The sequence below is a fragment of the Psychromonas hadalis ATCC BAA-638 genome (genome assembly GCF_000420245.1).
Lineage (GTDB): Bacteria > Pseudomonadota > Gammaproteobacteria > Enterobacterales > Psychromonadaceae > Psychromonas > Psychromonas hadalis.
In genome coordinates, this window is the sequence record NZ_ATUO01000006.1 from 1 (window position 1) to 46,998 (window position 46,998).

Annotated in this window: 42 protein-coding genes and 1 pseudogene; 23 read left to right on the forward strand and 20 right to left on the reverse strand. The window is 38.8% G+C overall.

Features of this window, described 5'->3' with window-relative positions; genetic code table 11:
• Positions 1-135: 135 nt before the first annotated feature.
• From ychF to recN, 9 genes are all read right to left on the reverse strand, one after another.
• Positions 136-1,227 (reverse strand): redox-regulated ATPase YchF, encoded by a 1,092-nt coding sequence (ychF, locus tag G322_RS0101410; protein ID WP_022940026.1) that lies wholly within the window; start codon positions 1,225-1,227, stop codon positions 136-138.
• Between the two features lie 18 nt (positions 1,228-1,245).
• Positions 1,246-1,836, reverse strand: coding sequence for an aminoacyl-tRNA hydrolase (gene pth, locus G322_RS0101415; protein ID WP_022940027.1), 591 nt, complete (start codon positions 1,834-1,836; stop codon positions 1,246-1,248).
• A 2-nt stretch (positions 1,837-1,838) separates the two neighbouring features.
• Positions 1,839-2,477, reverse strand: coding sequence for a 50S ribosomal protein L25/general stress protein Ctc (locus G322_RS0101420; protein WP_022940028.1), 639 nt, complete (start codon positions 2,475-2,477; stop codon positions 1,839-1,841).
• A 323-nt stretch (positions 2,478-2,800) separates the two neighbouring features.
• The gene (locus tag G322_RS0101425; protein WP_028866344.1) at positions 2,801-3,748 is read right to left on the reverse strand and encodes a ribose-phosphate pyrophosphokinase; all 948 of its coding nucleotides are present in this window, start codon (positions 3,746-3,748) and stop codon (positions 2,801-2,803) included.
• Between the two features lie 88 nt (positions 3,749-3,836).
• The gene (gene ispE / locus G322_RS0101430; RefSeq protein ID WP_022940030.1) at positions 3,837-4,703 is read right to left on the reverse strand and encodes a 4-(cytidine 5'-diphospho)-2-C-methyl-D-erythritol kinase; all 867 of its coding nucleotides are present in this window, start codon (positions 4,701-4,703) and stop codon (positions 3,837-3,839) included.
• 13 nt (positions 4,704-4,716) lie between these two features.
• Entirely contained in the window at positions 4,717-5,322 is a 606-nt protein-coding gene (gene lolB / locus G322_RS0101435) for a lipoprotein insertase outer membrane protein LolB (RefSeq protein ID WP_028866345.1), read from the reverse strand.
• Positions 5,323-5,401: 79 nt separating this feature from the next.
• Positions 5,402-6,475, reverse strand: a complete 1,074-nt coding sequence (locus tag G322_RS0101440; RefSeq protein ID WP_022940031.1) for a GGDEF domain-containing protein — start codon at positions 6,473-6,475, stop codon at positions 5,402-5,404.
• Between the two features lie 22 nt (positions 6,476-6,497).
• On the reverse strand, positions 6,498-7,583 hold the full coding sequence (locus tag G322_RS0101445; protein WP_028866347.1) for an HD domain-containing phosphohydrolase: 1,086 nt from the start codon (positions 7,581-7,583) through the stop codon (positions 6,498-6,500).
• A gap of 97 nt (positions 7,584-7,680) precedes the next feature.
• Entirely contained in the window at positions 7,681-9,354 is a 1,674-nt protein-coding gene (gene recN / locus G322_RS0101450) for a DNA repair protein RecN (RefSeq protein WP_022940033.1), read from the reverse strand.
• A gap of 116 nt (positions 9,355-9,470) precedes the next feature.
• Between recN and G322_RS22100 the strand changes: the two genes are divergently transcribed.
• The 3 genes from G322_RS22100 (at position 9,471) to G322_RS22105 (ending at position 10,782) form a co-directional block, all read left to right on the forward strand.
• Complete coding sequence (locus G322_RS22100; RefSeq protein WP_022940034.1) at positions 9,471-9,932, forward strand: cache domain-containing protein; 462 nt, start codon at positions 9,471-9,473, stop codon at positions 9,930-9,932.
• A gap of 316 nt (positions 9,933-10,248) precedes the next feature.
• Positions 10,249-10,413: a hypothetical protein gene (locus tag G322_RS23190; protein WP_022940035.1), complete on the forward strand. Its 165-nt coding sequence runs from the start codon at positions 10,249-10,251 to the stop codon at positions 10,411-10,413.
• A 147-nt stretch (positions 10,414-10,560) separates the two neighbouring features.
• A complete protein-coding gene (locus tag G322_RS22105) occupies positions 10,561-10,782 on the forward strand; it encodes a methyl-accepting chemotaxis protein (RefSeq protein WP_022940036.1) in 222 nt (73 codons plus the stop codon).
• A 364-nt stretch (positions 10,783-11,146) separates the two neighbouring features.
• Here the strand turns inward: G322_RS22105 and G322_RS0101470 are convergent, their stop codons facing one another.
• A complete protein-coding gene (locus G322_RS0101470; RefSeq protein ID WP_022940037.1) occupies positions 11,147-12,115 on the reverse strand; it encodes a cobalamin biosynthesis protein in 969 nt (322 codons plus the stop codon).
• Positions 12,116-12,811 (reverse strand): 5'-methylthioadenosine/S-adenosylhomocysteine nucleosidase, encoded by a 696-nt coding sequence (mtnN, locus tag G322_RS0101475; protein WP_028866348.1) that lies wholly within the window; start codon positions 12,809-12,811, stop codon positions 12,116-12,118.
• 143 nt (positions 12,812-12,954) lie between these two features.
• Here mtnN and tyrS point away from each other — a divergent pair, with 143 nt between their 5' ends.
• The 3 genes from tyrS to G322_RS0101495 all read left to right on the forward strand — a co-directional run bounded on the left by tyrS (position 12,955) and on the right by G322_RS0101495 (position 17,602).
• Positions 12,955-14,226, forward strand: a complete 1,272-nt coding sequence (gene tyrS, locus G322_RS0101485) for a tyrosine--tRNA ligase (protein ID WP_022940040.1) — start codon at positions 12,955-12,957, stop codon at positions 14,224-14,226.
• Positions 14,227-14,229: 3 nt separating this feature from the next.
• Positions 14,230-14,898 (forward strand): hypothetical protein, encoded by a 669-nt coding sequence (locus G322_RS0101490; protein WP_022940041.1) that lies wholly within the window; start codon positions 14,230-14,232, stop codon positions 14,896-14,898.
• A 172-nt stretch (positions 14,899-15,070) separates the two neighbouring features.
• Positions 15,071-17,602, forward strand: coding sequence for a transporter substrate-binding domain-containing diguanylate cyclase (locus G322_RS0101495; protein WP_022940042.1), 2,532 nt, complete (start codon positions 15,071-15,073; stop codon positions 17,600-17,602).
• 42 nt (positions 17,603-17,644) lie between these two features.
• Here G322_RS0101495 and folE2 read toward each other — a convergent pair whose 3' ends face one another.
• Positions 17,645-18,565 (reverse strand): GTP cyclohydrolase FolE2, encoded by a 921-nt coding sequence (gene folE2 / locus G322_RS0101500; protein ID WP_022940043.1) that lies wholly within the window; start codon positions 18,563-18,565, stop codon positions 17,645-17,647.
• Between the two features lie 250 nt (positions 18,566-18,815).
• Here folE2 and arcB point away from each other — a divergent pair, with 250 nt between their 5' ends.
• Positions 18,816-21,074 (forward strand): aerobic respiration two-component sensor histidine kinase ArcB, encoded by a 2,259-nt coding sequence (arcB, locus tag G322_RS0101505; protein ID WP_022940044.1) that lies wholly within the window; start codon positions 18,816-18,818, stop codon positions 21,072-21,074.
• Positions 21,075-21,132: 58 nt separating this feature from the next.
• Here arcB and G322_RS19655 read toward each other — a convergent pair whose 3' ends face one another.
• A complete protein-coding gene (locus G322_RS19655) occupies positions 21,133-21,990 on the reverse strand; it encodes a tetratricopeptide repeat protein (protein WP_022940045.1) in 858 nt (285 codons plus the stop codon).
• A gap of 73 nt (positions 21,991-22,063) precedes the next feature.
• On the opposite strand from G322_RS19655, the gene G322_RS19660 reads away from it, so the two are divergent.
• The gene (locus G322_RS19660; RefSeq protein WP_022940046.1) at positions 22,064-23,023 is read left to right on the forward strand and encodes a S49 family peptidase; all 960 of its coding nucleotides are present in this window, start codon (positions 22,064-22,066) and stop codon (positions 23,021-23,023) included.
• A gap of 186 nt (positions 23,024-23,209) precedes the next feature.
• Positions 23,210-23,674, forward strand: a complete 465-nt coding sequence (locus G322_RS21600) for a maltose acetyltransferase domain-containing protein (RefSeq protein ID WP_211217119.1) — start codon at positions 23,210-23,212, stop codon at positions 23,672-23,674.
• A 97-nt stretch (positions 23,675-23,771) separates the two neighbouring features.
• Here the strand turns inward: G322_RS21600 and G322_RS0101525 are convergent, their stop codons facing one another.
• Both G322_RS0101525 and G322_RS0101530 read right to left on the reverse strand, forming a co-directional pair.
• On the reverse strand, positions 23,772-25,166 hold the full coding sequence (locus G322_RS0101525) for a DUF3943 domain-containing protein (RefSeq protein ID WP_022940047.1): 1,395 nt from the start codon (positions 25,164-25,166) through the stop codon (positions 23,772-23,774).
• Positions 25,167-25,256: 90 nt separating this feature from the next.
• The gene (locus tag G322_RS0101530) at positions 25,257-26,231 is read right to left on the reverse strand and encodes a Gfo/Idh/MocA family protein (RefSeq protein WP_022940048.1); all 975 of its coding nucleotides are present in this window, start codon (positions 26,229-26,231) and stop codon (positions 25,257-25,259) included.
• Positions 26,232-26,279: 48 nt separating this feature from the next.
• Here G322_RS0101530 and G322_RS0101535 point away from each other — a divergent pair, with 48 nt between their 5' ends.
• Genes G322_RS0101535 through G322_RS0101545 form a run of 3 tightly spaced genes read left to right on the forward strand, consistent with a single transcriptional unit; the run spans position 26,280 to position 29,701 of the window.
• Positions 26,280-28,457 (forward strand): Tex family protein, encoded by a 2,178-nt coding sequence (locus tag G322_RS0101535; RefSeq protein ID WP_022940049.1) that lies wholly within the window; start codon positions 26,280-26,282, stop codon positions 28,455-28,457.
• A complete protein-coding gene (locus tag G322_RS0101540; protein ID WP_022940050.1) occupies positions 28,450-29,130 on the forward strand; it encodes a tRNA (adenine(22)-N(1))-methyltransferase TrmK in 681 nt (226 codons plus the stop codon). The genes G322_RS0101535 and G322_RS0101540 overlap by 8 nt, the downstream gene beginning before the upstream one ends.
• A gap of 31 nt (positions 29,131-29,161) precedes the next feature.
• Positions 29,162-29,701, forward strand: coding sequence for an NUDIX hydrolase (locus G322_RS0101545; RefSeq protein WP_022940051.1), 540 nt, complete (start codon positions 29,162-29,164; stop codon positions 29,699-29,701).
• Here G322_RS0101545 and G322_RS0101550 read toward each other — a convergent pair.
• Positions 29,698-31,092, reverse strand: a complete 1,395-nt coding sequence (locus G322_RS0101550) for a hypothetical protein (RefSeq protein ID WP_022940052.1) — start codon at positions 31,090-31,092, stop codon at positions 29,698-29,700. The genes G322_RS0101545 and G322_RS0101550 overlap by 4 nt on opposite strands.
• 7 nt (positions 31,093-31,099) lie before the next feature.
• Positions 31,100-31,759, reverse strand: coding sequence for a DUF2913 family protein (locus G322_RS0101555; RefSeq protein WP_022940053.1), 660 nt, complete (start codon positions 31,757-31,759; stop codon positions 31,100-31,102).
• A 256-nt stretch (positions 31,760-32,015) separates the two neighbouring features.
• Between G322_RS0101555 and G322_RS0101560 the strand changes: the two genes are divergently transcribed.
• Positions 32,016-32,498 (forward strand): hypothetical protein, encoded by a 483-nt coding sequence (locus G322_RS0101560; RefSeq protein ID WP_022940054.1) that lies wholly within the window; start codon positions 32,016-32,018, stop codon positions 32,496-32,498.
• Positions 32,499-32,981: 483 nt separating this feature from the next.
• Positions 32,982-33,317, forward strand: a complete 336-nt coding sequence (locus tag G322_RS0101565; protein ID WP_022940055.1) for a YajD family HNH nuclease — start codon at positions 32,982-32,984, stop codon at positions 33,315-33,317.
• 222 nt (positions 33,318-33,539) lie between these two features.
• On the opposite strand, the gene G322_RS19670 is transcribed toward G322_RS0101565, so the two are convergent.
• The gene (locus tag G322_RS19670; RefSeq protein ID WP_022940056.1) at positions 33,540-33,914 is read right to left on the reverse strand and encodes a DUF2799 domain-containing protein; all 375 of its coding nucleotides are present in this window, start codon (positions 33,912-33,914) and stop codon (positions 33,540-33,542) included.
• Between the two features lie 28 nt (positions 33,915-33,942).
• Positions 33,943-34,812, reverse strand: coding sequence for a flagellar protein MotY (locus G322_RS0101575; protein ID WP_022940057.1), 870 nt, complete (start codon positions 34,810-34,812; stop codon positions 33,943-33,945).
• A gap of 137 nt (positions 34,813-34,949) precedes the next feature.
• Between G322_RS0101575 and rnt the strand changes: the two genes are divergently transcribed.
• The 3 genes from rnt (at position 34,950) to G322_RS0101595 (ending at position 38,549) form a co-directional block, all read left to right on the forward strand.
• The gene (gene rnt, locus G322_RS0101580) at positions 34,950-35,564 is read left to right on the forward strand and encodes a ribonuclease T (RefSeq protein WP_022940058.1); all 615 of its coding nucleotides are present in this window, start codon (positions 34,950-34,952) and stop codon (positions 35,562-35,564) included.
• A gap of 32 nt (positions 35,565-35,596) precedes the next feature.
• Positions 35,597-37,282, forward strand: a complete 1,686-nt coding sequence (locus tag G322_RS0101585) for an AMP-binding protein (protein WP_022940059.1) — start codon at positions 35,597-35,599, stop codon at positions 37,280-37,282.
• Positions 37,283-37,541: 259 nt separating this feature from the next.
• Positions 37,542-38,549, forward strand: a complete 1,008-nt coding sequence (locus tag G322_RS0101595) for a hypothetical protein (RefSeq protein WP_022940061.1) — start codon at positions 37,542-37,544, stop codon at positions 38,547-38,549.
• A 97-nt stretch (positions 38,550-38,646) separates the two neighbouring features.
• Here G322_RS0101595 and G322_RS0101600 read toward each other — a convergent pair.
• Positions 38,647-38,838: pseudogene (locus G322_RS0101600) on the reverse strand (energy-dependent translational throttle protein EttA); the annotation flags it as partial.
• A gap of 1,469 nt (positions 38,839-40,307) precedes the next feature.
• Between G322_RS0101600 and G322_RS0101610 the strand changes: the two are divergent.
• Genes G322_RS0101610 through G322_RS19680 form a run of 6 tightly spaced genes read left to right on the forward strand, consistent with a single transcriptional unit; the run spans position 40,308 to position 46,714 of the window.
• Positions 40,308-40,796, forward strand: coding sequence for a GspH/FimT family pseudopilin (locus tag G322_RS0101610; RefSeq protein ID WP_022940064.1), 489 nt, complete (start codon positions 40,308-40,310; stop codon positions 40,794-40,796).
• A complete protein-coding gene (pilV, locus tag G322_RS19675; RefSeq protein WP_022940065.1) occupies positions 40,789-41,307 on the forward strand; it encodes a type IV pilus modification protein PilV in 519 nt (172 codons plus the stop codon). The genes G322_RS0101610 and pilV overlap by 8 nt, the downstream gene beginning before the upstream one ends.
• 59 nt (positions 41,308-41,366) lie before the next feature.
• A complete protein-coding gene (locus tag G322_RS0101620) occupies positions 41,367-42,344 on the forward strand; it encodes a PilW family protein (RefSeq protein ID WP_022940066.1) in 978 nt (325 codons plus the stop codon).
• 13 nt (positions 42,345-42,357) lie between these two features.
• On the forward strand, positions 42,358-42,888 hold the full coding sequence (locus tag G322_RS0101625) for a pilus assembly PilX family protein (protein ID WP_022940067.1): 531 nt from the start codon (positions 42,358-42,360) through the stop codon (positions 42,886-42,888).
• 28 nt (positions 42,889-42,916) lie between these two features.
• Complete coding sequence (locus G322_RS0101630; RefSeq protein ID WP_022940068.1) at positions 42,917-46,183, forward strand: pilus assembly protein; 3,267 nt, start codon at positions 42,917-42,919, stop codon at positions 46,181-46,183.
• A gap of 45 nt (positions 46,184-46,228) precedes the next feature.
• A complete protein-coding gene (locus G322_RS19680; RefSeq protein WP_022940069.1) occupies positions 46,229-46,714 on the forward strand; it encodes a type IV pilin protein in 486 nt (161 codons plus the stop codon).
• Positions 46,715-46,998 lie beyond the last annotated feature (284 nt).

Genomic DNA, 46,998 nt, shown 5'->3' on the forward strand with positions numbered 1-46,998 from the left:
TAAATTGTTTCCAAAAAGCCTTAAGTGACTGGCTATGTTAAAAAAAATCGCAAGTAATGCTGAAGCCAATCCTAAATGACGGGTTATTTTGAAAACAAAAGCGCAAGTAATTTTGAAGCCGATCCTAAGTCGTTATTAAACGTTAAAACGGAAGTGGATAACATCACCATCTTGAGTGATATATTTCTTACCTTCTAAGCGCCATTTTCCTGCTTCTTTAGCACCTGCTTCACCGTTAAACTCGATAAAGTCGTCAAAGCTAATAAGCTCTGCACGGATAAAACCACGTTCAAAATCAGTATGGATAACACCGGCCGCTTGTGGGGCTGTTGCACCAATTTTAACGGTCCAAGCGCGTACCTCTTTAACACCTGCGGTAAAGTAAGTTTGTAGGTGTAATAGTTGGTAACCACTGTAGATAACACGATCTAGTCCTGATTCTGTTTGCCCAATCGCTTCTAAAAATTCAGCTTTATCTTCTTCATCAAGTTCTGAAATATCAGACTCAATAGAAGCACAGACAGGCACAACAACCGCTCCCTCTTTTTCAGCAATCTCACGCACAATATCTAAAAATTTATTGTTTTCAAAACCATCTTCAGCAACATTGGCAATATACATGGTTGGTTTGCCGGTTAAGAAGTTAAGATAGCTAATCGCTTCTTTTTCCTCTTTTTCTAAATCAAGACTACGTACCATGCCATCATTTTCAAGGTGTGCTTTGATTTTCTCTAAAACAGGCAGTTCAAATTTAGCATCTTTATCACCCCCTTTCGCTTTTTTAACAATACGTAAAACAGCACGATCACAGCTCTCTAAATCAGCAAGGGCAAGCTCGGTGTTGATAATCTCGATATCATCTTGAGGATCGATTTTACCAGAGACATGGACGATGTTTTCATCTTCAAAACAGCGCACAACATGAGCAATTGCATCTGTTTCACGGATATTTGCGAGGAATTTATTACCTAAGCCTTCACCTTTAGATGCACCTTCAACCAGTCCTGCAATATCAACAAATTCCATCGTTGTTGCGAGTACACGCTCAGGTTTGACAATCTCAGCAAGTAGATCAAGACGTGGATCTGGCACTGGTACGATACCTGTATTTGGCTCGATAGTACAAAACGGAAAGTTAGCCGCTTCAATACCCGCTTGTGTTAGTGCGTTAAAGAGTGTTGATTTACCTACATTTGGTAGACCGACAATGCCACATTTGAAACCCATGATATAACCCTTTTAAATTTATTGTGCTTTAAAACTATGTAAGCGATTCATCGCTTTAGCTAACCCGTCTTGCCCTAAAATATGGGTACAACGTGCAGCTTCATCAATACTTTGGTCAATCAGGTCTTGTTCCGCTCTAGGCGCTTTACCTAGTACAAAACCACTGACTCTATTTTTGTCACCAGGGTGACCAATGCCAATACGCAGACGGTAAAAATTTTTATTATTGCCAAGCTTATTAATAATATCGCGTAACCCATTATGCCCGCCATGACCACCACCTAGTTTAAACTTCGCAACACCGGGAGGAAGATCAAGTTCATCATGTGCAATGAGGATCTCTTCGGGTTTAATACGATAAAAATTTGCCATGGCAGCAACAGATTTGCCACTTAGGTTCATAAAGGTAGTTGGAACAAGAAGACGTAGATCATTGCCTGCAAACTGAATTCTACCCGTTAAACCATAGAATTTGGCTTCTGCTTTTAGCTGGGTATTTTCTTGTGAGGCGAGTTGGTTTAGATACCATTGTCCAGCATTGTGTCTGGTTTGAGCATATTCGGGGCCTGGATTAGCCAGACCCACAAGCAGTTTAATCGTTGTTGACACGATTACTCAGCTGTTGCTTCTTCTTCTGTTACTGGAGCTACTGGTGCTCCTTCTTCTATTTCTGCTACTTTCTTAGCAAGTGCAATTGTTGCAATAGGTTGGTCATGTGCAGTGCCTTTAGAAAGCTCAATAGATTCAACACCTTTTGGAAGTATAAGATCAGAAAGATGTACTGTTGCACCCAGTTCAACATTTTCTAAGTCAACTTCAACGAAAGAAGGAAGATCAGCCGGTAGACAAGATATTTCTACATCATTAACGATGTGAGAAACAACACCACCATTTTTAACTGATTCCGCTTTATCTTCATTGATGAAGTGTAGTGGTACCGTTGTGTGTAGTTTTTTGTTTGCATCAACACGTAGAAGATCTAAATGTTGGATCTGCTCTTTGAATGCGTGACGTTGAAGAGCTTTAAGCAATACTTGCTCTGAAGTTCCATCGATTTCAAGTTCAAGGATAGAAGAGTAGAAAGCTTCAATACATTCAACTTTACGTAGCTCTTTTTGCTCGAATGTAAGTGATACTGGCTCTTTGCCTGCACCGTATACGATTGCTGGTACTAATTCTGCATGACGAAGGCGGCGGCTCGAACCTTTCCCAAGTTCTGTACGTGTTTGTGCAACTAATTTAATAGACATTGTGTAACTCCAATAACGACAAAGCATTGATTGCTTTATCAAAAAAATAGATTTTATCTTGCGACCAGATAAAACCACCTAATCACCAAAAAATCGGCATATAAAAAAGGCGCGCCATAATAACGCACCCACTAATTTTGTACAAACAAAAAGCAAAAAAAAACGCCTTAAAGGCGTTTTAATAATGAAATATTTCATATCAAACCCTAATTGTTCAGAGCTAAGCAATTTAATATTAATTCAAGGCGGGAAAGCGGAGCTTAGTTTACTAAGTGAGCATTTCCCAACGCAGAAGTAATTTTCAATTGCAACGCTCTGGGCAATTAGTAGTGAAACATTGCTGAAATAGACTCTTCATTGCTCACACGACGAATCGCTTCAGCTAACATGCAACTGAGTGTCAGTTGCTTAACTTTACCCGTTGCAATGATCGCTTCTGAAAGAGGAATTGAGTCGGTAACAATGAACTCATCAATCACAGAGTTTTTGATGTTTTCAGCCGCTTTTCCTGAGAATACAGCATGGGTTGCATATGCATAAACAGACAGTGCGCCACGTTCTTTTAAAGCAACAGCTGCTTGACATAAAGTACCACCTGTATCAATCATATCATCAACGATAATACAGTTACGGCCTTCTACATCGCCAATGAGGTGCATTACTTGCGCAACATTTGCTTTTGGACGACGTTTATCGATAATCGCAAGATCTGCATCATCTAATAGCTTAGCGTGGGCACGCGCACGTACTACACCACCAATATCAGGTGAAACTATCATTGGGTTATCTAGTTTTTTATCTAACATATCTTCAAGCAGTACTGAGCTGCCAAATACGTTATCAACAGGCACATCAAAGAAGCCTTGAATCTGCTCTGCATGTAAGTCTACCGTTAACACACGGTCAACTCCTACATTAGATAAGAAATCAGCTACTACTTTTGCTGTAATTGGCACACGGCTAGAACGCACACGGCGATCTTGGCGAGCATAACCAAAGTAAGGGATAACGGCAGTAATACGACCCGCTGAAGCGCGACGCATTGCATCGATCATGACGATCAATTCCATTAAATTATCATTGGTTGGTGCACAAGTAGATTGTACGATGAAAATATCATCGCCACGTACGTTTTCGTTAATCTGTACGTGGATCTCTCCATCACTAAAGCGTCCTACTTCTGCGCTTCCTAATTTAATGAAAAGACGATCAGCAATTTTCTGTGCTAATTCTGGTGTCGCGTTACCTGCAAATAGTTTCATATTTGGCACTTTGAGGACCTCTGTCATCCTGATAGTTGATGTTAAAAAGCAACATGCTAATTAACATGAGTGATTGAGGTTAATCAATCACAATAATTTATTCTAGGGACGATAAAAGTGTGTTCATGGGGGAGCAGTTTAAACCTTTACAGGTGAAAGCCGTTAACCATGGTGGACTTTTATCTAATACAACTTGCGCTTCTTGGGCTGTTGAAAATGTGCTAAACACACATGCACCAGTACCAGTCAATCGAGTTGGTGCGTATTCTAGCAACCAGTCGATAACCTTGGCAACCTTAGGATAACTATTTTTTACACAAGGTTCGCAATCATTGAGCCAATTTTGACTCATTAGCTCGGTTAATGAACGTTTTTTAGTATCACGAATAAGTGCACTATTTTGAAACACTACAGGCGTAGATATATGACATGCAGGCATTGCGACAAGGTAGTGGTTTTCTATTGGTGCTACCGTTGTTAGCTGTTCACCAACACCTTCTGCTAGCGAGGCTTTTCCTGCGATAAAAATGGGCAGATCAGCCCCTAAAGTGAGGCCTATTTGTGCAAGTTGCAATTTTGTTAAATCGAGATCCCAGTGATAATTTAATGCTAGTAATGTTGTTGCTGCATCAGAGGAACCACCACCAAGCCCACCTCCCATGGGTAAATTTTTCTCAATATGAATATTTGCACCTAAATTTTTATCTATCTTTTCAGCCATATTGTTTTTTAACATCATCGCTGCTTTGTAGATCAGGTTTTCATTGACGGGCAGATCTTTAATTTCAGGCGTGAGTGTTATCTCTCCTGATAAATTTGGGCTGATTGTTAAATAATCACATAAGTCAATAAATTGAAATAACGTTTGTAATTCGTGATAGCCATCTTCACGTTGACCATTTATATAAAGAAATAGATTCAATTTGGCTGGTGCGGGCCAACAAATAGGGTCTAATTTTAGCATGTTTTCTTCTGATTTATGTTTTTGGTGGAAGGTGCCACTGAGAGATTGAAAATTTCAAACGTAGATCACCGCGTGTTAATTGTAGTTTATGGGGGAGATTAGTTTGATTAACGGTGCGGTAGTCGTTGTAAGTAATTGACCAAAGCTCTGTATTTTGAGTGCCCCCTAATAAATTACTCACTTGTTGTCTGTCATTAAGCTGGTAACTTGCATTACTTGGGTTACCTTTTATCCATTGTTGTAAATATTCAATGGGTAATACGAACCCTGTTAAATCAGTGATTAACTGCTCTGTGTCATTTGAATGGTGACGTTGACCATCCATATCTATAATAACTGTTTCATTGCCTCGCTTTTGTATATCGATGGATTTTAACCCCAAAAGGGCACTCAAACGTATATGGAAGTCCTGACCTGATTGTTGCCAGTATATATCAACACTATCACGGTTATTGGGGGTGAAAATACCGAGTTTACCAGAGAGGGACCAGTGAGTTAGTTGTTCAAGTTGTGCTTGTTGAATAGTCCATGTACTATTTTTTGGTAACGCTGAATTTGGATGTTGTGCACAACCAGCAAAAAGAAGGGGCAATAACAGATAAAGAAAACGCAATTTCATATTGATTAAACCCATCATAAAAAAACTATGATAACGGATCATGACTTATGAAGGTATTCTTTAAAGCAAAAAGTTTAAATCAAAAAAACTCAATATCGGACTCAATGGCGTTTTCTTTCTTCGCTGTTATTTTATTATCTCTAATTAAATTTTCAAACATATGAACTTGGTTCCTACCATGTTCTTTCGCGTAATACAGTGCAGTATCAGCCGCTTCAATAACATCTCTTGGATCAATCTGATTGGTTATCTCTGTGCCACCAATACTTATCGTTAATGATGATATTTTTGCATATTGATGTGTCGCTATCACAATACGAATGCGTTCAAATGCGAATAATGCATCATCCGCATCATATGATTTAACTAAAATTACAAATTCCTCCCCACCGAAACGAAAAATTTTGTCGAATTCTCGTACACTCTTTTCTAATAACCGAGCCACTAAAATAAGAATTTCATCACCATAAATATGGCCATATTGATCGTTTATGGCTTTAAAATGATCAATGTCTAGAATACATAGCCAATGTTTTAAAGATCCTTTATATTTTCGTGAATCCGTTTGCCTCTCGAAAGAGGAGGGGGAGTTGTTAATGTTAGGCATATTATTACTGATAAGAATGCGTGTTATTTCTGCGTCTAATGTTTCACGATTTAATAGACCAGTCAATTTGTCACGTTTGGTTATCTCAATCATCTCAAGGAAGTTGGAGTAGATACGTAAAAAACCGTGCACTAAATGTTGTGTCTCATAATCAGATTGTTTGGTGGCCTGAATCAATATTGCAAAGATGTCATCGTTGGCATTAAATGCAGGGTAGATAATTTGTATCTCTTTATTACTTTTCTCTGATTCAATGGTGATTATTTTTCCCGTTTCAATCACCTCAACTAATGCATCCTCAATATACTGAGGTAGTGCATAGTGGTGTATGTTCTCTGCGGTAGTGATATTGTCGTTAGCAGCGTAAGCGAGCAAACCAAGTTTTAATTCAGGTTCACAGCTTAATACTTGATATAAACGAAAACTACTATCATTTTTAAATTCCAGTAATGTTTTTAGCAGGCTCTGCTCAATCACTTCCCTGTCACGATAACGGGTGATTTCAGCAAGTGAGTCGATAAACTTAATGGAGTTAATTTTTTTCATTGAATTTTCTCAATTTAGATGCTTAATTGGGATGTTTTTTTCGTATGGTAAGAAATTTTGGCAGATTATTTTTGAGTAACGTGACAAGTTTAGGATCAAAATGGTGACCTTGCTGATCATCAAATAGCGTGAGTATTTTGTCAAGTGGCCACGCTTTTTTATAAACTCTATCACTGGCTAACGCATCAAATACATCGGCAATCGCGGTAATGCGTCCGTAGAGGTGGATCTCTTCACCTTTGAGTTGTTGCGGATAACCTGAGCCATCCCATTTTTCATGGTGCTGATAAGCGATAATAGCAGCTGTTTGTAAAACAGGCCGAGTAGAGTGGTTAAGCAGATTAAAACCGATCTCTGCATGGGTTTTCATTACCTCAAATTCAGCTTCGGTTAATTTCCCTGATTTTTTTAGAATATTATCAGGAATACCCACTTTTCCTATGTCGTGCATCGGTGAGGCAAGTTTAATTAACTCCGCTTCATTTTTATCTAATCCCGCAAGCTCTGCTAATAATTGTGAATATTCAGCAACACGGCGGACGTGATCACCTGTCTCTTTAGATCGTGTTTCACCTATCTCACCCATAGTGTAGATAATCTCTTTTTGAGTCTCTAATATCTCTTTGTTGAGGTTAATTACTTCACTGATATCTGAGCCATAAACGACGACGCCGTCTAGTTCAACCGAGCCACGTATAATAAGCGAGTAAATATGTGTGTCGTCAAGGGGAAATGTGTGTGTTTCAATTCGTTCTTGGCTGATAATCTCGTTAATTGGACTAGGGATAAGATCGCTAAAATGTTTAACATCGGAGAATATTTTTTTAGCGGGTTTATTAGAGAATGCCAATGTATTGTCCGCTCTAAAAATAAAAACGGGTTGTGGGTTGTAGCGAGGTAAAAAGTTAACAAATAGGTTTTCCTGTGTGCATTGACTCTGTTTATTAAACAGGTGCATCAATGGGCATTTATAGGTAAGTCCGGTGTAGAGCAATATTATTCCAATAGGAATAAGGACAAACCAAAAAATATGGGTGCCGATGCAGAGTAAAATCGTGGCGATAATGACTCTAATATTACTTTCATATTTACTTAAATTTATTAACATAACCTATTATTTTTATAAGCGACTTTAAAAAGAATAGGTCTAATGTCAGATGTTGCAACTTAAGGTGATAATTCTCGTTATTTATTTGTAAAAGGTATCAGCGCACTAACAACTCCTGTGCATTGGCTAGAGTATGCGCAGTAATGCTGTCACCCCCTAATAAACGAGCTAACTCGTTCAGACGATCTTTCTCATTTAATTTAACCATGGTGGTATTGGTGTTTTTGCCATTGCTTTGTTTATCAACGTACATCTGTTGATGGCCATTACCTGCTACCTGTGGAAGGTGAGTAACACAAAGTATTTGTGTACTTTCTCCTAAACTGCGCAGTAGTTTACCTACCACTGAAGCGGTTGCTCCACTGATACCTACATCAACTTCATCAAAAATAAGCGTCGGTGTTGCAATCTGTTGACTGATGATCACTTGCATTGCGAGACCAATGCGTGAAAGCTCGCCACCTGATGCAATTTTAGCTAAGTTTTGCAGTGATTGGCCTGCGTTTGTTTTTACTTGAAATTCTATGTTGTCAAGACCAAGAGGGCTTAACGTTCTATTATTATTTTCAGCAAGTTCAATGTGGAAAACACCCTGTTGCATGTTTAATTTTTGAATACTATGAGTAATTTTTTTACTTAACTCTTTAGCGTAACGGCTTCGGCTTTTACTGAGTTTTTTAGCATGTTGGTAGTAGTCGTTTTCTGCACTTTGTAAATCTGTGCTGAGTTGCTCTATCAGTTGGGCGCTATTGTTGAGTTGGCTGAACTCTTTGTTTAATTTTTGGTGGTGAGCGTACAGAAGTTCAGGTTGAACCTGATGCTTACGCGCAAGGGAGAGCGCATCACTCATACGTGTTTCTAATTGCTGAAACTGCTCTGGGTCAAGCTCTAGGTTTTCACTAAACTGACGTAGCTCATAACTGGCGTCTTCTATTTGAATCACAGCTTCTTGCAGTGTAGTGATAATGTTTTCTAAGTTTTTATCATTTTCCACTTGTTTTTCAATCGTGCTAACACTGCTACGAAGCAAGCTTAATGCATCGAACTCTTCACTATCACAGAGCTGATTTAAGCCCATTTGGCAACTCTCTAATAGTGCGCCACTGTTGGCTAAGCGTTTATGCTCCGTTTCAATCTGCTCAAACTCGTTATTATTGAGTGCAAACTCATCTAACTCTTGGATCTGATATTCTAATAACTGTTTACGTGCTACTTTTTCTTGTTGATTGAGCTGTTGTTGCTTTAACTGCTTATTTAAAAAATGCCAACCTTGATAACTGTCTTTTACTTTTTGTAGTAGTTGATGGTGTGCTGCATATTCATCAATGATAGAGAGTTGAATATCACTTTTAAGCAGGCTTTGATGTGCATGCTGACCATGAATATTAACAAGTAGTTGACCAAGGCTTTTTAGTTGTGAAAGTGGGACGGGTGTGCCATTAATATAAGCACGCGAACGACCCTCTTTATTAATAGTGCGACGCAGTAAACACTCATTGATATCATCTTCATTTTCAAGATCGTTATTCACTAACCATTGTTTGGCATTAGGTGTATCTAATAGTGTAAAACGTGTACTTATCTCTGCTTTGTCTGTTCCGACTCTCACCATACTGGCATCTGCACGAGCACCTAAACATAAACCTAATGCGTCAATAGCAATCGATTTACCCGCACCTGTTTCACCCGTTATGGTGGTCATTCCTGCGCTGAACTCTAGCTCTAGAAATTGAACAATGGCAAAATGTTGTACGGTTAACTGATTAAGCATAATTTTTACACCTTAAAGCGACTGTCTACAAAAGCTGTTTATAAACACAGTATAGTACTGTTTTTTTAAACAGTACAGTTAATCTATTATTCTTTAAAGAATGACACGTTTAATCGTTGCTTTTTATCTATGATAAACAGGGAATTAATATTGTACATGCCTCATCCCCTAAAAATCAGGTAAAAAACTTACTTACTTTAAAAGATTCAAATGGCGTATTTATCATTAAAGAGCTGATTAGAGCAGGCCAGTCTGGCGGTGGTTTTCTTAAATATGTATACGCTAAACCGGGTGTGACAGGCCCACAGCCTAAGCTAAGTTATAGCGCTCCTATTAAAGGGGGAGATTGGTATATTGGGACAGCGTTCTATATCGATGATATTGAACGCTTAACACAAATTTATAGTGATAAAGTGATAGCACAAATGCATTCACAGTTACGCTCTGCTTTTTTTAGCGCAATTATTTTGAGTGCATTAACTATTTTCATTATGCTATTTGTAGCACAAAAAATATCTCAACCTATTAATGCGATGTTAGAAACGTTAAATGATATTGCTGATGGTGAGGGGGGGTAACTCGTCGTTTAAAAATAGAGGGCAAAGATGAAATTGCTCAGTTAGGTGATACGTTTCATCGTTTTGCTAGTAAATTGCACTCTATTATTAGTGATGTTTCAGATGCAACAGAGCAAGTTTCTACTGCCGCCACTCGCATTAATAGACAAAGCTGCATGTTGAACAACAACTAGAGACACATAATAATGAAACAGAGCAAGTTGTCACCGCTGCTACTGAGAATGAGTTCCACTCCCATGAAGTTGCTGAAAATGCGAATAATGTTGCTAATGATTCACAAGCTGCTGCTAATGATTCACAAAAAGCACAAAAAATTGTGACTTTATCTGCACAGTCGATCAATGCACTCGTTGGTGAAGTTGATCAGGCGGGTGAACATATGGACTCTTTACATGAACAATCACAAAAAATTGATGGCGTATTACAGGTGATTGGTGCGATTGTGGTCGTTGCCGATGAGGTGCGTAGCCTACGCAAGTAGAACGCAAGCAAGTACCTGAGAAATTAAAGAGATGCTTGATAAGCTTTACTATTTAGTTTCACAGGCAGTCGCTTCGATAAAATCGAGTAAAGATACCAGTAATGAAACCGTTGCTTCATCAAATAAAATAAGTGAGAGTCTCTCTCAGTGACAAATGCGCTGCAAGCTATTAATGATATGACTACTCATATTGCTACCGCAGCAACGGAGCAAAGCTCGGTAACCGAGGAGATTAATCGTAATATGGTTGCTATTAAAGGGATTGTTGCTGAGTTGTTAGAGTCGAATCATGAGTCTGCCTCTATTTCTCAAGAGATTTCTGGTGTGGGCAATAAATTAAAAAGCTTAGTGGTTCAATTTAAACTGTAAACGTTGCAAGCTTCACTTGCTATTGCATGAAAAGGGCCGTGAGTGAGTATCTTTTCTTATAACTAATACCAATTGGATTAAGTCTGTGATCTAAATTTTACGCAGGGGGAATAGTTTAATTCAAGGCTGAAGTTGACGTAGTGGTTGTTCCCTTTGTAAAACTTACAACGAAAAAGTAAGTTATTTTAACCAGTAAAATAGTTCAGCGATTTGTTCCGATTGGTATAACTCAAGATATTCATTATTTGTACTGATTTTTACGTTCAAAAACAATGAACCATGAAGGAAAAATAAGAGTAATAGGGCTTCCATGTTTTAGGTGTACTCGGTCGTGACGTTGTAATTATAGTTTTGAACTAATAAGTTAAAATGTCATAAGCTCAATGAGTAGTGGGAAAAAGGTATAACCGCTGAAGCAAAATAACCAAAACCAAGCACTTAAACTTAAGCGTTGCAGTGATAATTCTATTTTATCAATAGCGGGTGCTGAGTGGCAACCCAAAGTGGCGTAGGTGATTTTTTTATTTTGATAAAGACGGACGCCACCCAATTCTAGTTGCATACTTAATGCAAAACTTGAGAGCATTAAACCCGAAGAAAAATGGTGCCATAGTAGGCTCTGTTTGAATTTTTTAGGAATGTTTTTTACTGGTTCGTCATACAGTGAAAAGGTAAAGCTGATTAATATGTGTACCGGGAATAACAGTGCGGAGTAGATAAAACTGGGAATCGACGTTAATGCAGTAAATTCATTTTTTTTGGCATTCCACGTCTGCGCGCAAATTTGTACGGTACGATAAAAAAGTGCGCCATAAATTCCGGTTAACATATACCAAAAAATCACTGCAAACCAAGATGCACAGAGCTGTAAGACCATTGACTCAATGGTCGCTTTATTTATACCCATTAAAGAGAGTGGTTTTGTGTCTCGCTCAGTTAATGACGCTAATTTAAATTTTGCTTGTGCTAAATTATTACGCTTTAATGCATGACTTATTTGCAGATACACCTGTTTTTTATCGTGCCATGAAAGTAGTAAAAATAGGATCAGAATATCGATAGTGATAGGTTGATAAACGATGTTATATAATTGGCTGATGATTAGCATGCTAGGGAAGTAGATAAGGCTGATGGATAACAGGCTAGCCAAACGTTTGTAACCATCGCTACGTTCATCTAAATTCACTTTTACTGCTATTTGTTTAAAAATAAGCTCAATAGCAGAGAGTGGGTTAAGATCTTTAGGTAATGATACAAAAAAAGAGAGCAGGGCAACCCCTATTAAAGAAAAATAGGTGCTGTACTGCGCTATAAAGTCAATTAAATCTTGCATTTAATCAAGTCTGTTGAGAATTGCTTCTACAAGCACAGAAGCATTTTTAGCCGCGATAGGGAGAAACTGCTCAAAGGAAAGCTCTGATTTTTTACCTGCAATATCAGAGAGTGAACGAATAATGACAAAAGGAATATTAAACTGGTGGCAGACCTGCGCAATTGCTGCTGCTTCCATCTCACAAGCTGCCATGGTAGGGAAATTATTACGTGCGATTTCTGCTTTTTTAGGATCCGCCATAAAAATATCACCCGTACAGATAAGACCTTGAATAATTTTTAGATCTTTGATTGTCTCTGCTGCATTTTGTGCAATATCAATCAGTTTTTTATCTGCTTTAAACGCCGCTGGCAATTGTGCCATCTGCCCAATTTCATAACCAAAAGCGGTTAGATCAACATCATGAAAACGTACTTCGGTTGAGATAACAATATCGCCAACATTTAAATTTGTATCGTAGCCACCTGCTGAGCCAGTATTGATAATAGTATCTGGCTGAAAACGTTCTAATAATAGTGTTGTTGCAATAGACGCTGCAACTTTACCGATACCTGATTTAGTTAAAATTACCTGTTTGCCATTTAATTGGCCTTGGTAAAACTCACAACCCGCAATGATTGTTGTTTCACAATTTTGTAATTTTGCTTTTAGGAGCGTTACTTCTTCATCCATTGCACCGATAATGCCTATTTTCATCACTTAACTCTCTGTAAACTCATCATAAAAGCTTAATGTTAGCACAATTGCGATAACTTCTTCATACAATGGTTTTTTTGTTTCACTTAACTGTGTAAAATCGTTAATCATATTTTAAAATAGTTAAATGATTAGGGATCACCATGAATGCTTTACTTGAAGATTTAAAAGCGCGCGGCCTTGTTGCACAAACAACAGCCGATGAAGAGTTACATGAACATTTATCAAGTGGTTGTCAAACACTGTACTGTGGTTTTGATCCAACGGCAGATAGCTTACACATTGGCAGTTTAGTGCCACTGTTAACATTGAAACGTTTTCAAGATGCGGGTCATAAACCATTGGCATTAGTGGGTGGTGCGACAGGCTTAATTGGCGATCCAAGTTTTAAAGCCGCTGAGCGTAAACTCAATACCGATGATGTTGTTGAGGATTGGGTCGGGAAAATAAAACAGCAGGTCAGTGCTTTTATTGAATTTGGTGATAAAGAGAATGCTGCTGAAGTGGTGAATAACCTTGATTGGATTGGCAAAATGGATGCTATCTCATTTTTACGTGATGTGGGTAAACACTTCAGTGTTAATGCAATGATTCAAAAAGAGTCGGTAAAACAGCGTATTGACCGCGAAGGATCGGGGATCTCATTTACCGAGTTCAGTTACATGTTACTGCAATCTTATGACTTTGCTGCCCTTAATAAGATGAACGGTTGTTCATTGCAAATTGGTGGGTCGGATCAGTGGGGGAATATTACTGGTGGTATTGATCTAACACGTCGTATGAATCAACAGAAAGTGTTTGGTTTAACACTGCCTTTAGTGACCAAAGCCGATGGCACCAAATTTGGTAAAACAGAGTCGGGTACTATCTGGCTTGATGCCGGTAAAACGTCACCTTACGCATTTTTTCAATTCTGGGTAACCACGCTTGATGCCGATGTTTACAAATTTTTACGCTACTTTACTTTCCTTTCAATTGAAGAGATTGAAGCGATTGAAGCTAAAGATAAAGAGATTAAAGGTCGTCCTGAAGGTCAGGGTATTTTAGCCAAAGAGGTAACACGTTTAGTGCATGGTGATGAGGGTTTAGCGTCAGCAGAGCGTATTACAGAAGCACTATTTTCAGGGGATTTAAGTTCATTAAGTGAATCAGATCTCGCGCAACTTGCGCAAGATGGTTTGCCATCAACAGAAGTGACAGAAGCAGAGAAAACCCTAATTGAGTTATTAACCAGTTGTGAGTTGGCTAAGTCCAATAAAATGGCGCGTGAATTTACTAAAAATGGCGCGGTAAGTATTAATGGTAAAAAAGTGACTGATAGCGAGATGCTACTACAAAAGTCTGATGCATTGTTTGGAAAGTATACGGTGATCAAACGTGGTAAACGTTTATTTAACCTCTTTATCTGGAAATAAAATATGATTTTAAAAAAATGTGCGGTTACATTGTTAACGCTTTTTTCTGCATCACTGGTTGCTAATGTGAATACACAGGTTCAAAAAGAGGAAACATGGTATGACTTAAGCGACCCCCGTACTGTTTATTCTAGCTTAAGTGTTGCCGCTGGCAATGAAGGGGTCAATATCTCTGCTAGTTATGGTGGTTACTTAAATGGTCAGTATAAACATAAAATAACCGTTGAAGCGATGAACGACCTTGAGTATTACAACCTAGATTATATGCTGGTTAATGCGAGTACAGACTCTGGTTTTACCGTTGAAAGTACATGGGATAGAGATATTTGGGGAATTAAAAACCTTAACGATACGTCATTGGGCGTTTTTGCAAAAATTCCACTGCTTAATAATAAATTAAATATTTATCCAAAATTAAATTTAGGTATGTTGTGGGGCGATGATGTTAAAACAACGACCTATATAAAATTTGATGCAACAACACGTTACACCTTTAATCGTATGTTTTGGGTGGGTGTTACACCCACTTATACTTATGCGATGAAAGGTTATAATGTAAGAGAGTGGGATGCTTCATTAGATGCGGGTGTACAACTTTCACCCGCATTTGCGCTTGCCGCTCACGTCAATACCGAAGAAGAGTTTTGGGTTGATGTGATTTTTGCTTTTTAAATAATATTGAGATTTAAGTAAAAAGTGATTATTTTAGGCCACTTAAATTGAGTGGCCTTTTTTATTTTTTCAAAAAAGTGTGAAGACTCGCAAGTAACGTCTATTATAAAATTACCTTTCGTTAAACAGTACGTTAAAATTAGCGCTCAGTTTTGTTTCGGAATTAATAATAATGTTCACACGACTCTCATATTTTATCCTATTTTTTCTGCTCTCTTCTCCTGCTTTTGCAGTGTTAAATGAATCCACTAAACCAAGTGGGATTAGCATCTATTTACAGCAAAATTTACCTTATTCAGGGTTTAATGCACATAAACAAGCGCAAGGATTATATGTTGATTTTTGGAATGCTTGGTCCTTAAAAACAGGCATTAGTGTTAAATTTCATCCCTATCTGCAACAGGATATTCACTTACTTTTATTAGAAAATAACCCTGCTGTTTATAGCGGTTTACAGCCTTTATTTTCAGAGAGTCAACAACTAAGTAAAATCCCATTAATAGCGATTAAAAGCGATCTATATAGTGTGTCTTCTCACAGTAATAGAGTTTCCAAAGCATTGGTGGATAAGCAAACTGAGATTATTGTTGGTGGACTTCTACCTGAAGCACATCAATTACCCTTATTAAGAGATAAAAAAAATATTATCTACCAAGAGTATCCCGGTTTATTAGAGTTACTGCTGGATCTTTATAACGATAAAATTGATGCACTTATTCTTTTTAATATTGGCGAGGATAGTGTTGGTTTATTAGATAGTTTGTTAACCACGCTATTAAACAAAACATCTATTGATGGTCGTCATAATCAACTGTTTGCTTTTTTACCCGCCGATCAGGAAAATTTATTTAAATGGTTACAGTGGGGAAAACAGTTTAAACAGTTGGATGATAAATTACGCATCGCATTGGTGGAAAAAAATCAGCCCTGGTGGGGGGCTTCAGCTACCATGACGCGTAATGTTTTGTTAGCAAGTGGTCTGTTTTTTATCTTTATTCTTGTTGGTCGTTCAAAGCGTAAAAAAGATCGTCAGTTTAAAGATGTCCTTGACTCCTCCCCTTATCCCCTTGTTATTTTTGCTTTAGATGGTAACGCCATCTTTTATCTTAATGATGAAGTAAAATCGCTGTTTCCTTTTAAAAAGAAAAAGAAAAAATTTATTTTTGAAGAGGCTGAAAACCAACTGTTATTATCTCGCTTTATCAATAAAGTCAGCCATCAATCCATTATTGAAAATGCCTTGGTACGTTTATTGGTCAATGATACTTTTCATGATATCGAGATTTTTGCGAAACGTATCCATTATAAACGTCAAACTGCTTGGTTATGCCATCTTAAAGATGTGACTGCGTTGTTAAGCGCTGAGCGTAAGTTGACTGAGGAACGAGAGCTATTACGTAAGGTACTTGACTCTATTCCAGAGCAAATTGCTTTTAAATCTCCTAAAGGCACGATTATTGGATGTAATACCGCATGGGCCCAAGCCAATAATACAACGGTTTCACATGCGACCGGACGAAGTGTTGCCGATATGATGACTCTTCCTGAAATAAAAAAACAGAAACAGCAGGAAGCAACGGTGTGGACGGGGGAAACCTATAATACCCAAGAATGGATCCAGCAAAATAAATCCGTTAATTTGAGTTTGGTTAATATTACCAAAGTGCCGTTATACAACAATAAAGGCACTATTTTTGCCATTTTATCGATCGACAGTGATATTACCGCGTTGCATAATTTAACCAAGCAGTTAAAAGATGAAAATCTGCAACGTAAAGAAACAGAAAAAGCGCTCTCTAAACAGAGTGTTTTATTAAGCACAGTATTTGCAGCTAGCTACGATCCGATTGCGTTATTAGATCATGAGGGGCGTATCCTTGGTGCAAATAACTCTTTTGCAAAATTGATGAACTCTGATCCTGATGAGATGGTTGGTAAGTTGCAAAGTGAGTTTTTATCTTCTGATAAAGCAGATTGGGCAGATCGCCAAAATCAAGAAGTACTCGCGTCTGGTAAGCCTATTATTTTTGAAGAGTTACTCTTTATTGGCGATAAGAAAACATGGTACGAAGTACATAAAGCGCCGTTTAAAGATGCTGAAAGTCACTCGCAAGGTATTGTTATTATGGCGCGAGACATTACAGTGCGTAAATTAACAGAGGAAAAATTAAGCTCTGATGCTTCTGATTTTGAGCAGAAGGTGCTTAATGATCAACTCACTAATATTGCTAATCGATGCTCTTTTGATGCACACTTTACCAAATTATGGCAGGAGGCATGTGATGAACAAGAGATGCTTTCTGTGGTGATGTGTGATATTGATTATTTTAAATCTTACAATGATAATTATGGTCACCAAATGGGCGATGAAGCCTTAAAAATTATCGCTACTGCATTACAAGCAACTGCCAATGAGATGGGCTGTTTTACTGCACGTTACGGTGGTGAGGAGTTTGTGGTGATTATCAAAGGGGGCAATGCCACTAAAGTATTTAGAGCGGTTGAAAAATTACATGAAGCGATTAAACAAACAAAAGTGGAACATCTCTATTCTGATGTGAGTCGTTATGTCACTATGAGTATGGGCTTATCGAGCCTTTTTCCAAGTGATCTTAATACCATGAAAATACTTATTGCAGAAGCTGATGCTGCTTTATATGATGCAAAAATGTCAGGACGCGATCAAATAAGTGTGCATGATTAATTTTCAAAGAGAGCTAGAAGCGCGAAAGATTCTAGCTTTTATTTATGCTTGGTAGCCGTCTTTAATACCTTTAGTGGTAATAGACACTGCATCATGTGCATGTAAACTTTCATAATGGTTAACACGCAACCAAAAATCATCAAATTTAGTTTGTGGGTGTAGCATATATTGTAGTTGTCGTGCTGCATCTTCACAAAACATCAGGTTTTGACCATTTAAGCGTGCAAACTCTTGTTCATCTTCTCGTTTTACCGCTGCTTGGACAGGTGTTTTAAGCGTATTTTCAATTAAGTCAATCAACTCAATTACAGGGAAAGATTGATTCTCTTTATTCAGTTTTACTTTCACTTCAACCACGCTACGCTGACTGTGTGGTGTTGCCACAATGCCTTGTGTAGAGCCTAACCAATTTAAAACTTCCTCTTTATCGATGCTATTTTGTTGGTTATATTTTTTTGCAAACTCTTCTTGAATCAATTGTCGTGCCAGCGCTGCTGAGCAAGGGCAAGTTGATGAGTAGGGAACATTTACTTGTAATTCAAAGTTGAATTGTCCATTGATTAACTGGCCAATGATAACCACAGGGTAAGCCTTCCAACCACGCTTTTCACTGATCAGTGATTTACGGCGTAGGTGGTAATCAAATGAGAATTTCACAAAAGCTTGTTGGCTTAACTCGTGATGACTTTCTATAAAACCTTCAAGTAACGTAGTTAATGTTTGTAGTGTTAACTCTGACTCAGTTGATAACTGGTCAAGTTGCAGATACAAACGTGACATATGTATCCCTTTAGCTTTTGCGTCGCCAAGGTTAACAAACAGTTCAGCACTTGCGCTAACTTGTTGTGGCGCACAATTATCTGTTTGTACCATAAGGGGTAGTTCAATGTTGCTCATTCCAACACGATCAAGTGTACCTTCAGTTTGAACTTGTGCGCTATTTGCGATATCTGGCATTGCCATGAGGAAAAACTCCCATTAACACGGTATAAAAATAAGTAAATTTAGGCGATGCATTATAAACGGGTTCGTCACAATTAAAAACCACCAAATGAAAAGGATTATCAGTGATTGACTTGATCGCTTATTTATTGACCATTAACTTGCTCTGTTAAGGTAATAACTGAAAATTAATTTAGAAAATGTGTAATAACCTGAATAATTTAAGGGCGATATTGCTTACAATTGGACTTTATTTTTAATAGAGATTGGCATGAGCATTTTTAACTTAAAAACTTGGGTACATTATTACGTATCACTCTTAAAGCGTTTAGGAGCATTTCGTTTTAGTCTACAGCTTGCTTTTGCCATTATCTTTGCAGACTCAGTTTTACAGGTGTCTTTGGCGTACTATTTTCATGATCCTCTTGATATTATTGATGTGTCACGTTCATTTTTCCTCGGTTTATTAATTACCCCTTGGGCGGTCTATTTTTTAACCGTGGTAGTGGGGGACCTTGAAGAAGCACGTCAACGTTTAGACAATACGGTTGCGCATCTGCAAGAGATACTTGCCAAAGATCAGCAAAAAACACGTGAGCTTGAATCAGAAATAATCGAACGCCAAAAAAGCCAGATGCTCTTAGAGGAGCACACTATTTTACTGCACTCTTTTTTAAATACCTCGCCAGATCTGTTTTTTCACCGCGATCTAAAAGGCGCTTTTGTTAGCTGTAACAAAGCAATGGAATTGGTCACGGGGCGCAGTGAATCAGAACTAATTGGTCTTACCCCCTTTGATATTTTCCCTAAAAAGTATGCACAAGAGGTGGTCACGCGCGATCAAAAAGCACAGCAGACAGAGCAAGAGCAGATCCATGAACATTGGTTACATTACCCGAATGGTCGCCAAGCTTATTTTGAAGTCCGTGCTTTACCGCTTTATAACGCGCAAAAAGAGTGTGTGGGTATTATCGGTTTTGGTCGTGATATTACCGAGCGTAAAAAACATCAAGAATCGTTAGAGAAAGCCAGTCGAGATAAAACCACTTTTATCTCGACTATTAGTCATGAGCTACGTACTCCCCTTAATGGTATTGTGGGTTTAAGTCGTATGCTGCTTGATGAACCGTTGACCTTTGAACAAACTAAACACTTGAAAACGATCCATATGAGTGCCGTTACTTTGGGTAATATTTTTAATGATATTGTGGATCTTGATAAGTTGGATCGTCGTCGTCTTAATTTAGTGAGCAACCATATTGATATGTTTGATTTTATGAGTGACTTGGAAAGCCTTGCTTTTATTCAAACGGAGCAAAAAAAATTAACGCTCAGTTTTGAACAACAGGGGGTACTGCCTAATTATATTGAGGCCGACGATACACGTTTACGTCAAGTGCTGTGGAACCTTATTACTAATGCCGTTAAATTTACCGATCAGGGAGAGGTGAAGATTCGCTGTTTTTGTGAACGTGGAGATGCGAATCAGACTCTGCTCTGTTTTGAAGTACAAGATTCAGGCATTGGTATTCCAGCGGATCAACTAGAAAAAATATTTGCCATGTATTACCAAGTAAAAGGCAATCGTCATGCCACAGGGACTGGTATCGGGCTTGCGGTTTCCAAACAGATTGTTGATGCCATGGGCGGAAAAATAACCGTCAGCAGTGAAGAGGGTAAAGGTAGTTTATTTAAACTTTGCCTACCTGTTGATTGCCCGAATAAAACCGTTAATAAGCTTGCTGAACAGATAAGATTACCCGCGCTTTCTGTTTTACTGGTGGAAGATATCGAGTTAAATGTGCTGGTTGCCAAAGCATTATTAGAGAAATTAGGCCATCGAATTGATGTTGCTGTAAATGCTGAGCAAGCGTTACAAAAAGTAGCCGATCATCAATATCAGTTAATTTTAATGGATATTCAACTGCCTGATATGGATGGTTATCAGATAACGCGCTTATTGCGTGAGCGACATAAACAACTTCCCCCTATTGTGGCGTTAACGGCTAATGCTTTTTCAGATAAAGCGAGTTTTATTAAAAAAGGGATGGATGACGCGTTGGGTAAACCACTCACTGTGGACTCGTTTAATACCATGATTAAACACTTTTTTACCAAGCAATCGTCCTCTGAGAAAGTGACCGCTATTAAAGCGAATTGTGCAAAAAATAAATTACAGACAACGCTTTTTGATGATGCTATGTTACTGGAGTTATTAGATTTTTTACCCACTTCGGTCATGTTAGAGAACATTGCATTGTTCAGCAAACTGATGCCTGATTATATGCAAATATTGGAATCAAATATGGTGGCCAAAGATAAAAAGGGCATTGTCAGTGAGGCACATAAAATCAAAGGGGCTGCAGGCTCGGTGGGGCTAAAACGTATTCAGCAACTTGCACAAAAAATGCAATCACCCGAACTGCCTGCATGGTGGGATAATATTGATGATTGGGTTGAGTTAATAAAGTCTCATTATGAAAGTGATGTTATTGAACTTAAAAGATGGGTGGTAAAGCAGGGCAGATAAGATGTTTTTTTGAGGAGTGTTGCCTTGTGTAGCAACACTTCCTGTGAACAATTTAAATCTATTCTCCTGCAATCAGGTTTTCAAACTTTTCATTGCCTTTTAAGTTTTCAAAATCTGCTTCATCAGCGGCTAACTCTTTAAGTGCAATACGGCCTGCAATGGCGCGGGTTAAATCTGAAATTGCTTGTTCTTCCACCCCTAAACAGGCATAAGCACACGCGCGCTGATAAAGTGCATTTTCGTTACTATCATCAACTTCTAAGACACGATTACAGATACTCAGCGCCCAGTGAAATTCGCGCATCTCCATGACCGTATCCGCTTTAGACGTGAGCGCTTCTAAATCACCCGGACGCACTTTTAAAATTTGATCATAAACCTCAATTTTTTGTTCGGGGGTGGGGGATTTTTGCGCACGTAACCATAAATTGTGTATCTCATTGATCTTTTCAATCTCAATATGGTTGTCTGCAATACGTCGTGTTTTACGTCGTAAGTCTTGCTCTAATGTTTGAAACTGCTTCTCGTATTGTTCTGAGATACGTTTAATCTGCAGATTCGCTGTTTTTTTAGTGTTATCACGAATTTCACGCAGTGATTGCCAACCAATCATTGCAAGCAGTGAGGCAACACCTGCAATAATATAGAAAAAATAGGTAACGGTATTTGATGCGTAACCGAGCGCTCTATCAGCTACTGATAACTCTCTGTCAGTGATCTCAATGATTAAACGTCGCTCTAAATCTTGAAAGTCGTGGCGTAATGATTTCAGTTCATCAAGCACATAACGTTCCACTAAAGGTTTTTCATATAACCCTCTCTCTGCACCTCCGTTGGTCTCTAACTTTGGATTTTCGACTGCTAAAAGCAGTGTTGGCATTAAGCATAAACTGAGTAAAAATAGTAACTTTCGCACAATGATTTTCCCTTGTTTTGTAGAGCTTATGTGGTAATTTAATAACGATAAAATTATAGATCAGGATAAAACAATGAGCGAAAATAATAAAGCAGAAGATCAATGGGTGAAAGGAATAATTAAAGAGACCTTTGCAGAGCAAAAAAAAGCACGTCGTTGGGGGATTTTATTTAAAGGTTTAACCTTCACCTATCTCTTTGTTACGCTATTACTGATTTTAGATAAAGCGCCTAATAGTGATACAAAAGCAGAGCAATCACACACTGCAATGGTACAGGTAAATGGCGTGATTGCAGCAGATCAAGAGGCTAACGCGAACAGTATCGTAACGGGGTTACGTGCCGCGTTTAAGAATGAACACAGTAAAGCGGTGATGTTAGTTATCAATAGTCCCGGTGGTAGTCCTGTGCAGTCGGGCTATGTTTATGATGAGATAAAACGCTTGCGCACTTTGTATCCTGATAAAAAACTGTATGCAGTGATTGCAGAGCTAGGTGCTTCGGGTGGTTATTATATGGCGGTGGGCGCTGATGAAATTTATGCAGATAAAGCCAGTTTAGTGGGCTCAATTGGTGTTACCGCATCGAGTTTTGGTTTTGTTGATTTGATGGAAAAAGTGGGTGTTAAACGTCGTCATTTTACATCAGGAGAGCACAAAGCCTTTCTAGACCCCTTTTCTCCTGAAAAAGAGGATGAAGCCGAGTTTTGGCAGCAAGTATTGGATGTCACGCATCAGCAGTTTATTAAAGTGGTTCAAGAGGGGCGTGGCGATCGTATCAAAGAGGCTGAGAAAAAAGGAAAACTTTATTCAGGGCTTATTTGGAACGGTGAGCAAGCACTTACTTTAGGTTTGATTGATGGCTTGGGCAGTCCCGGTTTTGTTGCGCGTGAAATTATTGGCGCCGAAGAGATTGTTAACTACTCGGTTAAACCCTCTGCATTTTCTGAGATTATCGAAAAGTTGGGGATCTCAATTGGCAGTGGTATTGCAAATCAACTTGCAACTCAAACAAGTAACCTCAGGTTAAATTAAGGTATAAGCCTTAATATAACCACGAAGTCGCTAACGCTACACAGAAGGTACGAAGAAAAATAGCGTTGGATTGTTTCTTCGTACCTTTGTGGTAAATTATTTTTAATATCAAATGACAGTTAATCTATTTAATAGAATCAAGGCGTTGAAATGAGCAACAAAGTATCTTATTTTTCTGTTTAGTTATTGATCGATAGAGCATTAATCAATAAACAGTTAGTGTGTAAAGAGAAACTCTATGACTTTAATTTCTCTCGCCCTAGTGAGGGAGAAAAACGTAAAGCTATTTTGAAATCTCTGTTTGGGGACGTTAAAAACACTCATATTGAGCCACCTTTTTATTGTGATATGGGCGAAAATATCTATTTTGGAGAGGGAGGCTTTATTAATTGTGATGTAAAAAGTTTAGACATTGCCAAGGTCACTATTGGGGAGTATGTATTAATTGCCCCCAATGTACTGATAAGTACCGTTTCTTATCCTGTTGATTTGGCTGAGCGTGTCAAACCCTACGCATGTGTCGAGCCTGTTACGATTGGTGATAGTGTTTGGTTAGGCGCAGGTTGTGTGGTGCTAGGTGGGGTAACCATCGGTAATAGAAGTGGGGCAGTATTGTCACTAAAGATATCCCGAGTGACGTCATTGCGCTAGGTAGCCCTTGCCGTGTAATTTAAAAAATAGAGCATAGCGAGATGCCCTCAGAAGCACAACTCGCCGAATGGTGGGAACCTGCTATGGGTAATTAAAGTTAAAGTGACCACTCACCCTTACCAAATCGGTAGATGATTGAACTACTGATGTGATTTCCATGGGTTTCTTCACGGGTGCTGTAATAGTGTCGCCAATCTGTCTGAATCGCCCAGTTATTATTAATTTTGTAGTGCAACCCTAATCCTGCATTGACCTGAAAACGTTTTTTGCTGTACTCTTCATCACTCATCATCTCGCCTAAACCTGCGGTGATAAAAGGTCGCCAATCATTTTCGCTATTAAAGTAATATTGACCATCAATACCGTAGTTTTCATAAATACTACTATCACCACCCTGTGCGTTATCAAGTGTGGCACGGGTATAATTTAGGCGTGTTGAAAAACTACGTGTAAAATAGAGCCCAAGTGACCATTGATAACCTAACGCACTTTTTTTACCCCATTTACTGTCTACATCAACCCAAGTTACCCCTGAGGAAAGTCCGATAATGCCTGTATCAATGGGATCATCTGTACGACTTTTATAACGAGAGTGAACAACACGTTTAGCACTGATACCAGGCAGTGCAAGACTACCGTCGTCACCAAAGATATAACTGACTTTTAAACCAATCTGGTTTTCAGTTTCATTACCATAAGCAAGTGGGACTTGATTAAAGGTAAAATAACCCGTTCCTGCTTTAATAATATCTTTACCAAATAGGTGATTTAAATTACGTCCGAGGGAATCAACGGGATCTAACAAGAACAGTGCCGTATTACCTAAATATTCAGAGCCTAAAACCGTGCCTCCATGGATCCAAATATCTTGTTCAGTGGTATAAGCCCATTCACCGTATGCCCAACCAAGTACTGGTGTAACGACTAAGTCTTGTAGAGAAGGGACTTCGGCAAACGCTTCAATACCATATTCCCAGAAAAAAGTAGACATCATGGTGGAGTAGATAAATGCATCCCACTGACGATACCCAGATTTTCGTGCAGATTGGTAAAAAACGCCACCAAAATAGGGGTGCATGATATAGTTCAAAAAGACATCATCCCTGTCCCATACAGGGCCCGCTGAAACATTTTCTATCCACTTATTTGCCAAGTTTAAATCATTTTTTTCCCAGTTGGTTATCTCTTCCGGCATCACTGCTAATACAGCAATTACGCCGACACCTAGACCAAAAATAGAGTATGTTTGTGACAGTAACCTATCGGAGTCTTCACCATTTTTAGCGTTAAAAAGAGAGATCTGGTACGGGTCTTCATAAAAAGAGGGATCTATCTCTTTCTCCTCCCAAGAGGAGTTAGTAGCTTTGATTTGGTAGATTTCAATACTATTTTCGCTGAGGTCAGGAGATTCAATGGTACTATTCGCTGAAACCGATGTAACAAAAGCGAACGTTATGACAATAATTGCTTTTTGATAAAATGTTGAAGACACGTATGCACCAAGTGATATAAATGAAACTTAGGCGCGCAAATTTACAGCAAAAAGCGATCTAGTTCAAAGATTTAATCTATATTTGTGTTTTTATTGCTCATCTTCAGGGAATTTAACGCCCGTTAGACGTCTTATCTCTGTGATCACTGAAGCGGTTATTTTTGAGCGTAACATTGTTTCACTATTGATTTTTTTCTCTGTTATTTGCAGAGCAAAAAATTCTGCTTCGTAACACATGCTATTTTCAATTTGTGGTTGTGTTAAATCAGTAAGATTTGGATTCAATAAATGGACTTTTTCACACAAGGCAACATGTTTGATTAAGAGACTGCCATTTTCCCCCTGAATCTCATTATCAAGCTGTGAGTTACTTATTTTTGAGTGATCGATGGTCACAGAAAAATCACCATAATTGAGTATTGCTGTGCCACACCCATCAACACCAGACTCAAGTAGATAAGCACTGGCTTGAATGTGCGTAGGTTTGCCAAACAGGGCAACGGTAAAAGCGATGCAGTAATAACCAATATCCATGATTGAACCATTAGAAAATGCGGGATTAAAGGTGTTAGGTTTTTTTCCTGCTAGATAGGCGGGATAACGTGAAGAGTATTGGCAATAGTGAATATTGGCTTTACGCAATTTACCCAGTTTCGACAAGTTATCTTTAATCTGTTTGAAATTGGGTAGATGCGCGGTCATATAGGCTTCAAAAAGAATAACGTTATTGTCTATCGCTGTCTGAAAAAGCAGTTCAACCTGTTTGGCGTTAGAAGCGAGTGGTTTTTCACAAATGACATGTTTGCCTGCTTTGAGCATCATCAGTGATTGCTCAAAATGCAATGAGTTGGGGCTGGCGATATAAACGGCTTCAACCTCATCCGCTTGGCTGAGTACCTGCAGGTCATCGTAACAATCAGTGACTGAAAATTTATCAGCAAAAAGTTGTGCGCTTTGTTGTGTGCGGGAGTAAACTGCGCACAATGAAAGTTCATTTTCAAAGCGTGTCGCATTAACAAATTTTTCGGTTATCCAGTTTGTTCCAATAACGGCAAAGTTGATCATTTAAACCTCTCAAGTTTTTGCTAAATAAAAAAGGATATAGTGTAACTCATGAATGCTCCAGCAATAAATAGACAACTTAGTGTCGCGTTATCAATCTCAGAAGATCAGGTTGATGCTTTTAGCAAACTTTATGATGACGGAAATACTGTCCCCTTTATTGCGCGTTATCGTAAAGAGCAAACTAAAGGGCTTGATGATAAACAACTGCGCTTATTAGAAACGCGTTTAAACTACCTACGTGAGCTGGAAGTTCGTCGTAAAGCTATTTTAAAGGCACTCACCGAGTCAGGCAAGCTAACAGTGCAATTAAATAAACAGATAATAGAGAGTCGCAGTAAAACGGGGTTAGAGCAGTTGTATCTTCCTTATAAAAGTAAACGTATTAATAAAGCCCAAGTTGCGATTGATGCAGGGCTTGAGCCCCTTGCTGATAAATTATGGTTTCAGCCTGAAAGTGATAAAAACCGTTTAGCCAAGCAGTCTATTTGTGCGACCTTTTCTACGGTGGAAACTGTCTTAATTGGCGCTTCACAGATCATCATTGAGCGGTTTTCTGTTGATATAAACTTAGTTGATAAACTGAAAAAACAGCTCATTAACAAGGCTAATTTCAATGTGAAGGTGGTCAAAGAAAAACAGCAAGAAGCACTTAAATTTAAAGATTATTTTGATTATAGCGAGCCCGTGAAACGTATCTTACCACATCGTTTATTGGCTATTTTACGCGGTAAAAATGAAGGCTTTTTACGTCTGAAATTAGATGCTGATCCTGGTCAAGATAAAAGTATTAAAACCGCTTATGGCGAAGTAATGATAGCCACCCACTTAGGTTTTTCATTAAAAGGCTTATCAAGCACAAATTGGCGCGTTGAAGTGATAAAAAAAGCGTGGAAATCGAAACTATTACCCATGCTAGAAACGCAAATTATCAGCACGTTAAAAGAGAAAGCCTATACCAATGCGATTGACTTGTTTGCCACTAATTTAAAAGATCTGTTAATGAGCGCACCTGCGGGGCGTAAAGTGGTGCTTGGCTTAGATCCGGGTTTTAAAAGTGGTTGTAAAGTTGCCATCATTGATAAAACAGGACGATACCTCAGCTGTGAAACACTCTACCCACATGCGCCACAAAAAAATTGGGATGGTGCAAAGCAGCAAGTGGTCTCACTGTTAAAGCAGTATAATGTGGATCTTATCGCCATTGGTAATGGCACTGCTTCTCGTGAAAGTGAAGCATTTGTTAATGCGTGTTTAAGTGAAATTAATGCGGATATTAAAACCTTGATTGTCAGTGAAGCGGGTGCTTCTGTTTACTCAGCATCTGAACTGGCAAGTCATGAATTTCCTGATTTAGATGTCTCTATTCGAGGCGCGATATCGATTGCAAGACGTTTACAAGATCCCCTTGCTGAGCTGGTTAAAATAGATGCCAAAGCAATGGGGGTCGGTCTTTATCAGCATGATGTTAACCAAATTGAACTCAGTAAACGTCTGCAAGCCGTGGTGGAAGATTGTGTGAATGTAGTGGGTATTGATCTTAATAGTGCTTCGGTTGCGTTGCTCACGTTTATTGCTGGATTAAACAATACTATCGCACAAAATATTGTTGATTATCGTGAAAAAAATGGCTTGTTTCATTCGCGCAGTGATCTGAAAAAAGTACCTCGATTAGGTGCTAAAGCATTTGAGCAAAGTGCCGGTTTTTTACGTATAACAGAGGCTAAAAACCCACTGGACAATAGTGCCGTTCACCCTGAAAGTTATTATCTTATCAATAAGATGGCCAAACAGTTAGGTGTCTCACTAAGCCATCTATTAACGCATACCCCCTTGCTTGAACAGTTAGAAAATAGTGAGCTGGTGGACAAACAATTTGGTTTGTTATCGATACAGGCCATTAAAGAGGAGTTACTTAAACCAAGCCGTGATCCGCGCCCTGAGTTTAAAACCGTGAGCTACGCCGAAGGTATTAATAAAATTACCGATTTAGAAGTGGGCATGAAGTTACAAGGGGTTATCTCTAATGTGACTAACTTTGGCGCGTTTGTGGATATCGGTGTGCATCAAGATGGTTTAGTGCATATCTCACAGCTTGCGGATAAATTTGTTGCTGATCCCACCCAAATAGTTAAAGCGGGGCAGATTGTTTCGGTCAGTGTCGTTGATGTTGATATCAACAGAAAACGTATTGCTTTGAGCATGAAAAAGAGCATGCACGGTGAGTGAGCTTAAAAAAGTAAAATTAGGTAAACGATTAAGCGTGATTGCAGCGTTGGTTGGTGATGATTATGATCATATATGGGATTGCTGTTGTGATCATGGTTTGTTGGGGTTGCAACTGCTTGGAAAGAGCAAAGCAAAACATATCCATTTTGTGGATATTGTCTCACCATTGCTCATTGAAATTGAAACTAAACTGAAACGCTTTTATCAGGGTGAACATCATTGGCATGTTCATTGTCTTGATGTCGCATTATTACCCCTTCAGCCGTATAAAAATGAAAAACAACTTATTATTATTGCAGGTATTGGCGGGCTGTTATTAGTTAAGTTATTAACAACATTGCTTCCCTTGACCAAAGCGTTAAATGTTGAGTTTATTTTGTCTCCCGTTCACCATCACTATCAACTGCGCCATTTTTTAAATGAAAAAGGTTGTGGCCTGATTGATGAGTGCATCGTTGCAGAAAATGGTCGATTTTATGAAGTGATCCATATTAAGCCGGGTAGTGGCTTACCTATCTCGCGGGTTGGAGATAAAATGTGGGACTTTAGCAACGTACAACATCAAACTTACCTGCAACAAACGATAAGTCACTACCAACGGCTCACTAAGAACCCTAATAGTGATGTCAGTGAAATGATTAAAGCCTATCAAGATTTGACGCCACCTGTATAATCGCCTTTTTTTCTAGCGAAGTTGCCTTATTATGCGCTTATTAAGATCCACCCTTCACCCAGAGATCAGCTCACTTGAACAGAGTACTTTTGAGCGACTTGCTACCCGCGCAATTGTCTTAAAAGGGGATGAAATTCTACTTTTATATACCGCGCGTTATGACGATTATACACTGCCGGGTGGGGGTGTTGATGCCGGTGAAGATCTTATTGAAGGTTTTAAACGCGAACTGCTTGAAGAGACGGGCGCTAAAAATATTCGTAATATCAAAGAGTTTGGCTTGTACGAAGAGTTTCGTCCTTGGTACAAAGATAATTTTGATATCATGAAGATGCAGTCATACTGCTTTAGTTGTGAGATTGATGAGCAGTTAGGCGTTACCAAGTTTGAAGATTACGAGATAAAAAATGGCATGAAAGTTGTGTGGTTGCCGATAATTGATGCGATAAAACACAATGAAAAAACCATTCGTCAAAGTGATAAAAAAGGGATGTCTGTTGAGCGTGAATTGTTTTTACTGAAACTGATTGAAAAAGAGTTACTCCCTCAGCGTGTTCATTCAACTCTTTAATCTACGTAACTCTGTTTGTTAAGCACGGTCTCAATACCGTATAACGACAGTGCTTCGAGTGTGCTCCGATTTTGCTGTAACGTGGCAACAATATTTACCTGCTCTGTTTGCGCCTGTTCAATAAAGGTTAATAATGTGTCAGAGGGATCAGCGAGTAGTTGATGGCTTAACTGTTCTGACAAAATAACATCTGAGACCGGGAAGTTTTTAAGAATATCGCTGAGTAGGTTATTTTCATTTTCAATTAACCAGTAAATTTTCCTGTTTGCTAAGCGTGCCATTACCATGGCAGAAAAGAAGAGCGAGGTACGTTGTATCTCTTCTGGGTACTCAATACAGATATCAACATGGTGGAGTTCACAATTTAGATCTCTTGCCAACTGCTCACGAATATCACGTTTTATACCATCAGGAAACCAATCTTGTAAACTACGAGCATTGATAATATGACGCATGTTAGGTACTTTAATGAGTGCTGCAATCTGTTTTTTAGTCATACCATACAGACAAAAATAGCTAATAACAGAGTCGGTTTGTAAGTTAAATAGTTTATATGCACCTGTTTTAATGGTTTCTTCATTGACCCAATGTTTTAAATATACTTTAGAAAAGAGAGATGAAAAAATTTTCCTCCAATATGCTTTGTCGGGCACAGAGGTGAGACTTGCAAAAATAGGAAAACCATTATTTTCAATTAACGTATAAGTCGCACGGCAAACATTCGCGGGTAATTGGCCATAAATAATAACAATAGGGAATTGGTCGTCGTTTGCTAAACGTTTTAAAATATCAATAAGGGGCAACTCAATAGTATTAATATCGATGATCAGTAGTTGTTTATTCTTGATATCAGTCAGTGCCGATTGTGCTGTAAAGTAGTCAATATTTCCTAAACCAATATTGATGAAATCAGTATGGTGCTGTTTTTTTTTCTGCTCATTTTCAATGATAAATGCAACACGATATTGCTTTAACCAGTGGTTAAACGTTCGTGTCCGATAATTTTGCCAGTAAGTAATATTATTTTTGAGGTCTGTTTCATCGCGACAGTGAATAAAAACCGTTAAATTAGTCTCCATACTCGGCAACTGACCTAACCAAAATACACGAATATCTGAGCGTTGATTTAACAGGTTAATAAGCTTATCTAATGTTGGCTCAGACTCAATGCTATTGGGTAAAATGACGGCAACACCACGTGGGCTAGCACTGAGCATCAAAATGAGTTGTTCAAGCGTGTATGAGAGTCGTAATTGACAGTGAGGTAACTCTACTTGGTATTGATAGCTATAAAGAGTAAAAGCATTGCTTACTTTACTGGTTGAGTCAGATGCCAACAGTTGCAACTCTTGCTCAGTTAAAATTGAACTTTGTTGTTTAATTATTGGCATCTGTTGATTACTCGGCTTCTGGCTTAATTGGAAACTCGGGAAGTTTATCCCCATCATTATTTGGGTAGATAATAAACTCACCGTGATATTTTACTTTAGATTTGTAATCGGTCATTTTATGAAGTAGTAAGTTTTGCTCAAAAGCACAGTTAACTAACTCTGATAAATCACCACGCAGGTAAAGTGAAAGAGGTTTGATTAATGTACCTTGCTCATCAAAACAGTCGTGCATTTGTGTTTCACAAATAATCAATGATGAAGCACCCCCACTGTGGCGGTTTAATTTATTGCCCACCACTAAATCGGTATTGACCATCCACTGTTCATTTTCAAGCTGTGCAATAAGCGCTTGTAGTTTTGTAAGGTTGACGGCTTGTACCTGTTTATTCTCATCTAATACTTGGTTGTAACACTGCTGTAGATAGATAAACTGCTCTTTAAGTTGTGCTCCTTTGCCAAGGCTACGCGCTTTGCTCTGCCATGCTTTAAGTGTCGGCAGAACAATGGTATCAAAGCGTTTCTGTTTCATCGCCGTGGTGACCCAAGCTCCAAAATAGTGCGCTTCATTAAGTGGGTTTTTCGGTGTGCGCCCCGAGGCTTGAGATGCTTCTAATTCTGTTAATGCGGTTGAGATTAATGTATAAATTTGTTGCGAAAAAAGAACCATAAAAGACCTGTTTTTAAAATTGATACCAAACCCAATAAATATGTGATCTTTTGGGACGTGAGACTTTAGTCTCGCCTTTACTATTGGCGCAGCTAAAGCAGTACGATATGACCAGTTAATTAATGGAATTGGTATGAGTATAAAGATAAGCAACAGTATACAAGAATATTAGCTGTATCAGTAATAAGATCAATGAATAATAGTTGACTTAAATGCTAGGATATTGGCTTTATAGCAATTACATTAGAGGAAAAGTATGGATACATTAACGGGTTACACCATTGCGCGTGCATTACATGTATTAGCGGTGGTTTTATGGATTGGTGGTGTGGCGTTTGTGACCACTATTTTAATTCCCTCTTTAAAGCAAATCCCTGATATTCATGATCGCTTAGCATTGTTTGAAAAGTTAGAAGGAAAGTTTGCTATTCAAGCGCGTATTACCACGGTGATCACTTTTTTAACCGGGCTTTACCTGATCGACTTGATGCAGATATGGGGGCGTTTTTTACAGGCGGAATTTTGGTGGATGCACATGATGGTGGGGGTATGGCTCATTTTTACACTGGTATTATTTGTATTTGAACCGTGGTTTTTGCATGCATGGTTTAGAAAAATGGCATTAATCGACAGTAAAAAAACATTTAAACGTCTGCATATTATGCATATCGTTTTATTGAGTGTGAGTTTGATAACGATTTTTGGTGCCATGTTAGGCGTACACGGTTTTCGTTTTTAAATCAAGCATACCCGTTACCATCCAAAATGCTTTATTCAGTCACTAGCTCGGATACCAAGGCGAGGCGTAACATGATGCTCTTACGAGCGATTAATAAAAAAGACATTAACCCTCTATCGGTAGAATGAAATAAAAGACTTTCATTCTTTAATGGCTAGCCCTTCTCGAATGTTGCAACGCTGAATTGCCATGGTTACACAAGAGGCGAGCTAGCGACCCGTAGGGCAAGCTTTGAGGCAAACATCTTCGTTGTCTTTCGAGAGATTAACAAAAAGACGTTAATCCTCTATCGACATTGATTAAATGCCTGCATTTAGCAATTCGTTAGAAAGTATCGATTGAACCAGTTAGACCTTCAACTTTCTGCCTAGAATCTGTTCACCTCACAGCTTGCTGAATTTTTCATTTTGGATGGTAACGGGTATATACCCTGTACCCTGATCGCGTTAAACTAAGGAAAATCCTTAAAAGTGAAGAATAAATATGGCTTATATCCCTACTAATTATAAAAGTTTAGAAAATGATTACCGCGATAAAGCGCTTAAATTATTCCCGTGGGTATGTGGAAAATGTACGCGTGAATTTGTTTACTCTAATCTAAAAGAGCTCACTGTACATCATGTGGATCACGATCACAGTCATAACCCTGCGGATGGCAGTAACTGGGAAATGCTGTGTATTTATTGTCACGATCATGAGCATGATAAGTACACTCAGGCTGATTTATATGGAAGCAGTGTTGAAGCGGGAGATGACCTGAAAACAGACAATGCCACCTATAATCCGTTTGCTGATTTGATGAGTAAAATGAAAAAATAACTCATACCATTCCGCTTAATATAATGATCAGGTTTTACGCAGGGTAAATGACTAAGGTCAAGGCGCATGATTGAGTAATAGCCGGCTATTGCGATTGAATGCAACGCAGATATTAGTCATTTAAACCAGTAAAAACGATCAGTTACTTAGGCGGATTGGTATCATTTAACAGAGACAATGAGTAAAGGACATTTGCTCCTTTTTTATCGCTTTTATTCGCGCTTAAAACATCGAAGCTGCACGTGATTGTCGGCCACTGATCCAATCCTGATAAAAGGCCCACCCTCGCGGGTAGCGATCACAAATATTTCTGTAAGTCAGGCCTTTTGCACCTAAAATATAAGCATTTTTAGGTTCACAGTAGAAAAGCAGTGCTTGTTCATATCCAGCAAGATAAGCACCATAATTAACCTTCTTTTCAGAGAATCTGGCACTCATTTTTTGTAGGTTTTTTTCTGATTTTTCAATAAAACCATTCCCCGCATCATATTCACCCACCGCAAACCAGTTGCCTGTTTTTATCTCATTTTGTACAGTTGTAGAGGTACAAGAAAATAGAGCGAGTGATAAACTGGCCGTTATTATAAATCGTTGCATATAACCTCTTTTTATATGAAGTATGAGCCTAAATATCCTCTCTTTCAATGGAGATCACTACACGGCGATTTTGCATTCTTCCTAAAACATTCCTATTGTCGGCTACATGATGCTTTTCGCCGTAACCTCTCACTTGAATTTTATCATCGTCTAACCCAAGTTGCGCTAGGTAATTTTTTACTGAGGTTGCTCGTTGCTCAGAAAGTTGTAAATTTCGATATTTAGCGCCGTAACTATCTGAGTAACCTGACACCAAAATGACACTGATATTCTCATCATGTTTAATATAATCGCCGATCATTTTTAAACGTTTCTTAGAGAAAGAGGTTAGCTTCGTGCCATTTTTATTATATTTAAGAATACTGTAAGCGATATCATCAAAGTTATAGGGCAAAAGTTGATCAATACAGTTATTAAACTCATCGTAACTTTTTAAAAAGTTGATCGAGGAGAGGCCAACGCTGGTTATCTGGTCGTTGTTATACCAATCTTGGTAATAAAACGTAGGGTATTTACCATCTTCAAGCTCACTTAACATACGCCATGCTTTTTGGCGTGTTACATAACCATCAAACTGCTGGTGAAATTTTACTTTACCCAGTGTGTAAGCTTCACTGCCTGGTTTCCAGTGTGGAGGTACTGATTTAAGGGTGACTAAACGCATTTTAGGTAGCACTTTTTTACTGTGCAAAATAAAATCTAAGTTGACATTTTTACTCGCTTTTACTTCAAAGTACGCTTGTCCATAACGTGGAATTGGGTGCTCAAGGGTGCATTGAATAGGGGTTGAGCTAGAAATATACCACAATGAGTTTTCTATGTTGGCGTTGTAACTTTTATTTTCAGCCACCACACTATTGATACATAACAGTAGTATTACCATCGTCTGTATTTTCATAATTTCTCATCCATTTGGCTCTATAATTAAGCTATCTAATAAACTATCGGCACTGTTATTAGTTTCTTTAGTTTAATTTAACCTGTTTGAGACATTATCTGGCATAATCCTTCCTCATTTTTGATCCTGAGTATTTTATGGAAAACTTATTAGCCAAACGTTTTCGTGGTTACTACCCCGTTGTTATTGATATTGAGACGTCTGGGTTAACAGCACAAACAGACGCAATATTAGAGATAGCTGCCATTTTACCTGCAATGGACGAGCAGGGTTATCTTTATTGTGCTGAAAAAATTCATTTTCATGTGCAGCCCTTTGAAGGCGCAAATTTAGATCCTAAAGCACTTGAGTTTACAGGTATCGACCCATTTAACCCTCTACGTGGTGCGGTTGATGAACGTGATGCGTTAACGGCTATCTTTAAACTAGTACGTAAACATCAAAAATTAAATGGCTGTAATCGTTCAATTATCGTGGCGCATAATGCCACTTTTGATCAAGGCTTTATTAATCAAGCCACTAAGCGCTGTCATTTAAAACGTGTTCCTTTTCATCCCTTTGCAAGTTTTGATACTGCCAGCATGGCGGGACTTATTTTAGGGCAAACCGTGTTAGCAAAAGCGTGCGCACAAGCAAATATCCGCTATGATAATAAAGAAGCGCACTCTGCGCTGTATGACACTGAGGTGACTGCTGAGCTGTTTTTTTATATGGTGAATAAATTAAAATCACTCGGCGGTTGGCCTGTTTAAATTTTTATATTTTTTTAGTTAGTAGGAACACTATGTCATCAATTAATACAAGTCAGACATTATTAGATCTCTCCACCCAAACATTTTCTCGATTTTCAGATCGTGTGTTTTTGGCAAATGTGGGTGGTGACGAGATAACGTATGCGCAAGCATTACAAAAATTACAGCAGATACAACAGTTGCTCGCTGTTGCTGGTATTAAGCAAGGTGATAAAGTGTCGATTTGCAGTGAAAATATGCCACATTGGGGCATCGTTTATCTTGCAATTACTAGTATGGGCGCTGTGGTGGTGCCGATTTTACCTGATTTCCACAGCAATGAGATCCACCATATTGTGAAACACTCAGAAGCAAAAGTGATTTTTGTTTCTGATAAGATTAATAATAAATTGGCAGAAGATGATTTTACTTCATCATTGCAGTTTGTTTTCTCATTAGAAACATTACAAGCGTTAGAGGATTTTTCAACTAGTCCTGATGCTCTGAGTGATAAATTTGCACAAATAAAAGCCAAATTGACCAAAAAAGAGATTGTGGCTGATACGCTTGTTATCGATGAAAAAGATCTGGCTGCCATTATCTATACATCGGGAACAACAGGGCAGTCTAAAGGGGTAATGTTATCGCATCAAAACCTCGTTGCTCAGGTGCAGCAAGCACAAGGTTTAACACCCATTAATGAAAATGATCGCTTCTTATCGATATTACCGCTGGCGCATGCTTTTGAATGCTCTGTGGGTTTTTTAGTGCCTTTTTCTAGTGGAGCGTCTATCTATTACATTAATAAAATACCCGCGCCTAAAATTATTTTAAAAGCGATGTTACAGGTGAAACCAACGTGTATGTTAAGTGTGCCTTTAGTGATTGAAAAAATTTATAAATCTAAAGTACAAGCCAGTTTTAATAAAAACAGACTGATTAAATACCTGTATAACCATGTGCCTTTTGTACGTAAAAAATTACACAAAATGGCGGGTAAAAAACTGATGGAAAGCTTTGGTGGTGAGATGCGGTTTTTTGGTATTGGTGGCGCAAAATTATCTCCCTTTGTGGAGCAGTTCTTACAGGAGGCTAACTTCCCCTACGCGATTGGTTATGGATTAACAGAAACTGCGCCTATTATTGCCGGGGCAATACCGGGTGAAACCGCGGTGGGTACGACGGGCGTGTTAGCGAAATGGGTGGAGCATCGTTTTGTACAACATGGTCAAGAAAATAAAGATGCTGAGCTACATGTGCGAGGCCCAAATGTGATGATGGGATATTACAAAGATAAAGAGCGCACAGAAGAGGTCTTAGATAAAGATGGCTGGTTTAATACCGGCGACCTTGGTTGCATGGATGAAAACGGGGTCTTGAGTATTAATGGACGCAGTAAAAATGTAATCATTGGTGCAAGTGGTGAGAATATTTATCCTGAGGCGGTTGAGTCTGTGATAAATCAACATGCGTTGGTCGTGGACTCATTAGTTTATGAGCTAGACAGTAAAGTGGTTGCTAAGATATACATCGATTATGATCTGTTTGATGAAACACATAATATCAATAAAACCAGTGATTCTGTACTGCACACTGAGATTGTAGAGATGCTAGAGCAGATAAAAAAGGAAGCAAATACATTACTCGCAAACTATTCAAAAATAGCGACCGTATTTGAACAAACAGAGCCTTTTATGAAAACACCCACCAAAAAAATAAAGCGTTATCTGCATATCTAAAACCTAAAGCAGAGCGTTCTCGATTTGCTAACTGCTGTCATTTAATGGAAAGTCTCTATTTAAAAAACATCATCGATTACGATGATATTTTTCTATTTATAAAGCCATTATCATTGTTTTAATTTTTTTGGGGGGAGCAATTTAGCCCTTATTTATCAAGGATTGAAATGATGCCCCTTTTTCAAAAAACACTCATCACCGCGCTTATTTTAACAAGTCATGCTGTTTACGCGAGTGCACTACTCCCCGCAGAATTAGCATGACTAACGCCACGTGGAAATACAATAAACAATCAGCCTATGCACTGCAACATGATGATTATTGTGCTGGTACACAAGGTAGCATTGATGAAATTGTGGTGCTTGCTCTTTTAGCGCGTGATTTAACGGCTTCATTTGGGGTAATTGCAAAAACCTGTTGGGGGGCGTTATGGGGAAAAGCACGCTCACATGTGGAGGCTGGTTTTACCCGGTATCATTATTCTATGCACCACACGCCTGCTTTTAAACCCTCTTGGGAAAAGAGTGATTTTAAGGTTATTTGGGATAACAAGCGTGATATTACAGATGCCAATAAAAGAATAAAGGATAAAACAGGTTATACCCCAACATTAATGGCAATGCCCTACGATATTGGTAGTGATGAAAGTTATCAATATGTGCGTGACCATCCTGAATTAATTGCAATGCGTGCACCCGTGGAAAACAATGGGGTATGGGTTGGAAATGTAGGCGTTAATAGTAAAAACTTTCACAATAGTTACAAACTAAAAGTGGAAATTTTTCATAAATGGAGCCCGTATTGGAAGCTGGGTAAAAATAGGCGTTTAGCTGCATTCTTAAACGATACTATCGAACGAGAAGGATTTGGCCTGCAATATTTTCATGGTGTTGCCGATGAATCCTACGTCTCCATTGCAAAATCAGAATACCTGAATTTTTTAGATAAACTCAAAAAAGCCTCTGATGAACATTTAGTCTGGGTGGCCGATGCCAGTGAGATAGTAAACTATCGTTTCGCACGTGAATATTGCAGTTTAGTAGAAACGTCTCAAACAGAAAAGAGCCGATTATTTTCCGTTCAGGGAACGGTAACAAAAACGGACAACTGTACCAATGTAGACAGAGAGTTAACTGCGATGGCGATTGTCACACTCACAGTAAGTCATGTTAAACAGGGCGGAGCTGATTTAGTTTTTACTCAGATTGATGGTGTATTACAGTTTGAATATCAGATCAATAAAGGTGATGTTGAGGTGGTTTTTTAGGGGCTATTGGTTACTAATTAGCAACAATTAAAAAGTAAACTTTATCTTGGCGATCATTTAATATAGCCCTCTAAAAGAGGGCTCTCATTATTAGATGTTATGAAATACGTTTGTATTTAATGCGATGTGGCTCAGCTGCTGCAGCACCAAAGGTTTTCTTCAGGCACACTTCATAATCACTGTAGCTACCCTCAAAAAAGTTGATTTTCCCTTTGTCACGGTAATCAATGATATGGGGCGCAATTTTGTCTAAGAACCAGCGATCATGCGAGATAACCAATTTTAGTCCCTGTTAATGCGCGTGTTTCTCCTTCAAACTCTTTATCAATGCCCGCCATAATACGCAGTAAGGTGGATTTACAGGAGCCGTTCAAACCTAATACCAATAACAGTAAATATCTGATCTATTTTACTGGTTAAAACAACTCACTTCCGCGTTGTAATTTTCGTAAAGGGAACGTCAACTTACGCCTTGAATTAAGCTGTTTCCCCTGCGGAAAATTTAGATCACATACTTAATGTAATTGGTATAACACGCCAATTTTAGCGCCGGGGGAAAAAACTCAGTGAGATGTCTTTCAGGATTGTACGTTTAGGTGGAAGCACCTTGCTGACTTGATTCATGGTAAAAATAAACTGTGCCATTTTTGATCTCTTAAATACAGATAAAAGTAAGTTATTAAAATAGAGGTAGTTACTGTAAGGCGGGGTTGCCGTGGGGGATTTGAGTTATCGTTTAGGACCCTACTTAACTTGGATTTTGATTGATAATCATATAAATTTCAGCACTGAATGTTAAAATTTATAATATCCGATTTAAAGTGCCATTAATGAGAATATAGGCATTGATTAACAACTTATATTACATCCGCATTCAAATGTTTTGGATATTTTTATGTGCCAATTCTGCTCGTAGTAATCACACTAAATAACAGATAAATGTTAGCATTAATACAATGCTTCGTCTTAATGTTGCATTAATTAATCGTAAAGTCAGTTGTTTTTTTTGATGTTAAAAATTGGTTAATGAAAGGTTAAAATTTGAAGTTATTTATTTTAAATTTGCTATTTGTTAGTTATCTACTACGCTTTAAATTTTGTCATTTTTTATGGGGTTGTTATTCCCTGTCTTTCCTACTGTCGTTTTTTATTATTTGATTTTTATACTTCTCTGAGATTGTGTTATACGTTGATTTAGTTGACTTTATTATTATATTTTAAATCATATCGTAATGCTAAAGATATCGCCTTATATTGTTTGAAATGTTAAATATATGTTGTTTTTTATATTTAGATGCAAGTCGCTTTTACCTTTGTTATTTTTAATTCCCCTGTGGATGCTTATTTTATTGAGTTTTGTTGGTTTTTTTGTCTCAAAATCTAAGTGTAATAAATAATGTAAATGTGATCATTGTTTCTGTTTTAAAAATTACCATGTATTTTAATTGTTTAACAAGATCCATTCGTGTATTTTTATATTCTGTTTTTTTTGATATTTATAGTTTTAGATATAAAGGTATTGTTTTTTATTTTCTTTTGTTGTTGACCATAAGGTGATCTTTCTCTTCGCTTTTTAGATGAATTTCAAGTTATAAAATAATGTATGGAAAGGTCGGGTGAATAACAAAAAATCAGTGGTATAGGTTCTTGCACAATGAAAATCCATGATCTGCATTGTGCGTATTAACTGGCGTTGCTATTAGTGACAACAACATAATCCGAAAGCTAGAGCTAATAAAAGAGAAGTGCGAGTACGATATGAAAAATTTAGGTTTTACAATGATCGAGGTATTGGTCGTGCTAAGTATATTGGCTATTTTATTAGCGATAGCACCTTCTGGTTTTACAACCTTTATTAGAGGTAGCGAAATGGTCGCTAATAGCAATGATATAGTGGGCGCATTTAACTATGCGCGTATGGAAGCGGTCAAGCGTGGAAGCCCTGTCCAACTGGGGCAACGAAATGGATCAACTTGGACAGGAGGAATGGTTGTTTGGATCGATAAAAATTCTAACGGCTCCTTTGATGTCGGTGTCGATGAAGTGTTGCGATTTTGGGAGGCTTATAATAGTGGTAATAGTTTAATCAGTGATCATGGTATTACCCAATTTACATTCGATGCAACCGGAGGCATTGATAATGCAGATGTACTCAGGCTTTGTGATAACCGGTCTGGAGAAGTGGGGCGAGACATTTCTGTTTTATCATCGGGCGCGATTTTTGCGGATAAGGTAAATTGTGTTTAAAACTGATAACAACAAACCGAAATTAAAACATCTTTTTAAGCTAATAACTAAGAAGCATAGAGGTAGTACGTTACTCGAGGTTTTAGTTGCATTACTCATTGTTGCAATTGGATTTTTAGGGTTAGCTTCGATGCAATTGATAAGCTTAAAAAACCTCAATAATGCACAATTTCGTACGTTGGCTACCGCTTATGCATATGATATGGCAGAACGTATGCGCACTAACCGGGCTGCGGTATCAGCTGGTTTTTACGATGCCATTGATGCGACGGAAACTGATCCCGGATGTAGCTCTTGCTCCGTTGAGCAAATTGCTCAGTTAGATGCTTACCAATGGAATCAGCTAATAGGAAACAGCATTATTTCAGGCGGGCTACCGACCGGAACGGGCAAGGTCGAAAGTAAGGGGGGGGGAGTGTTTGAGATAACGGTGGCCTGGAGGGAACAACAACAATCGAGTTCTGGCGGTAAAATTGATAATGTTAATTTCATTGTAAGATTGCAACTTTAAATTCAACTAATTGATATGAAGTAACTATTTTATCTGACTCAATTGATAACAGGGGCACTATGCGTATTCATATAGCCAAAAATCATGATATTTATATCATAAGACAAGGTGGTTTTTCATTAATAGAATTAATGATAGCAATAACGCTCGGGTTATTAGTGTTGTTTTCCGTTTCGCAAATGTTTCTTGCCAGTGTGCAGAGTATGCATTTACAAAATGCGTTTTCTCGTGTGCAAGAAAATGGGCGTATCTCATTAGAATTAATAAGTCGCGATATCCGCGGCGCTGACTTTTGGGGATGTCTGCACAATACAAGTTTGATAGTGAATCATTTAGATACCACTGACTCGGATTATAATGCCAGCGCTAATCCAAGTGGTCAACAGGGTGTAACGGGTGGAAATGATGTCACAGCTCGTACCATCGCGACGATATCAGTGGTTGATAATACCGATACCCTAACCTTGCGAGGAGCGAGAAGCTTTTCTGATGTAAAAGTTATTACGCCGTTTATGGCAACTCCATCTGCGGATATTAATATCGTTAATGGGGCGGGTATTTCGAAGGGAGATGTGGTCATGATAAGTAATTGTCAGGGGGCGGATCTGTTTTCAGATACGGATGCAGCGTCTACTATTCTTGGTCACAACATTGCTCCACCATCAGCGGGTGCAGTAAAAAATGTGACTCAAGCATTTTCTCAGACTTATACCAGTAGCGCTCAAATACTTGTTCCTTATGTTAAAACCTATTTTGTAGGCACAAACATAGCGGGCAGTACTTCTCTTTATGTAAGCGAGGATGGCACAGCCAAAGAGTTAGCTAGAGGAATAAGTGATTTACAAATAATGTACGGTGAAGATACAGATGGTGACAATAGCGCAGACACGTTTAGTACCGCTTCTGGCGTTGGTGATATGAATAAAGTACTTTCGATCCGCTTTGAATTGGTTAGTAAAAACAGCAATGGTGCTTCTAGTCAGGTAGAAAAACACTATGCGCTTACCGCTAATATACGTAACAGAACATTGCAATAAAATGGGTAATAACATGTATAAAAAACAGTGTGGTGCCGTGTTAGTCGTTAGCTTAATTATATTATTCTCAGTTACTTTATTAGTGTTTTCAGGTAATAAATCGGTACTCATGCAAGAAAAAATGGCCATGGCAGTACGCGACGCGCATGTGGCGTTGCAAATGTCAGAGTCAGGAATAAGAGATGCTGAAAAACTTATTGAAACCTACGTTAGCACTGTCGCCTTTAATGTGCAGGGAACGGGTGGGCTCTATAGCCAAGATAATGGGCCGTCCAATATTTTTGATACGAATGCCTGGCTTAGTAGTAACACCATTGACGCCAGTACGCAGGTATCGGAATCGGGCCGTGTTGCGAGTTATTTCATTGAACACCTTGGGTTATTGTCAGTGCCTAATGCGAATTTAGATGCTCTTAATATCAACGGATACGGTCAAACGTCAGGTGGTGGTGATGTGAATATATTCAAAATTGTTTCTCGTTCTCAGGGAGATAACGGTGATGCTGAGCGAGTTGTGGTTAGTTATTATGGAAAGCGTTTTTAATGATGCCAGAAATGAAAGGAAAGCAACAATGAACAAACTATCTACAAAGGTATCTCTCATTAAGATGGCGATTGTTGTCGCCCTTGGTTATTCAAATATTACCTTTGCAACTGCCTTGGTACTCCCCACAGAGCCTTTAATTACCGCCACATCTGTGCAGCCTAATATGATGCTATTGATCGACAGTTCTGGGTCAATGGGTAATATTGTCGAGCCCGATGCTTATGATGCAACGGTAGACTATTATAACTGTCCGAACAATAGAGAGTTTAGTGGTGGTACGGTGACTATTCGTATTAAAGCGAATGGTGAGGTTAAATTTAATGGCAAAAGATTTGGTACAACGGGCAATCGACGCTGTTTTAATGATGATACGCTTTATGATGCACAGCTTAATGCAAATGCAAATGACGGTTCATATAAAGTCCCTGCGAATGATTACTCGAGCAATGGTGGTACTTACTACGGCACGGCATCCTATAAAGGTAATTTTTTAAATTGGTACTTTTCTGATGCAAATTTTGGCGTTGGAGCACGAAAAAAGCCAGGCACAAAAATACGCATGGAAGTGGCTCAAGAAGCAGCAACTGCGCTGATTGATAGTTTACAAAATATACGCGTTGGTATTGCAAGGTTTAATGGAGGCACTGGCGCAAGAATTATCGGCAATGTTACTGATTTAACTCTCAGTAACAAAACAGCCTTTAAAACCGCGATTGATTTAATCACATTTGGTGGTGGAACACCCCTAGGTGAAGCGCTGTCACAAATAGGACGTTATTATACGCGGGGTTATTCTGCTGAGAGTAACTTACTTATTCACCCAAATACTGCGCCCACTTCGATTAAAACTAACAATGTATTTATACAAAGCCCGGCATACGCATCAGGGTTAAGTGCCCCTGACGCTGTCATTCAAAACTGGTGCCAACCCAATTTTGTCGTTGCAATGACAGATGGGCAGCCTTCATCGGATAGTAACGTAAGTACTTATTTACGAGACTATGATAATGGCACCGGGTCGATACTCGACGATGTGGCACTCGCAATGTATGAGATTGATTTGCGACCAGATCTAGACGATAGCGGCGAAGAGGTAATCAATAATGCCTCCACTTATATCATTGGATTTGCAGATGAAAGTGTAACAAGTAGTACCTTGTTGCAAAATACTGCTAGCAATGGGGGCGGGGAGTTTATCGGGGCATCAAACGCTAGCGAATTAGCGCAAGCCTTTAAGAAAACGCTTGACAATATCTTTGCAAAAGTTGCCTCGCGTTCGGGGGTTTCTTTTAATGCGCCTTCACTGAGCACCGATAACGCAGTTTATTCAGCCAACTTTAATAGTGCTCAATGGTCGGGAAGCTTACAGGCATTTGAACTCTCTGGGAGTGGTGAAATCGCTACAACAGCGACTTGGGATGTAACGACTAAGCTTGATGCCATACTTGATGCAAACCTTAGCACAACAAGGAATATTTTTACTTACAATCCGGTGACTAAAAAGGGGGTTCCATTTACCAGTGGCAGTTTAAGTCCTGCGCAATTAGCTGATCTTAGCAAAGGACCAGAAGGTAGCACGGGCATCGACAACTTAATTAATTATATTAGCGGTAAAAGAGCAGATGAAGGAGAGGGTGTCGCAGAGTATCGCGTTCGCTCAAGCCGACTGGGTGATATCGTCAATTCAACGTCCGTTTACGTTGGTGCGCCACAATTAAATTGGCCGAATTGGACCAGTGCTAATAAAATAGGAGCAAGTAGTGCTAACTATTCAGCGTTTAAAACGGCTCAGGCGAGTAGAACACCAATGCTCTATGTCGGCGCTAATGATGGTATGTTGCATGGTTTTAATGCCTCGCTAACTGGCGTGGATGCAGGTAAAGAAAAGTTTGCCTATATCCCCAATATCGTCTATTCCACAGAGCCGAAAGCTGGGCTAAATTATCTCGCTAATAAAAATTATGCGCATCAGTTTTATGTTGATTTAACGCCGACAGTGAGTGACGTATACATAAATAGTGCATGGCGTACCGTGCTTATTGGTGGGTTACGTAGCGGAGGAAAAGGGTTATTTGCACTGGATATTACTGACCCCACTAAATTTTCAAGTTCAACAGCCAATGCACAGAAATTAGCCCTATGGGAATTTAGCAGTACAGATGATAGCGATTTTGGTTATAGCTACAGTAAACCAACGGTTGTTATGATGGCTAATGGTAAATGGGCGGTGATCGTTGGTAATGGTTATAACAATGCGGGCACAGATGGTAATGCCAAGCTGTTTATTTTATTCCTTGAGCCTCAAGACTCGAATGATGTTTGGAATAAAGAGGTTGATTATTTTGTAATTGATACAGGCGCAGGTACTGCCGGTACACCTAATGGCCTTTCTACGCCGAGTGTAGTTGATACCAACGGTGATGGTGTTGCAGATAGAGTCTACGCCGGTGATTTAGAGGGCAACATGTGGGCATTCGATATTAGTGCTAGTAATGCGAGCAACTGGAAGGTGGATTACGGTACTGTCAGCGCACCTAAGCCCCTCTTTACTGCGAAAGATAGCACGGGCAAAGCACAACCTATTACCAGCGCACCTATTATCTCTAAAAATGTATCGCCAACGGGCAGTGCTCCTGATTTATTAGTTTTTTTTGGAACGGGTAAATATATTGAAGAAACAGATAAAAGCAATGTCGATGTAATGAGTTATTACGCTGTTATAGATAAAGGGAACCAGGAACAACTTCGAGGCAATTTAACCCCAAGAACGCTGAATACTTTTGATAGTAACAAACGCTTGATCACTGGAGCTTCATTTAGCTGGGCTACCTCGTCGGGTTGGTACTTTGACCTCAATAATAATAGTACGGCGCAAGGGGAACGCGTGATCTCAGACTCTCTTATTCGTAATAACGTGTTGTTTTTCACTACTGTCATTCCAGACCTTGATAGTGGGGATGTCTGTACCGCTAATAGCGATAGCTGGATAATGGGGGTTGATTTAGCGACAGGGAAAGCGCCTACATTTGGGGTTTTTGATGTTAATTTTGATGGTGTTATTGATGACTCATCGGTAGCCGCCACCGCATTAAATGATAAAAATAATAATGGAATTGTTGATGATCTGGAGTCGAGTGGGGTGAAAACGGCTAATTCAATGGTTGCTGAGGTGAATATTTTGGGTAATAACGCCTACCTCAACGATGCAGATGGCCAAACAGAAATAAAAATGATAAATACCGGTCCAAGTGCACAAGAGGGAAGGCTTTCTTGGGAAGAACAAATTCGCTAATAATTGATTTAACGATAAAAACTGCATTACAGTAAGGGAATAGTTTTGAAAAATAGGAAAGGTTTCACGCTTATTGAGTTACTGGTTGTGATAGCTATCATTGGCATATTAGCAATGATAGCTTATCCCTCCTATCAGGAGAGTGTGAAAAAATCACGGCGGGTTGATGCACAATCAGCACTGCAAGGCTTAGCGCTGGCGCTCGAACGTTGGTATACCACCAAGGGAACCTATACGGGTGCTGCCACAGGAGGCGCTAATACCGGTGCCCCTGTTATTTTTTCGACAAAGTCACCAATAGATGGCGCGGGTACTTACTATCACCTTAAAATTCAGTCTGCATCTTCAAGTACTTATGTTATTGGGGCAGAGCCTGTCGGTGCTCAATCTGGAGATGGGGTATTAATATTAAAATCCACAGGCGCAAGAGGTTGGGATATTGATAATGATGCGAATGGTCTTCTTTCCGGACTCGGGGCATCACCAAACGAAGTTGAATCGACAGAAATGTGCTGGAAAAGTAGCTGCTAACTCACTTTAAGTGTGTCATACCTTGACGGTTTCAAGATGAAAAAGACGAGACTGATAAAGAATTGGAAACCTATTTTAAACCGTTTCATCCTCGAATTTTAGGCGTAATACCCTTCCGCTTAATATAATGATCAGGTTTTACGTGGGATAAATTACTAAGATCAAAGCGCATGATTGAGTAATACCATTCGCTTAATATAATGATCAGGTTTTACGCAGGGTAAATGACTAAGGTCAAGGCGCATGATTGAGTAATAGCCGGCTATTGCGATTGAATGCAACGC

What these genes read in the sequence shown, in the direction of transcription:
- ychF (WP_022940026.1), bottom strand. Translation starts at nt 1,227, where the DNA reads ATGGGTTTCAAATGTGGCATTGTCGGTCTACCAAATGTAGGTAAATCA.
- G322_RS0101420 (WP_022940028.1), bottom strand. Translation starts at nt 2,477, where the DNA reads ATGTCTATTAAATTAGTTGCACAAACACGTACAGAACTTGGGAAAGGT.
- ispE (WP_022940030.1), bottom strand. Translation starts at nt 4,703, where the DNA reads ATGCTAAAATTAGACCCTATTTGTTGGCCCGCACCAGCCAAATTGAAT.
- lolB (WP_028866345.1), bottom strand. Translation starts at nt 5,322, where the DNA reads ATGAAATTGCGTTTTCTTTATCTGTTATTGCCCCTTCTTTTTGCTGGT.
- G322_RS0101440 (WP_022940031.1), bottom strand. Translation starts at nt 6,475, where the DNA reads ATGAAAAAAATTAACTCCATTAAGTTTATCGACTCACTTGCTGAAATC.
- G322_RS0101445 (WP_028866347.1), bottom strand. Translation starts at nt 7,583, where the DNA reads ATGTTAATAAATTTAAGTAAATATGAAAGTAATATTAGAGTCATTATC.
- recN (WP_022940033.1), bottom strand. Translation starts at nt 9,354, where the DNA reads ATGCTTAATCAGTTAACCGTACAACATTTTGCCATTGTTCAATTTCTA.
- G322_RS0101470 (WP_022940037.1), bottom strand. Translation starts at nt 12,115, where the DNA reads ATGCAAGATTTAATTGACTTTATAGCGCAGTACAGCACCTATTTTTCT.
- mtnN (WP_028866348.1), bottom strand. Translation starts at nt 12,811, where the DNA reads ATGAAAATAGGCATTATCGGTGCAATGGATGAAGAAGTAACGCTCCTA.
- tyrS (WP_022940040.1), top strand. Translation starts at nt 12,955, where the DNA reads ATGAATGCTTTACTTGAAGATTTAAAAGCGCGCGGCCTTGTTGCACAA.
- G322_RS0101490 (WP_022940041.1), top strand. Translation starts at nt 14,230, where the DNA reads ATGATTTTAAAAAAATGTGCGGTTACATTGTTAACGCTTTTTTCTGCA.
- G322_RS0101495 (WP_022940042.1), top strand. Translation starts at nt 15,071, where the DNA reads ATGTTCACACGACTCTCATATTTTATCCTATTTTTTCTGCTCTCTTCT.
- folE2 (WP_022940043.1), bottom strand. Translation starts at nt 18,565, where the DNA reads ATGGCAATGCCAGATATCGCAAATAGCGCACAAGTTCAAACTGAAGGT.
- arcB (WP_022940044.1), top strand. Translation starts at nt 18,816, where the DNA reads ATGAGCATTTTTAACTTAAAAACTTGGGTACATTATTACGTATCACTC.
- G322_RS19660 (WP_022940046.1), top strand. Translation starts at nt 22,064, where the DNA reads ATGAGCGAAAATAATAAAGCAGAAGATCAATGGGTGAAAGGAATAATT.
- G322_RS0101530 (WP_022940048.1), bottom strand. Translation starts at nt 26,231, where the DNA reads ATGATCAACTTTGCCGTTATTGGAACAAACTGGATAACCGAAAAATTT.
- G322_RS0101535 (WP_022940049.1), top strand. Translation starts at nt 26,280, where the DNA reads ATGAATGCTCCAGCAATAAATAGACAACTTAGTGTCGCGTTATCAATC.
- G322_RS0101545 (WP_022940051.1), top strand. Translation starts at nt 29,162, where the DNA reads ATGCGCTTATTAAGATCCACCCTTCACCCAGAGATCAGCTCACTTGAA.
- G322_RS0101550 (WP_022940052.1), bottom strand. Translation starts at nt 31,092, where the DNA reads ATGCCAATAATTAAACAACAAAGTTCAATTTTAACTGAGCAAGAGTTG.
- G322_RS0101555 (WP_022940053.1), bottom strand. Translation starts at nt 31,759, where the DNA reads ATGGTTCTTTTTTCGCAACAAATTTATACATTAATCTCAACCGCATTA.
- G322_RS0101560 (WP_022940054.1), top strand. Translation starts at nt 32,016, where the DNA reads ATGGATACATTAACGGGTTACACCATTGCGCGTGCATTACATGTATTA.
- G322_RS0101565 (WP_022940055.1), top strand. Translation starts at nt 32,982, where the DNA reads ATGGCTTATATCCCTACTAATTATAAAAGTTTAGAAAATGATTACCGC.
- G322_RS19670 (WP_022940056.1), bottom strand. Translation starts at nt 33,914, where the DNA reads ATGCAACGATTTATAATAACGGCCAGTTTATCACTCGCTCTATTTTCT.
- G322_RS0101575 (WP_022940057.1), bottom strand. Translation starts at nt 34,812, where the DNA reads ATGAAAATACAGACGATGGTAATACTACTGTTATGTATCAATAGTGTG.
- rnt (WP_022940058.1), top strand. Translation starts at nt 34,950, where the DNA reads ATGGAAAACTTATTAGCCAAACGTTTTCGTGGTTACTACCCCGTTGTT.
- G322_RS0101585 (WP_022940059.1), top strand. Translation starts at nt 35,597, where the DNA reads ATGTCATCAATTAATACAAGTCAGACATTATTAGATCTCTCCACCCAA.
- G322_RS0101595 (WP_022940061.1), top strand. Translation starts at nt 37,542, where the DNA reads ATGACTAACGCCACGTGGAAATACAATAAACAATCAGCCTATGCACTG.
- G322_RS0101610 (WP_022940064.1), top strand. Translation starts at nt 40,308, where the DNA reads ATGAAAAATTTAGGTTTTACAATGATCGAGGTATTGGTCGTGCTAAGT.
- G322_RS0101620 (WP_022940066.1), top strand. Translation starts at nt 41,367, where the DNA reads ATGCGTATTCATATAGCCAAAAATCATGATATTTATATCATAAGACAA.
- G322_RS0101625 (WP_022940067.1), top strand. Translation starts at nt 42,358, where the DNA reads ATGTATAAAAAACAGTGTGGTGCCGTGTTAGTCGTTAGCTTAATTATA.
- G322_RS0101630 (WP_022940068.1), top strand. Translation starts at nt 42,917, where the DNA reads ATGAACAAACTATCTACAAAGGTATCTCTCATTAAGATGGCGATTGTT.